Origin of the sequence: Agrococcus pavilionensis RW1 (genome assembly GCF_000400485.1) — a bacterium.
GTDB lineage: Bacteria > Actinomycetota > Actinomycetes > Actinomycetales > Microbacteriaceae > Agrococcus > Agrococcus pavilionensis.
The window spans coordinates 1-55,754 of record NZ_ASHR01000021.1; the positions used below are offsets into that span (position 1 = coordinate 1).

Genomic DNA, 55,754 nt, shown 5'->3' on the forward strand with positions numbered 1-55,754 from the left:
ACCGCCTCAACCGCGGCGGCGATCGGCAGGCGAACAACGCGCTCTACCGGATCGCGCTCGTACGCATGAGCTCGGAGCAACGCACCCGGGACTACGTCGCGAATCGCACTGAGCAGGGCAAGACCATGCCGGAGATCATCCGCTGCCTCAAGCGCTACATCGCCGACGAGATCTTCATGCACATCGTCCAGCCTCAGCCCGTGCCCACCATCGACGACCTAAGACCCCTCCGTCACGCCCGAGGCCTCACCCTCGCCACCGCCGCGCAAGCACTCCAGAGCTGGCCATCAGCCATCTCCCGGATCGAACGAGGCGAACGCCGCGACGACGCCTTGGCCGAGCGCTACCGCCAATGGCTCACCGCCGCTTGACAGCAATAGGAGCATCACGCGTCCGGGCGCCGAGACGACGACCGCGCCGCGTGCTCAGAGCACGCGGCGCGGTGGGAGGAAGGCGGTGGATCAGCCCGCGATCGGCACGATCAGCCCGCCCCACGTCTCGAGCATGTACTCCTGCGTCTCCTCCGAGGTCAGCAGCTCGTAGAGCTTCGCGATGCGCGGGTCGCTCTCGAGCTCGGGCGTCGTGGCGAGCACGTTGAAGTACTCCGAGTCGTCGCCCTCGGTGAGGATCGCCTGGTCCTGCGTGAGGCCGGCCGGCAGCGCGAACGAGGCGGTGACGAAGACCGCGTCGTTGTCGGGGATCGCGAGCGGCAGCGTCGCGTTCTCGACCTCGGTGAAGCGAAAGTTCGACGGGTTCGCCGTGATGCCGTCGAGGTTCGTCGCGCCCTCGGCGATCTCGATGAGCCCCTCGGCCGCGAGGATCTCGAGCGCGCGCGCCTCGTTCGTCGGGTCGTTCGGGATGGCGATCGTCGCACCCTCGCCGAGCTCGTCGATCGACGTCAGCGAGTCGGAGTAGAAGGCGGCGGCCGGCAGGTAGACCTCGCCCACCGAGACGAGCGAGCCGCCCGCCTGCGAGTTGTAGGTCTCCATGAACGTCGCGTTCTGGAAGAGGTTCGCCTCGGTCGAGCCGTCGGTGAGGGCGGGGTTGGGGGTGTTGTAGTCGGTGAACTCGACGTACTCGATGTCGAGACCCTCGGCATCCGCGAGGTTCTCGTCGACCCAGTTCAGGATGTCGCCGGCCGGCACGGGGAGCGCGCCGACGCGGACGGTGCCGAGCGAGCCGTCCTCGGGGGCGGCGGTGTCGGCGGCGCCGGAGGAGCAGGCGGTGAGCGCGGCGACGGTCGCGCCGGCGGCGAGGGCGGTGAGCAGGGAGCGGCGCTTGGCCATGGATGGTTCCTAACGAGTGGGGGAGTCGGTGTCGCCGCGAGTCGGTGCGGAGACGATGGATGCGTCGTCGAGGTCGAGCGCGGCGCGCTCGGTCCGTCGGGCGGTGCGGCCGGCGGCGGGGGTGGCGCCGCTGAGGCGTCGTGCGAGCCGAGTGAGCAGCCACTGCACGACCTGCACGATGACGAACAGGATGATGACGACGAAGACGATGTGGAGCGCGCTGTAGCGCTGCATGCCGTAGGTGAGGGCGACGTTGCCGAGGCCGCCGCCGCCGACCACGCCGACCATCGCCGAGAAGTTGATGATCGAGGTGACGGTCGTGGCGGTGCCGAGCGCGATCGCCGGCCACGCCTGCGGCAGCAGCACGCGCCGCACGACGAGCCAGCGGGAGGCGCCGAGCGATTCGGCCGCCTCGAACAGGCCCGGGTCGACCTCGCGCACGGCGATCTCGACGACGCGCACGAAGAACGGGATCGCGACGAGCGTGAGCGGCACGATCGCGGGGCCGGTGCCGATGAACGAGCCGAGCAGCCAGCGCGTCACCGGGATGAGCGCGATCATCAGCACGATGAACGGCACCGAGCGGCCGAGGTTGACGACGAAGCCCAGCACCGCGTTGATCGCGCGGCCGAGCCAGCGCTGGCCGAGCGGCGCCTCGAGGAAGCGGCCGGGCTCGGTGCCGACGAGCACGATGCCGAGCGGCAGCCCGACGACGAACGTGATCGCCATCGCGATCGCCGTCATGTAGAGCGTCTCCCACGTGCCCTCGAGGAGCACGGCGAAGAGCTGCGGCCAGAACTCCGGCGCGGCGGGGTCGATCACGGGTGCACCTCCCACGCGGTCACGCCCTGCGACGTGAGCCGGTCGATCACCTTGAGGGCGACGGATGCGTCCCCGGGCACGGCGAGGCGGGTGCGGCCGGCCTGGTGGCCGCGGATCGTCTCGAGGGCGGCACCGAGGATCGACACGTCGAGGCCGAAGTCGCGCGAGAGCTGCGCGATGACCGGCCGGTCGGCGCTCAGCCCCGTGTAGGTGACGTCGATGATGCGGTGGCCGGGCGTGTAGTGCGCCTCGCCGACCGGGAAGAGCTCGGCGGCGACGCGCGAGCCGGGCGTGCGGATGAGCTGCTCGAGCGCGCCCTGCTCGACGACCCGGCCCTGCTCCATGAGGGCCGCCGAGTCGCAGATGCGCTTGACGACGTCCATCTCGTGGGTGATGAGCAGCACGGTGAGGCCGAGCTCGCCCGAGAGGCGCTTGATGAGGTCGAGGATCTGCCGGGTCGTCTCGGGGTCGAGCGCGCTCGTGGCCTCGTCGCTCAGCAGCACGTCGGGCTGCGAGGCGAGCGCGCGGGCGATGCCGACGCGCTGGCGCTGGCCGCCGGAGAGCTGCGCGGGGCGGTCCTTCGCGCGGTGGGCGAGGCCGACGAGGTCAAGCATCTCGAGCGCGCGGCCGCGGCGCTCGTCGCCCTTGACGCCGACCGCCTCGAGCGCGAACTCGACGTTCTGCGCGACGGTGCGGTTGCCGACGAGGTTGAAGTGCTGGAAGACCATGCCGATCTTGTGGCGGGCCTGTCGCAGCGCGGCGCCCTCGAGCCCGGTGATGACGGTGCCGTCGACGGTCACGGTGCCGGAATCCGGACGCTCGAGCGCGTTGACGGTGCGCAGCAGCGTCGACTTGCCGGCGCCCGACTGCCCGACGACGCCGAAGATCTCGCCGCGCTGCACCTCGATGGAGACGTCGTCGAGCGCGACGACGGCATCGAGGCCGTCGCCGAAGCGCCGGCTGACGTGGTCGATCGTAATCATGGGGGAGGCTCCCGGTGCGGATGCGAAGGGTCGCCTTCCATGGTCTCACGCTGTCTGATAGCGCGGCGGGATGTGACGGAGTGTGACGCTCCGTCGCGCGCGCCAAGCCACCGTGGCCACTGATCGGATCGGTGCGACACGCGGGAGATCGGTGAATGTCATCGCCATCCAATAGCTTGGTGAAGATAAGTCGAGTGCGCGGTCAAGCGCGTATTCGGTGTCGCGTTGCTGAGTCCCCAGCTCATCGAGGAGATACATTGTCGTACCCGCTGGCGCAGTCCTTCCCTGCGCAACGAGCCGTTCCCTCGTGGCTGCATACCGTCCGGCAGGCTTTCGCCGACGTCGAGGATCGGCTCGACTCTCGCCGGGTGAGCTTCTCGACCAGAAGGGCGGAGGAAGCCCTGGAGTTGGTCCGGCCGGCGCTTATCGATGCAGGATTCCAGGTCAGCCCTGGCAAGCGCGCGAGCGTCTCGATGCATCGCGGTCATGACCGTGAGGGGAACGTCATCCCCGGGCACGAGGTCGATGCGTTTCATCCCACCCACAAGGTCGTGCTCGAGATCGATGCCGGGCGTGCCGCACAGAGCAATACGGGCTATCGCGCAATCTTGAACGGCGCTCTGCTTGAGGATGCAGACCACCTGGTGCTTGCAGTGCCGATCAGCTATCGCTACCAGAACAACGGTCGAGAAGCGGCGATCAATGCCTACGACTCGCACGTGGAGCTGGCACGAGAGATCTACAGATCGCACCGCTTGGCGCTTCCTTTCCGCACGCTTACGGTGTTCGGCTGGTGACCGAGGTGGTTCGAGAACGAGTGGGTTGGTAGACATGAGAGACGAAGAACTGGTCCCCGGCGTGGAGCTGCTGACATCCATGCGGTCGGTCGGTTACGACTTCGGCGCCGCGGTCGCTGACCTCATCGACAATTCGATCACCGCGGGCGCAACGGAGGTTGCGGTTGTCGGCGATCCGATCGAGGCCAGCTACGTCACGGTTCTCGACAACGGTGCAGGCATGGATGAGCAATCGATCCGGCAGGCGCTGCGGCTAGCGGGCTCCGTAGGAGATGGCACTCGCGCCGAAGACGACTTGGGACGCTTCGGGCTCGGCCTCAAGACAGCTTCTCTCTCGCAGGGACGCCAGCTGACAGTGGCCTCCCTACACGACGGCGCTCTGAAGGCGTTGCAGTGGGACATCGATCACGTGCGCGAAACGGGCCGCTGGACAGTCCGGGTTCTGGGTGAGGCGGATATCGCGGAGCTCCCATCGATCGACGCACTGGAGTCGATGGATCAAGGCACCTTGGTCGTGTGGCGACAGCTCGATGTCATGCTCGCCGGAGAGGTCGATCTCTCTAAGGCGATGGTGGCGCATCTGACGGCACTGCGTCATCACCTCGCGCTGACGTTCCACCGCTTCCTCGAAGGGGAAGGCGGGCGTCCGCTGGCAATCACCGTGAATGGTGTGGCGGTGCAGCCAGTGGACCCTTTTCTCACACGCAATCGCGCCACGCAGTCCTCTCCCACTGAGCTCATCAGGATCGAGGGCCTGCCGGTCGAGATCAAGGCGTTCACGCTTCCTCATGTATCCAAGCTGACTGCGACGGAGCGTCGTCGACCTGACTTGGGCGCTGGCATGCGAGAAGCGCAGGGCTTCTACATCTATCGCAATAAGCGGTTGATCTCTCATGGCACGTGGGCGGGCCTGGCGCGGCGTGCCGAGCTCTCCAAGCAGTCCCGCGTGCGGGTGGATTTCCCCAACGCGCTCGACCACCTCTGGCGTCTGGACATCAAGAAGTCCAGGGCGGAAGCTCCGGCCGTGCTGAAGCGAAGGCTCGCCGACGTGATGACGTCGATCACCGGCTCCAGTGAGCGCGTGCACACCTTCCGCGCTCGGAAGGATCCCCAGCTCGACCCGATGCAACGGTTGTGGTCTCGCCAGAACGGACGCGACGGCTACTGGTACGAGGTGAATCTCTCGCATCCCTCTGTGCGCGCGCTGGCGGAAGACCTCGATGAGGCCCAGCGTGGGTTGCTGAACGATCTTCTCGAGGACCTGGCGGGAGGCTTCCCGGTGGAAGACCTCTACGCCTCTGTAGCGAAGAGTGAGCATCCCAAGCCGATCCACCTCGATCCGGATGCCGTCGACGAGCGCCTGACGGCGCTGCGGGCTGCGGCCGTCCTTCCGGACGAGCCGAAAGCAGCAGTCATGGCGCTCAAGAACATCGAGCCGTTCGACTCAGTCGAGGATCTCGAAGACCGAATCGCGAAAATCTGGAGTGGAAGCTGACATGGACATCACGACTCAACGCAAGCATCTGCTGCATACGCTCAATCGACTGATCACGGATGACAGCTCGATTGAGCTGGACGACCTGCGCTCGAGAGCACACCAGGTCGCTCCGATCCTCACCCCTGGTCTGGTCGCCGCCGACATCGAATCGGTGATTGACGACATCATCGAGCTTCGGAAGGTCGAGCTTCGCCTCGGCATCGGTGTCGTCGATCAGGCGGAGTTCACTGAATGGATCGATGAGCGAAAGCCGACCGTCGAGCTGACTCGATGGAACGCCTACCGCGAGTTGCTCTTCGAGCGGAACTGGGCGCCTAACGTCATCGCAAACCTCGACTCGCAGACCGACCGGCTTGTCGAGCTCATGGGCGACCCAACAGTTGACGGCGAGTGGGCTCGCCGGGGTCTGGCGATCGGTGAGGTGCAGTCCGGCAAGACCGCGACCTACGTCGGTGTGCTGAACAAGGCCATCGACTATGGCTACAACCTGATCGTCATCATCGGTGGGCACACCGAGGACCTGCGGCGCCAGACTCAACAGCGCGTGGACTCCGACCTCCTGGGTTTTGACTCCGCCTTCACCGAGGACCACATCGATGCAACGCAGGCTAAGCGTCTCGTCGGTGTGGGTCTGATCGACGGCACGACGCACACCAACGTGCTGACGACCACGAACAGCGACTTCAACTCCGCGGCGAAGCGTACGAGTCGCGTCGCGATCGGCGGCGCCGTGCCTACCGTCTTCGTTGTGAAGAAGAACGCGGCGGTGCTCCGCAACCTCGCCAACTATCTGAAGCAGCAGCACGCTTCCGGGCGGCTCTCGGTCCCCCTCGTCGTCATTGACGACGAGGCGGACTGGGCGTCGATCAACACACGGGGAGAGGACGATGTTGCGGCCGTCAATGCGGCGATTCGGGAGCTGTTGAACTCATCCGCACGAAGCTCCTACATGGCGATCACCGCGACGCCGTTCGCGAATGTCCTGATCGACGATGCCAACCAGGAGGATCTGTTCCCTAGGCACTACATCCAGGCGCTGGAGAGCCCGTCGAATTACTCCGGCATCAGCAGATACTTCGGCGACGGAGAGAGCCCCGGAGAACATGCACATGCCCTGATCGACGATGTCGCCGATTGCGTTGCGATGCTCCCATACAGCCACAAGCGCACACACCTGGTGACCGAGCTGCCAGAGTCGCTCCATGATGCGATAGCGACGTTCCTCGTCGGGGTGGGGGTCCGGCGCCTCCGCGGCGATGGCGCCAGTGCCGCCGCCATGATGGTCAACGTCTCGCGGTTCAACGACATCCAGACGCGGATCCACGGACTGACGCAGGCGGCGGTGCTCGACCTTCTCGACGCGGCGGCCGCAGAGTTCGCCATGCCTTCCGGCGGGGGCATGTCGCCAACCACCCACAGGCTGCTGAGGATGTACGAGCGCGAGTACTCGCATGTGGAGTTCACATGGCAGCAGGTCCGCGCTGAGCTGATCGACGTTCTGCGGGATGTCCGTATCGAGCTCGTCAACGGCCGCACCACGAACGAGCGCGCCCGGCGTCGGTCGGAGATGTCGCCGTCGGCCCGAGAAGCCGAGGACCGGCTGCCAACGATCTTTGTGGGCGGGAACGTACTGGCGCGCGGACTGACGTTGAACGGCCTGCAAGTGAGCTACTTTGTCCGGCGCGCGGGGGCCGCCGACACCCTGCTGCAGATGGGCCGCTGGTTCGGCTATCGCCCTGGCTACGAAGACCTTGTCCGCATCTGGATCGACTCAGACGTCGTCGATCTATTCCGCTACGTCGCAGAGATCTCCGACGACCTTCGGCGTTCCATGCGTGAGATGAATGCGATGAAACTCACGCCCGAGCACTTCGGAATCAAGATCCGCCGGCACCCTGAGACGTTCATGGTGACAGCCGCGTCGAAGCAGCGCGCTGGCGAGTTCTACGACGGCAAGGTCCTCGTCCACGGCCACAAGTTCGAATCTGTCGCGCTCCCGCCCGAGGCGGATGCTCGCGCCAGGAACCGCGCGGCCCTGCGGGCACTTGTCACCGAAGCCGAGGCAACGACGCAGTACGAGACGTCCGCCTCAGAGCAAGGCGGGCACATGATCTGGAGGGGGGTGCCGCGCGGTGCAGTCGAGCGTTTCTTCCTTGCCTTCCGTGGGCATGAGAGCGACCCCTATTTCGGCCTAGGGAACCCGACGGCCACCGTGCCTCAGATCGCCCAGTACCTCGGCGAAGCCGTCAACGGGGAGGCTTGGGACGTCGTCTTGGTCAATGGCTCCGGCAGTCCGCATGCGATCACGACGCACATCAAGCAGGCGGTGTCTGCCCGCAACCAGCTCGACCTGTTGGATGGGCGGCTCTACTTCGCCAACCGACGTGTTGCGACCGGGAGCGACATCCGAAATGTGGTCCCCAGGTCGGCGCTGCGTGAGCTTCAGGAGAGCCTCAGGGACGACGAGAAGCTCACCGAGACAACGATCGTCAGGCGCGGACTTGAGCGCCCCGCAATTCTCCTCTATTCCGTGTCGTCGAAGGAGTTCCCCGAGTCGCAGGAGACCCCGATCGCGGCCGTCGTTCTTGCCTTCCCTGGTCTTTCGCCGCAAGAAGAGGCGAGAGCGCTCCGGGAGAAGGCCGGTGCGAGGTTCGTCGTCAACAAGGTGTTCGCGCGCGCGCATCTCGGCGTCACCGATGAGGAAGAGCTGGAGGAGGGAGAGTGAGCCTCCGGCCGAAGCTTGAGGCCGTGCTGGCACGGGGGCCGCATCAGCTTCTCCCTCTGCCGCATCCAAGCCTCCGCGCCTACGTCCAGAATGTCGAAAGGCGACCGGCAGTCGTCATCGAGCTGGATCAGCCACTGACGTCCGTGGTCGACGGCTTCCGCGGCCTCGACGTCCTGCATCAGCAGTCTTCCGACGGAAAGACTGCATACTTGCGACTGACGTCGACACATCGAGGCATCACCCCTGGGTTCGCAACCGTCCTTGATTACGTCCTCGCGGAAGCCGCGAAGGCCGACGCGGGCGCCCCGGCGGTTCGCGCGTTGCTCGACGGTCTCGAGGAGCTGAGGCAGATGTTCGCCCGCAAGCGGGGCCGCCTCGGTGAATCGGAGATTCGCGGCCTGTTCGCAGAGTTGAGACTGTTGCAGCTTCGGTTGCGGGGTGGCGCAGATAGCCGTACGGAGATGCTTGCGTGGGTGGGCCCGTTCGGCGGCGCCAAGGACTTCGTGTACGCAAGCGGATTCGCATTCGAGGTGAAGTCGGCTCACCGCCCGCCCAAGGCCGTCCGGATCTCGAATCTCGATCAGCTCGAGCCGTCCGACCTCGAACTTTACCTCGCGGTCTTGCCCCTGGAGCGGGACATTTCGGGTTCGCCGGAGGCCGTCTGCATCACGTCTGCAGTGGCAGACACTGCGGAGCTTGTCAGTAGCGACCCGTTGGCGCTCGAGATGTTCGAGGATGCGCTCGCCGCGATCGGATTCGACTCCACCGACGAGTACTACCGAAACTGGAGCTTCGTCGAGACCGGTTGGCTCGCGTATCGAGTCTCTGACGAGTTCCCACGTATCCGGGCCGGGTCGCTGGACGCCGGCGTGTTGGACGTCACGTATAGCGTCGCGCTTGACGCACTTTCTGGTTTTGTTGCGGACGACAGCGTCCTGAGGTATTGAGGTCATGATGAACGACTACTTTTTCGAATTGCAGAACGCCATCCACGCGCAGGCTGCCGGTTCTAAGCAGTTCACCTTAGAAGCCTTCGCCACAGAGGTCGTCGAGCGGCTGCAGGAGGCGGAGGTGCTCGTGGATGTCTCGGTGCACCCGATCGTCGATGTCGCCGGTCGCAACCGGCGACGGCTGGGATTGCTTGGCTACGCGCACGAGCAAGCCGACGATTCACTGTTGATCCTCGTCGGCCTGCACACCGAAGACCCTGATGCTATTCTCACTCGCACGGAGGCAACCAAGGTCTTCGATGCCGGTGTCCATTTCGTGGAGCAATCGGCGGACGGGTGGCTCCAGGAGAATCTCGAGATCAGTTCGCCCGCCGTCGAGTTGGCCGTCTACCTGCAGAAACTGCTGGCTTCGAACGGCGACATGCGGGTGGAGCGAATTAAGTTCCTGCTCATCACCGATGCCACAATGAGCGAGCGCATCACGACTGTCGCCAGCCGCGAGGTGGTGGGGCGTCGGGCATCGTTCGAGATTTGGGATCTCGGAAGGCTGGAGGCACTCGCTCATTCGAAGACGGGCCTCGAGGATCTGGTGATCGACCTCACGCGCTGGTTGCCTGACGGCTTGCCCTGCTTGCCCGCTTCGGACACGGACGAGGAGGCGCACTCCTATCTCGCGGTGTTGCCAGGCGATGTGCTCGCCTCCGTCTTCCGCGAGCACGGCAGTCGCCTCCTTGAGTCGAATGTCAGGACCTACCTGAGCGCGCGGGGCAAGGTGAACAAGGGCATCCAGGCAACCCTGCTCAATGAGCCTTCGATGTTCCTCGCTTATAACAACGGCCTGACCACAACTGCGACGGACGTCACGCTTGTAGCGACTCCGAGTGGGCCGGCGATCACGGCGATTGAGAACTGGCAGATCGTCAATGGCGGTCAGACGACCTCCTCACTAGTGCATTTCCTCCGTACTGGGACCGGCCGCTCACTCGACGACGTGTACGTGCAGATGAAGCTCGTCAAGGTGGTACCCGAGCGTGCGGCCGAGATTGTCGCCAGCGTCTCGCGGTTTGCGAACAGCCAGAACAAGGTGAATGAAGCGGACTTCTTCTCGAACAGCCAGTTCCATGTCGAGCTGGAGAAGATCAGCAACCGCGTGAAGGCTCCGGCTCGAGAGGGGGAGCAGTACCAGACGGGTTGGTTCTACGAGCGAACTCGTGGCCAGTACGAGTCCCGACGCAATGCGCTTGTCGCATCTCAGCAGAAGAAGTTTGACCTCGAGTTCCCGAAGCACCAGAAGGTGACGAAGACTGACTGGGCGAAGTACGCCTTCTCCTGGTCGAAGCGCCCGCACATCGTCAGCAAGGGCGCGCAAGCCAACTTCATGGCCTATGCGGAAGAGGCGAACAAGCTCTGGGAAGCGAGCCCAGATCTAGTCAATGACGCATACTTCCGGACAGGCATCGCGAAGGCCATTATGTTCCGTGACCTCCGTCTCGGGGTCCTTGCGGCGGATTGGTACGGCAAGGGATACCTGGCGAACATCGTCACCTATGCGATGGCCAAGCTGTCATTCGAGATCGAGAGGAGCGGGCGAGGCAAGTTCGACTTCGAGAGGACTTGGAGGTCGCAGGCTCTAACCCCTGTCGCCCTCGGACAGCTGCTGGTAGCGGCCAAGCTCGCGCAAGAGGTCCTCAACGATCCCCGCCGCTCGCAGGCGAATGTCACCCAGTGGGCGAAGCAAGAGGCCTGCTGGAAGATGCTGCAGGGACGTCCGATGCAGCTGTCCGCGGCTACTGTCGACGAGTTGATGGACGAGTCGACTCATCGGTCCCTCCAGTCCGCCGCGCGAGCCGATGCTCGCGTTGATGCGGAATTCCAGGTCGTCTCGCGAGTGATGCAGGTGAAGTCCGATGTCTGGCGCCGTGTGATCGAGCACGGCGTTCGTCAGGGCTTCGTGGGCCCTGTCGAGCGCGACATCGTTCAACGATTCGCGGGCGGCCGCGCGGTGCCCTCGGACCGCCAGGCTCGCAAGATGCTGGAGGTCCTCGAGCGGGCTGCGGACCACACGGTCATCTATCGAAACGAGTTCTGAAGCGACGCCCGGCTGGCCGGCACCGGTGAGCTCATCACGAGTCCCGGTTCCGGCCCCGAGTGCGTGCTCCTCCCCGCGACAGCGCCGCGGGGACGCTGTCGTAGGGAATCCCCTCGAGCGTCTTGAAGAGCGCTTCGAAGATCACCTGGGCGCCCTTCGGTGGGACTGCCATGCCGACCTGCTTCTTCACGCTCAGGGTGCCGCCCTCGAACCGGTGATGGTCGTCGAACGTCTGCAATCTGGCACGTTCTCGGTTCGTCAGCGCTCGCGGCTCTTCCCAGTGGTAGCCGCTCGTGCCGCCACCGCCGCTGCCCGTGATGGTGTAACTCGGCTCGTTCGGCTTGAGGCGCTTGTAGATCTGGCTCAGGGTGGCACCCTTCACGTTGATCCGAGAATCCTCGCTCAGGTCGGCGTTCCAGGCGTTCTGACCAGGCTGGATCTGGGAGAGGCGCCGAACTACTGAAGGCGAGTGGCGTGTCTTCTCGTGATTCGGTGCCGACGGGTGGATGCCGTCGAGCGCCTCTGCCGCCGTCACCTGGTCGTCGCGTTCCGGTGTCGTCGGTGCGGGCACTCGGAAGCGCTTGCCGAGATCTTTGCGAATGCCGACGATGATGACGCGGTGCCGCTTCTGCGGGACCCCGTACTCCTCGAAGCGATAGAGGTGAGTCGTCAGCTCATACCCCGGGCCGGCAGCCTCGAGCTCGAGCAGTATCTGGCGGAAGGTCTCTTCGTGGCTGCGGATGCCCCCAACGTTCTCGGCCACGAACCACTCGGGTTGCTTCGCTTCGAGCACCTTGACGCCATAGGAGTAGAGCGGGCCGAAGTCTCCGGCAATCCCCTTTCGCTCGCCGACCAGTGAGTAGTCGTTGCAGGGGAAGCCAAACGCGAAGCCATCGATATCGCTGAGCGCATCGATGTCCAGCTTTCTCACATCCGCGTGGATCACGTCATTGCGGCGCAAGGAGGGGTCGTACTCCCGCACCGCACCGAAGTAAGTCCGAACGGTATCGGCGTCGTAGTCGTTGGCCCACGCGTGCTTGATGGCGACCCGCCGGAACAGAGCAGGGTCTTTGAGCGCCTTGTGCGCACCCACCGCAATGCCACCCGGGCCCGCGAAGAGCTCCCCCATGCGGTAGGTCCGAGTCGACCTCATCGCGCTCTCTTCTTCCATGTCCTCCGCCTGCCTTGAGCTTGCCTATCCAGCAGCCTACCGGCGGCTGCCCACCCTCCAGGAACGCAGCGCGGTGTCGCCTGCCACGATGTCTTCGTGGGCACAACGGACGGCGGGATCGAGCTGGGGAGCTGGGCAACCTCCCCGGCGGCTCGAGCGACGATGCGGGGCAACGTCCGTCGGGATACGACGCCCGAGCTGGCGGTACGCCGCCTGCTCCACGCCGCTGGCATGCGGTACCGCGTCGACTATGCCGCCCTCGAGTCCGACCGGCGCCGCCGCGCCGACATCGTTTTCACTCGGCGCCGAGTTGCAGTATTCATCGATGGGTGCTTCTGGCACGGGTGCCCCGAGCATTTCATCGCGCCGAGGGCGAACGCTGACTACTGGGGTCCAAAGATCCAGCGAAATCGAGAGCGAGACATCGACACCAGCCGGCGCCTTCAAGCCGACGGCTGGCAGGTGCTTAGGTTCTGGGAGCACGAATCGCCGCTCTCCGTCGCTGATCGCATCATCGCCGCCGTGCGTCACAGGACTTGACGCCCGACCCGACGAGCCGAAGCGCCTGCCGCTTACGGCGAACCGGTCGAAATCCCGCGGGAGCAACTCCATGCGCTCGCCATCTCACAGTCCGCGCATGAAGCGCACCGCCTCGCGCAACCCGGCGAGCGCTCAGACGATCTCGGGTCGGTGCTCACCGATCGCCTGCTCAGTGAGCGCCTCGCCGCGCGCGACGCCCCGCGCAAGTCTCGACACCGACGAGATGACGCGCGGTCGGGACGTGGCGAGAGCCAACGCATCCCGCTCAGGCGATAGGACCGTTGAGGCGATGCGACAGGGCGACGGTGCGCCTACCGCGCCGCCCACATCCCGATCATGCACCGGCTCCAGTAGCCCGCCCCCGTCCCCTCGGCGCGGCCTGCTTTGCGCTGTTTACGTGTGGCGTCGCCGGCCCACCGGTTGGTCCATTTAATCCGGAGGCCGACGAAATGCTCCTGTCACTCCGGCGGGGCGCGGGATAGCGCAAGGCGCCTCGAGCATTCTTGCGCTTCCTGACACCGTACTCTGCGGAGGCGGAGGCGGAGGCGGAGGTCCCGCCGCTCACGGGCAGGGCTCGGCTAGCAGTTGAGCTCGTTTCGGACACGAAGTTGCGCCGTCGACGTGCGCGTCCTCGCCTCGACGGATTCGTCTGAGCCCGCACGCCAGCGCTTGAGTGCTTCGCGACCCAATGAAGCGGCAGGTCGCCGGCCAGCCGCTTCATGTCGGCCGGATCGCGGATGCTCTGCTCCTACTCCGGCGTCTCGCATCCGCTCGCCCGCGAGCTCGGGGTCGGGGCTGGCCGGACACCGTGAGCTCGATTACGCGATCCTGAGCAGCATGGTTGCCGTAAGGCATCCGTCGCTGCAGCCGGAAGTGCGCTACTCCTGTCGGCGTAGATCGTCGGCCGCCCCAGCAAGTAGAAGTCGGCTCGCTGGCCGCCCCGGCCTTGTATGAACGCTGCCCACTCGGCAAAGACGCTCCGCTCGCCACTGGCTCCTCGCGGCCTGCTACCGCCGCTCTGCGGACTCGGCTCGACGGCGACGGCGCGCTGCGGTTGCATTTTCGACGACGTCGAGCCCGGCCTGCGAGTGCTGAAGCGGCCTAGACTCGAGCTCGCCGCAAGCCCGCCCCCAGGTGGTCGGTCGGCAGGTTCGGGCCTCCGCCGGTCAGCGCCTCGCGCAGCGTGAGTCCCTTCGGTTCCTCGCCCGCCTCGGGCAGCAGCCCGCGCCGCCGCAGTTCCGGCGTCACCAGGTCGACGAAGCGCTCGATGTCTGCTGGCCGCACCGCCGCCGTGATGTTGAAGCCATCGACGCCCGACTCCTCGCGCCAACGCTCGAGCTCGTCGACCACCGTCGCGGGGGAGCCGACGATCACTGGGCCGCGACCGCCGATCGCCACGAACTCGGCGAGGTCGCGCACCGTCCACGCGCGCCCGGTCGAGAGGGTCGTGAACGACGCGAGGGCGGAGTGGTTCGCCTCCGTCTGCACGTGCTCGAGCGTCGCATCCGGGTCGAGGCCCGAGAGGTCGACGCCCGTCCAGCCGCCGAAGAGCGCGAGCGCGCCCTCGATGTCGACGTGCTGCCGGTACTCCTCGAGGCGCGCCCGCGCCTCCTCGTCCGTCTCGGCGGCGATCACCGTTGCGATCGTCAGGATCTTCACTGCGTCCGCCGACCGACCGCGCTCGACGAGCCCCTCGCGCACGCCGTCGACCCAGCGGCGCACGAGCTGCGGCGTCGAGCCCGAGAAGAAGATCGCCTCCGCGTGGTCGAGCGAGAACGCCTGCCCGCGGCTCGACGCGCCCGCCTGGAAGAGGTAGGGCGTGCCCTGCGGCCCCGGGTGCGCGAGCGCGTAGCCCGGCACCGTGAACCACTCGCCCTCGTGCCCGATCGGGTGCACCTTGTCTGGGTCGACCCAGACGCCCGATTCCTTGTCGGCGACCACCGCATCCGCCTCGAACGAGCCCTCGAAGAGCTTGTACATGACCTGCATGTACTCGTCGGCGCGGTCGTAGCGTACGTCGTGCGGCAGCTGCTTGTCGTAGCCGAGGTTGCGCGCGGCGGAGTCCTGGTAGGAGGTGACGATGTTCCACGCGATGCGGCCACCGGTGAAGTGATCGAGCGTCGTGAGCGTGCGCGCCAGCAGGTAGGGCGACTCGTAGGTGACCGACGCCGTGACGCCGAACCCGAGCCGCTCCGTCACCGCGGCCATCGCCGGCACCGCGACGAGCGGGTCGAGCACCGGGTACTGCACGCCGCCGCGCGCCGTCGCCTCGATGCCGTCGCCGTAGACGTCGTAGACGCCCGGGATGTCGGCGAGGAAGAGCGCCGAGAAGCCGCCGCGCTCGAGCGTCTTCGCGAGCTCCGTCCAGTAGCCGAGCGTGTCGAAGTCGCGCGCCTGCGACTCCGGGTGCCGCCAGAGGCCCGGCGACTGGTGGTTGGGCACGAGCATCTCGAAGGCGCTCAGCAGCAGCGGTCGGGTCATCGGTCGGTCCTCTCGGTCGCGGCGAGCACGGGCTCCGCGTCGGTCAGGGTGGTCTCGGGGTCGGAATCGGGGCGGATGCGCTCGGTCGCGCCGTGCAGGTCGCCCAGGTCGGTGCCGGGCCGGTCGCGCGCGGGATCGGCGGCGAACAGGGCCGCCACGATCGAGAGCGCCGCGAGCACCGACAGGTAGCCGGCGATGAGCCACGGCTCGTTGCCGCCCGCGGAGAACAGCAGCGCCGCGATCATCGGCATGAGGCCGCCGCCGAGCACGGAGCCGATCTGGTAGCCGAGGCTCACGCCGGAGTAGCGCACGTGCACCGGGAACTGCTCCGCGAACCACGCCGCCTGCGGCCCGTAGACCGAGTCGTGGGTGATGTTGACGCCGATCACGACGACGAGCGGCAGCAGTGCGAGCGGGCCGGCGTCGAGGAAGGCGAAGAGCGCCCAGCCGAAGACGCCGATCGAGGCATAGCCGAAGATCGAGACGCGGCGGCGGCCGACGCGGTCGGAGAGCCAGCTCCACAGCGGCGTCGCGACGAGCCCGAGCGCCGAGGCGATCATCACGGCGGTGACGCCGGAGGTCGTGTCGCCGCGCTCGCTCGCGAGGTAGCTCAGCATGTAGACGGTGATGAGGAAGTAGATGGCGTTCTGGCCGAGCCGCAGGCCGATCGTGATGAGCAGCGGGCGGCGGTGGTGGCGCAGCAGCTCGGCGACCGGGGCGCGCGTGACGCCGCTCGAGCGGTGCTCCTCGAACTCCGGCGCGTCCTCGACACCGAGCCGGATCCACAGCCCGAACGCGACGAGCGCCGCCGAGATGAGGAACGGGATGCGCCAGCCGAAGTCGGTGAACTGCTCGGCGCTCAGCACCTGCTGCACGATGAAGAAGGCGCCGGTCGCGAGCAGCATGCCCGCCGAGGAGCCGAGCTGCGTGAAGGAGCCGAAGAGCCCGCGATGCCGGGCCGGTGCGTGCTCGACGCTCAGCAGCGCGGATCCGCCCCACTCGGCGCCCGCCGAGAGGCCCTGCAGCACGCGCAGCACGATGAGCCCGCCGACCGCCCACCAGCCGATCGCCGAGAAGTTCGGCAGCAGCCCGATGATCGTCGTCGCGATGCCCATGAGCAGCAGCGAGGCGACGAGCAGCGACTTGCGTCCGATGCGGTCGCCGAGGTGGCCGGCGATGATGCCGCCGAGCGGCCGCACGACGATGCCGACCGCGAGCGTCGCGAACGAGGCGATCGTGCCGGCGAGCGGGCTGCCCTCGGGGAAGAACTGCGTGCTGAAGATGAGGGCGGATGCGGTGCCGTAGAGGTAGAAGTCGTACCACTCGATCGTGGTCCCGACGAAGGAGGAGGCGAGCACGCGCCGTCGTTGCGCGCCCCGGTCGATGCTGGTCATGCGGTGGTCCTCTCGTAGCCCAAGGGAGCCGCATCCGGGCACGCGCAGCGGGCTCGGTCGATGCCGGCCTCGGCCGGTCTCGATGCGGGAGATCCATCGGTCCTGGCCGAAGCACCCGCGCGATCACGGGTTGCTGCGGCGTCGTCGAGCCAGGTCTCTCAGCCGCTCTGGATGGTGTGCTCTCAACGTAGGAGCGCGGAGCGGGGAGCGCACGGATGGCCCGTCACGGTCGGTAACAGAGCGGATGCGCGACCCGGTTGAGGTCGCTCTCGGCGGGGCCGGAGTGTCAGTCGCTCAGTAGCATTCGGGCATGTCTGTCGACGCTCGCATCCCAGGTGAGGTCGCGGACGTCCTGCGCTACTACGTCTACGCGCTGCGCGATCCGCGCGACGGCAAGGTCTTCTACGTCGGCAAGGGCATCGGCGACCGCATCAACGCCCACGTACGCGAAGCTGGCGCCGACCTCGCCTCGGAGCGAGCCAAGATCCGGACGATCAACGAGATCGAGGCCAGCGGGCAGCCGGTCGACCTGCTGTTCCTGCGCACCGGCATCGAGGACGAGCACACGGCGTTCATCGTCGAGCAAGCCGTCATCGATGCGTTCCACGCCGACCATCACCCGCTCACGAACCTCGTTCGCGGTCATCACTCGGGCCAGCACGGCCTCGCCACACTGCCCGCTGTCGTCGCGCGGCACCAGGCCAAGCCGTGCCCGCCGATCCCTGAGCCGGTGATCATGCTCAAGATCCAGAACGGCTGGCGCGCCGACATGAACGAGAGGGAGATCTACGACGCGACGCGCGGTCACTGGAAGATCGCCGGATGGGTCCGCGACCGGGCGGCGTACGCACTGGGCATCGCCTACGGCATCGTGCGCGGCGCGTACCGAGTCGATTCGTGGTTCCCGTCGGAGATGCCATGGGACGAGGGCAAGGACAGGTGGGGTTTCATCGGCGACCCAGCACCCGAGCTCGCGCATCTGCCCGGCACCCAGGTCCGAGACGCCTTCCCCAATCAGGTGATGTACCGGCGCTTCCTCGACGGCTATCCAGGGTCTCGGGACACGGGAGCGAGTGACGCCTGAACTGGCGGACAGGATCGCGAGCGCTCGCGGTCGTGCTGGTCAGCGGCCGACGTGCGCAGTCAGCGCGATCGACACGAGCACGCCGGGCAGCTCCGGACCGAGCCGGGCGACTGCGCGAGCGGGCGGGTCGGTAGCGAACACGGCCGCGTAGGCCTCGTTCATGCCGGCGAAGTCGTCCGGATGCGCGAGCAGCACGGTCACCATCGCGACGTCGTCCAGTGTGCAGCCCGCGGCCTGGAGGACCGATGCGCAGTTGTGCAGGGCCTGCGTGGTCTGGCTCTGGATCGACGCTCCCGCGAGCTGGCCCGTCTGCGGGTCGATGCTGACCATCCCGGACACGTAGATCGTGGAGCCGACGCGGACGCCCTGAGCGAAGAGTGCGGAGCCGGGGGGCGTCGCTCGTCGTGATGATCCGCCTCGTCATGCTCCGGACGGTAGACCCGGCCTTCCCGGCGCGCGAGGGGTCAGTGCGGGAGCGGCGCGCGGTCTGCGATCTCGTCGAGCGACGTGAGCACGACGAGCCGCTCGGTCGCCCGCGTGGCACCGACGTAGAGCAGGTCGCGCCAGCCTGGCGTGGCACCGTCCACGTCGGTGAGCACGACGACCGGCGCCTCGAGCCCCTTGAAGAGGTGCACCGTGCCCCACCGGATGCCGGGACCGTCGGCGTCGTCGGGGGCCAGCGCATCCGCCACCGAGCCCGTCGCGTGACGGGCCGCCGACGCGCGGCGAGGGGAGAGCACGAGGATGTCGCGCGGCTCCCAGCCCTCCTCCCACAGGGCTCGCAGCACCTGCTGCAGCTGCGCCTGCTGCTGCTCGGCGGAGTCGAACCGCAGGATCTGGCCGCACTCGACGCCGAGCTCGGCGCGATCGTACTGCTCGTAGACGTCGTCGCCGAGCAGCTCCTCGACGAAGGCGGCGAGCTCGGGGCGCTGGCGCACGTTGCGGGTCACGGCCATGCGGCCGGCGTCGGAGAGGCGGGCGAGGAGCGTCTCTCGTCTCGATACGCCCGGCTCCGCCGGGCTACTCGACGAGCGAGCGTGGCGTGGGCGGTAGATGTCCTGCCCGTCGAAGTCGCCGGCGACGATGACCCGGCTGCCGGCGAGGCCGCCCTCGAGCAGGCTGTCGAGCACGTCGAGCGTCGAGTCGCGCGCGAGGTCCTGCGCCTCGTCGGCGACGAGGCACGAGTAGGGCGGCTCGAAGCCGGGTGCGCGAGTGATCGCCAGGGTGGCGTCTGGCAGGGTGCCGTTCCACCAGGCGTCATCGGCGTCGGGTGGGGGAGTGATGCCGGTGATCGCGAGCATGAGGTGGTGGACGCGCGCGACCGTGACCTCCTCGCGATCCCGCAGTCGGTGACGCAGCTCGGCCTCGAGCTTCCGGTTGAAGCACGTCAGCAGCACGCGCTCCTCCCGGTTGGCGGCTTGCAGGGCCGCGCGCACGGCGATGTTCGTCTTCCCGGTGCCGGCGGGGCCCTCGACGACGAGCCGCGGGTAGTGCGCGAAGTACTGCAGCGCCTCCTCCTGCCGCTCCGTCGCCTCGCGCAGGTCGCGCTCGCGAACGGCTCGCGCGTCGGCGCTCGCCTGCTGCCACGTCACGGGCGGCGTCAGCAGGTCTCGAGCCTCGGCGAGGTCAGCCTGGGTCGGTCGTCCCTCCTCGTAGCGCACGCCTCGCGCGCGCAGCTCGCGTTCGCCCGCCCGCAGTGCCTTGACGAGGCTCGTCACCAGCCGGTCGGGCTGCAGGTCGGGGCGCGTGAGCGTCGCGTCGGGCGTGACGTCGATGCGCGCCTCGAGCTGCTTGACGAGCTCGCCGCCGCGGTTCGGGAACCACACCGCGTGCCAGATCGGGTACCGCGGGTCGTAGGCGCGCCGCAGGATCCACGAGCGGAGGCTCCTCGCGTTCTCGATCGCCTGGTCGTAGGGCGAGCGAGACGTGGGCTCCTGGCTCCCGAGCCGCCACAGCCCGTCGGCACCGACCTCGACGCGCTCGTGCGACTTCACCTCGACCACGAGCATCCCCTCGTCGGGGATCACGATGACGAAGTCGGCCTCGCCCTCGACCTGCGTCTCGTGGTGGCGGATGGGCAGGCCGTGCCAGACGATCCAGTCGCTCGTGCCCGGGTGGTCGCGGAGCGCCTCGAAGACCTTCGCCTCGCCGGGCGGCGTGCCGGGACGGATCGCGCCGGGGATCATCGTGGCCATGGGGTCAACGTAGCCGCCTCGATGCGGGCGGATGCGCGCGACGGACCGGCGCGTGGATCGATCGCGCCCGCTCAGGCTCCGCTCGCGCTCGTCCGCGAAGATCGGTGCACCGGGCGTGCGATGCGGAAGGCGGGGGAACGAGATGGATGCGGTGCTCACGATCGTGGGAGTGGCGATCATCGCGATCGGCCTCTGGGACATGTTCCACACGCTGCTGCACCCGAGCGGGCGCGGGGCGCTGAGCCGCCGCCTGCTCGCCGCGACGTGGGCCCTGACGAAGCCCTTCCGCCGACGGCTCGGCTCCGTCGCCGGCGCCGCCGGGATGCTGCTGGTCGTCCTCCTGTGGGTCGTGCTCCAAGGGTTGGGCTGGGCGCTCATCTACCTGCCGCACATGCCGGCGGAGTTCACCTACTCGCCCGGGCTCGACGCCGACGACTACGCGCCGTTCGCGGAGTCGCTCTACGTCTCCTTCGTCACCCTCACCACGCTCGGCTTCGGCGACGTGCTCGCCGTGACCTCGTGGATCCGGCTGGTGGCGCCGCTCGAGGCGCTCACGGGGTTCGCGCTGCTGACCGCGGCGATGACCTGGTTCTCGCAGATCTACCCGCCGCTCTCGCGCCGGCGGGCGCTGTCGCTGCAGCTCGACGGCCTCGCCGAGGCGGGCTACGCGGAGGCGGTGCCGGAGCTCGACGTCGGCAGCCTCTCGCGCGTGCTCGACTCGGTCGCAGGCAAGGCCGCCGAGGTGCGGGTCGACTTCGCCCAGCACTCCGAGGGGTTCTACTTCCGCGAGGAGACGCCCGCGCTCGCACTCGCCCGGCAGCTGCCGTATGCGCTCGAGCTCAAGGACGCCGCGCTGGTGCGCCAGGAGCCGGTCGTGCGGCTGAGCGCCCAGCAACTCGCGCGCGTGCTCGACCAGCTCGCCGAGACGCTGCGCTCGCAGTACCGGCTGCGCGGCGACGACGCGCGCGCGGTGTTCGCTGCGTTCGCGACCGACCACCGCCACGAGGCGCGCGCCTGAGCGCGTCGGCGCGCCGGTTCAGCGCGCCGTGTAGCCGCCGTCGACCGCGATGCTCGCGCCGGTGACGTACGCGGCCTCGGGCGAGGCGAGGTAGGCGACGGCCGCCGCGACGTCCTCGGGCGTCGCGAGCCGGCCGAGCGGGATGTCGCGCAGCGTGTCGGCGAGCGCTCGGTCGGGATTCGGCTGGTCGGCGAGCCAGTCCTCGATGAGCGGCGTGCGCGCCATGCCGGGCGCGACGGCGTTCACGCGGATGTTGTGGGGCGCGAGCTCGACGGCCGCGCCCTGCGTGTAGGCGGCGAGCGCGCCCTTCGAGGCCGTGTAGGTCGTGAGCGTCGGCACCCCCGACGACGCGAGCCGCGACAGCATGTTGATGATCGCGCCGCCGCCGGTCGGGATCATCGCCCGCGCGGCCGCCGCCGTCATCGCCATGGCCGCGATCGTGTTGAGGGCGAAGACGTCGACGAGCTCCTCGACCGGGTTGTCGACGATGAGGCCCGCGTGCCGCCTGCCCGCGTTGTTGACGAGCACGTCGAGCCGACCGAAGGCATCCACCACCTCGCCCACGATGCGCTCGGGCGCGCCCCGCTCGGTGAGGTCGCCCGCGACGAAGAGCGCGTCGCCGAGCCGCTCGACGGCCTCGCCGACGGGCGGTCGGCGGCCGGTGACGGCGACGCGCATGCCGTCGGCGCGCAGCCGCGCGGCGATCTCGACGCCGAAGCCCGAGGTGCCGCCGGTCACGAGCGCGACGCGCGCGCTGGTGTGGTCTGGAGTGGTCATCGGATGCCTTCCCACGGTCGAGAGCGTCAGTCCACGTCGGCGTCGCGGTGCGTGAAGCGGCCGCCCGCGATCGTCGCCCGCACGGGGATCGCGCCGATCTCGGCCGCGTCGACCTCGCGCGGGTGCGCCTCGAGCAGGACCATATCGGCGAGCTGCCCCGGCGCGAGCCGGCCCTTGTGCGCCTGCTGGCCGGTCACCTCGCTCGAGCCGACGGTCGCGGCACGCACGGCCTCGTCGACCGAGATGCGCTCGTGCTCGCCGTAGACGAGCCCCTCCTCGCTGATGCGGCGCACGAACGACTGGATGCCCAGCAGCGGCGCCCCGGGCGCGACCGGCCGGTCGGAGGAGAACGCGAGCGGGATGCCGGCGTCGAGCTGGCTGCGCGCGCGGATCGACATCTCGCCGCGCCGCTTGCCGACCGGGCCGCGGATGCCCTCGCCGAAGGCGGTGATGAAGCTCGGCTGCACGACGCACGCGACGCCGAGCCGCGCGAGCCGCTCGAGCTGGTCGGGGCGCACGACCATGCCGTGCTCGACCCGGTTGGGCACGGGCGGCCAGCCGTTCGCGCGAGTCGCCTCCTCGATCGCGTCGAGCGCGAAGTCGAGCGCGGCATCGCCGACCGCGTGCAGCGCGAGCGCCCAGCCGGCCGCCGCCGCCTCGCGGATGCGGGTGCGCATCGCCTCGGGATCGTCCTGCAGGTAGCCGTGGTAGCCGGGGCAGTGCTCGTACTCCTCGCGCATGTGCGCGGTGCGGCCGAGGATCGAGCCGTCGGTGAAGACCTTGACGGGGCCGAGCTGCAGCCACTCGTCGCCCCAGCCCGTGCGCATCCCGGCGCCGAAGCCGCGCCGCGCCGGCTCGTCGGCGTGCCCAGGCAGCTCGTGCAGCGCATCCATGACCGGCATCACCTGCATGCGGGTGCGGAGACGCCCCGCGTCGCGCGCCGCCTGGTAGGCCGCGAGCTCGGCGGGAGCGTGACCGATCCAGCCCCCGGCGACCCCCGCATCCGTCACGCTCGTGATCCCCTCGCGCGCGTACTGCGCCGTCGCGAGCTCGAGCGCCTGCTCGAGGGAGGCGAGCGGGTAGGGGAGCAGGATCTCCTGCACGAGCGCCATCGCCCGCTCCTCGAGCACGCCGGTCGGCCGGTCATCGCGGTCGACGACGATCTTGCCGCCGTCGACCTCCGGCACGTCGCGGTCGGCGACGCCCGCCGCGGCCAGGCCCGCGCTGCTCGCCTGGCCCGAGTGGCCGGATGCGTGCTTGATCCAGACGGGACGGCCGCCGCTCGCGCGGTCGAGCGCATCGCGGTCCGGCACCGCGCCCTGCAGCAGCACGGGGTTGTAGCCCGCGCCGACGACCCACTCGCCAGGCTTCGTCTCGGCGGCCTGCGCCTTGATGCGGTCGTAGATGTCGTCGAGCGACGCGACGCCCGAGAGGTCGGCCTCCATGAGCGTCGTGCCGAACCAGACCGAGTGCGCGTGCACGTCGTTGAACCCCGGCAGGAGCGCGAGGCCCTTGGCGTCGAGCGTCTCGCGCGCCGTCAGGCCCTCGACGTCCTCGTCGAGCGCCACGACGCGGCCGTGCAGCACGGCGAGCGCGCTCGCGCTCGGCCGGCGCTCGTCGCGGGTGTCGATGCGCGCGTTGCGCACGATCAGGTCGACCTTCATGGCAGCTCCTCCGACATCGTCGTCGTCGGACCGTGAGCGCCCCCGATCGGAGTGCTTGCGATCCGCGTCGATCTCAAACATAGTATGTATGACCTACCGATGGCGAGTGGCATCGAAGCCGCCGCCGGTTCCCCTTGGACGGAGCACAGCCATGGCAACGACGCCAGCATCCACCGAGCGGCACACCAGCCGCGAGGTGCAGGACCTCAAGCGCCTGCGGAGGGTCGCGATGACCTCCTTCATGGGCACGGCGATGGAGTGGTACGACTACTTCATCTACGGCCTCTTCGCCGCGCTCGTGTTCGACGAGCTCTTCTTCCCGAGCTTCGACCCTGCGGTCGGCACCGTGCTGTCGCTGCTGACCTTCGGCATCGGCTTCGTCGCCCGCCCGGTCGGCGCGATCATCTTCGGTCACCTGGGCGACCGCATCGGGCGGAAGAAGACGCTCATCGTCACGCTGCTCGTCATCGGCCTCTCGACCGGCATCATCGGCCTGCTGCCGACCTTCGACGCCATCGGCTTCGCCGCGCCGATCCTGCTCACGACGCTGCGCTTCATCCAGGGCCTCTCGCTCGGCGGCGAGTGGAGCGGCGCCGTGCTGCTCGCGGTCGAGCACGCGCCCGCGAAGCAGCGCGCCTTCTACGGCGCGATGCCGCAGTACGGCTCGCCCGCCGGCACGCTCCTCTCCTCGGGCATCGTCACGCTCGTCACCCTCCTGCCGGACGACCAGCTCCTCGCGTGGGGCTGGCGCATCCCCTTCCTCCTCTCCTTCGTGTTCCTCGCGATCGCGCTCTACATGCGCCTCAGGGTCGAGGAGTCGCCGGTGTTCACCGACGTCGTGCAGGTGCAGCGGGCCGAGCAGCAGAAGGTCACGAAGCTGCCCCTCATCGAGGTCTTCCGCCACGCGGGCGGCCGCGTGCTCATCGTCGTCGTGACGGTGCTGTTCGCCTCCGGCGGCTTCTTCCTCATGACGACCTACGCCGTGAACTTCGGCACCGGCGAGCTCGGGATGGAGCCCTGGAAGCTGCTCGTCGCGACGATGGTCGGCGCGGTGCTCGAGGCGATCGGCATCTACGTCGGCGCGCGCCTGGGCGACCGCATCGGCGCGTGGAAGACGGTCGCGCTCGGCGGTGCGGCCGCGGCGGTGCTCGTCATCCCGATCGCCTTCATGCTCGGCTCAGGCATCGAGGTGCTCGTGATCGCCGGCGTCGCGATCGGCATCGGCGCGCTCGGCATCCCGTACGGCCCGCTCGGCACGATGCTCTCGGAGCTCTTCAGCGCCCGCTACCGGTACTCGGGCGTCGCGGTCTCGTACAACATCGGCGGCCTCATCGGCGGCTTCGTGCCCTCGATCGCGGCGGCGTTCGCCCTCGCCGTCGGCAGTGCCGTCGTGGTGATCCCGGTGCTGCTCGGCATCATCATGGGGCTGTGCGTGATCGGCGCACTCATCGCCGGCCGCGTGCTGTCGCGCCAGGAGGAGACGATCGCGGCGTGAGTCGCCGTCGCCGCCGCTGCGCCGCCGATCCACGGCGCAGCGGCGGCGCTCGTCACTACGATCGATCCGATGGTCGGGAGGCAAGCCATGACGGTGAGCGAAGCGGTGCGAGCGACGTGGTCGGAGGCCTCGGACGCCGTCGGCGACCTCAAGAGCGACCGCGTCCGCGCCGTGCTCGAGGCGCAGATCCTCAGCGGCGAGCTGCCGCCCGGCACCCTCCTGCCGACGGAGCCCGAGCTGAGCGCCGCGCTCGGCGTCAGCCGCACGGTGCTGCGCGACGCCGTCCGCGCGCTCGTCGCCCGCGGGCTGCTGACCGTGCGGCAGGGCCGCGGCACGATGGTCACCGAGCCGAGCGACGGCGCGCTCGCCGACGCGATGGTCGCGCTGCTCTCGCGCTCGCCCGTGACGGTCGCCGACGTCATGGACGCCCGCATCGCGATCGAGACCATGCTCGTGCGGCTCGCGGCGGTCTCGGGGACGACCGAGGACTGGGATGCGCTCGCCCTGCGCGAGCGCGCGCTCATCGACGCGATCGAGGCCGGCGACGAGCGCGCCGCGCACCGCGAGCACGCCGCCTTCCACGCGGGCATCCTGCACGCGACGCACCAGCCGGCGCTCGCGCTCATGCTCAACCCGATGAACAAGATCGCGCTGCTCACCGGCACTGCGTCGGTGCGGCGCGGCACGACCGCCGACTGGAACCTCGAGGCGCACCGCGCGATCCTCGAGGCGCTCCGCCTCGGCGACCCCGACGCCGCCGAGGCCGCGATGCGCGCGCACTTCGAGGGGCTCGAGGGCCCGTCGAGCAGCGTCGGCCTGCTCGAGCGCCCCTTCGCCGAGGCCTACTTCGCCTCGCCCTGAGCCGCGGGAGCGCGCCAACGACCGCCCCGCGTTGGCTTCGAGGGTGCTCGACCTCGCGGGAGAAGCCGCCGGCGAGCACGACGCGAGCGCCAGCGAGGCCGCCGACGAGCAGCCTGTCGAGCACCTCGAGGGTCGAGTCGCCTGCGAGGTCCTGCGCTTCGTCAGCGATGAGGCACGTGCATGAAGGCTCGAAGCCCGTCGCGCGGGGCGGCGAGCACAGGCTCGGGCAGCGTCCCGCTCCACCGATCGTCGCCGGCGTCGTCGGCGAGCCGTCAGCGTGATCGACACGAGGATGCGAGGCGCCAGCCGGACGGCGGACGCGGCGCTATCCACACGTGCCGGATCCGCCCGCGCTGAGCGCTGGGCCGCGGCCTACACTCGAGGCATGACCTTGGCGGAGCTGATCCGAGCGGCGCGTGGCTTATCACCCGCTGACCGTGTCAAGCTCGCCGACGAGGTCATGGCTGACCTCGAAGAGAGCGCTGAGGACAGCACGCGCATCGATGACGCTTGGCACGGGGAGCTCCGTCTTCGCATCGCGGAAATCGAAGACTCTCGAGTCGAGCTCGTCGACGGTCGCGAGACGATGCGGCTCGCCCGCGCGCGGATCGCTTCGCGTCGTGCGCAAGCGGACATGTGACGCTGTCCGACTGGAGCGAGCATCCTGCCGCGCGCGCCGAGCTGCTCGCGGCTGCGGATCGCCTGCCGATCGACGTCGCCTCCATGCTGATCGACGCCGCCGAGCGTGCGGTGGAAGACGTGCTCGCTCACCCCGACGCTTGGCCCGCCCTCTCGACCGCGGAGACGAACGCGACGATTCGGCGACGCACCATCAGGCCGTTCCGCATGGGCGTGGTCTACGTCGTCGCCGACCAGCGAGTTCGAGTGCTTGCATACGCGCACGAGCGGCGCGAGCCGGGGTACTGGGCGAGCAGGATCGAAGACTCCACCTGAACCACCCGGGGCATCATCGCGTCAGCCTTGCACCGGGACGATCCGGCCCTCGTCCCGCATAGGCTTCGAGCGTGCTCGACCTCACGCGACTGCTCATGCTGCGGGCCGTGGCCCTGCACGGCAGCATCACGGCCGCCGCGCGCGAGCTCTCCTACAGCCACTCCGCGATCTCGCAGCAGCTCTCCCTGCTCGAGCGCGAGACCGGCGCCGTGCTGCTCGAGCGAGTCGGCCGCACCGCGCGGCTGACGCCCGTCGGCCACGAGCTCGTGCAGAACACCGAGGCGGTGCTCGCCGCGCTCGAGCACGCCGAGGCCGAGCTCGCCGCCGCGCGCGAGCAGCCGCGCGGCGTCATCACCGTCGCGGTCTACACCTCGATCGGCCGGATCGTGATGCCCACCGCGCTCCAACGGCTCGCGGAGGAGCACCCCGGGCTCGACGTGCGGCTGCGGCGCGCCGACCCCGAGGAGGCGGTGCTGCGCCTCGTCTCGCGGCAGGTCGACGCCGTCGTCACCGACACCTTCCCCGGCACGCAGCTGAGCCCGACGGGCGCGATCGAGGCCTCGGTCATCGGCCGCGACCCCGTGCGCGGCTACCTGCCCGAGCGGTTCGCCGACGCGTCGTTCCAGGAGATGCGGGGGATGCCGTGGGTCATGGAGCGCCGGGAGGCCCCGTCGACCGAGTGGGCGATGCGCGTCTGCCGCGAGCTCGGGCTCGAGCCGCTCGTGGCGCACGAGTCCTCGGACCTGCTCTTCCACCTGCGGCTCGTCGAGGCGGGGCTCGCGGCGGCGTTCCTGCCCGACCTCGTCGTGCGGGAGGCCGGCTCCGCGCTCGAGCCGAGCCCGCTGCTGCCCGCCAACGAGGAGCGCGACATCCTGTTCCTCGTCCGCCCGGGCGCCGGCGCGCATCCGTGGTTCGGCGTCGTTCGCGACGCGATCGCCGCGGCGCTCGCGGATCGTCAGCAGAGCTGACGATCGATCGTCGGAAAGGGTCGCTGTCCCTGACGGGTGCTGCCGCCTAGCGTGGAGCTGCGCGCCCGCTCGAGGCGCGCGACCCACGTCTGCGAAGAAGGAGATGCGATGACGCTCACCGATGCCCACGCCGCCACCGACGCCGCCCGGGTGCTCGACGCGCCCGCGCTGTGGTCGGCGCAGGCGCACATGCCGTCGGTCGTGGGCCGCCAGCTCGTGATCGACCGCGCTGAGGGCTCCTACGTCTTCACCACCGACGGGCAGCGGCTCTTCGACGGCACCGCGGGCCTCTGGCACGCGAACGTCGGCCACGCCCACCCCGAGCTCGCGCGCGCCGCGTTCGAGCAGATGCAGCGGCTCGAGACGTACCACGTCTTCGCCCGCTACTCGAACGACAAGGCGCTCGAGCTCGGCGAGCGGCTCGCCGCCCTCTCACCGATCGAGCGCGCGAAGGTCATCCTCAACTCCGGCGGCTCCGACGCGATCGACGTCGCGTGCAAGCTCGCCCGCCGCCACTGGCAGCAGCAGGGCCGCCCGACGAAGCAGGTCATCCTGAGCCGCGAGCACGCCTACCACGGGCTCCACGCCTACGGCACGAGCATCGCTGGCCTGCCCTTCAACCGCGAGGGCTACGGCACCGAGTCGCTCGTGCCCGAGACCGCGCGCGTCTCGTTCGACGACCTCGCGCAGGTCGAGGAGACGATCGAGCGCATCGGCGCCGACCGCATCGCGGCGATCGTCGCCGAGCCGGTGCAGGGCACGGGCGGCGTCAACCCGCCGGCGCCCGGCTACCTCGAGGGCCTGCAGCGCCTCGCGCGCGACCACGACATCCTGCTCGTGCTCGACGAGGTCATCACCGGCTTCGGCCGCACGGGCGAGATGTTCGCCGCCCAGCGCTACGGCATCGAGCCCGACCTCGTGACCTTCGCGAAGGGCGTCACCTCGGGCTACGCGCCCCTCGGCGGCGTGCTCGTCGCGCCGCGGCTGTGGGAGCCGTTCTACGTCGACGCGCCCGAGACGCCCGTCTTCCGGCACGGCGCCACCTACGCGGGCCACGCGACTGCGGCCGCCGTCGCGCTCGCGAACCTCGACATCCTCGAGCGCGACGGGCTCGTGCCGCGCGTGCGCGAGCTCGAGGAGGTGCTGCGCCGCGAGCTCGACGCGCTCCGCGAGCGCCAGGAGGCGGTCGTCGACGTGCGCGTCGCGGGCTTCCTCGGCGGCATCTCGCTCGACGAGCGGCTCGTGAACGAGCGCGTCGCCGACCGCGCCGTCGACCTCGGCGTCATCACGCGGCCGCTGCGCGGCAACACGCTGCAGCTGAGCCCGCCGTTCATCGTGAGCGACCGCGAGGTCGTCGACTACGTCGCCGCCATCGAGCAGGCCATCGTCGAGGAGGCCGGCCGATGACCGCCATCGCGACCGACGCGCTCATCGCGCACGACGCATCCGCCGTCGCCGCCGCCGACGCCGTGATCGCCGGCCTCGACCTGCCCGCCGCGGGCATCGGGGTCGACGACCCCGCGACCGGCGAGCGCATCGCGCACATCGCCGACATCGACGTCGACGGCGCCCTGCGCGCGGTCGAGACGGCGGATGCGGCGGGTCGCGCCTGGGCGCGCACGACCCCGCGAGAGCGCGCGAACGTGCTGCACGCGTGGCACGCGCTGCTCGTCGAACGCACCGAGGAGCTCGCGCACCTCATCTCGCGCGAGATGGGCAAGCCGCTCGCCGAGGCGCGCGGCGAGGTGAAGTACGGGAGCGACTTCGTGCGCTGGTACGCCGAGGAGGCGGTGCGGCCCGCGGGCGGGTTCCGCGACGCGCCCGACGGCGGCGCGAGCATCCTCACGCGCCGCGCGCCCGTCGGGCTCTCGGTGCTCATCACGCCGTGGAACTTCCCGCTCGCGATGGCGACCCGCAAGATCGCGCCCGCGCTCGCCGCCGGCTGCGCCGCGGTCGTGAAGCCCGCGACCTCGACGCCGCTCTCGACGATCTTCGCCGTGCAGCTCGCGGTGCAGGCGGGCGTGCCCGCCGACCTCGTGCAGGTCGTCACGACCTCGAGCTCGTCGCGCTTCAGCGAGGCGGTGCTGCGCCATCCGCGCGTGCGGAAGGTCTCGTTCACCGGCTCGACCGAGGTGGGCCGCACGCTCATGCGGCTCGCCTCCGACACCGTGCTGCGCTCGTCGATGGAGCTCGGCGGCAACGCGCCGTTCCTCGTCTTCGACGACGCCGACCTCGAGCGCGCGATCGACGGCGCGTTCGCGGCGAAGCTGCGCAACGGCGGCCAGTCGTGCATCGGCGCGAACCGCTTCTTCGTGCAGGAGGGCATCGCCGACGCGTTCGTCGAGGGGCTCGCCGAGCGGTTCCGCCAGGTGAAGGTCGGCGGCGGGCTCGGCGCGGGCACCGTGCTCGGCCCGCTCATCGACACCCGCGCCGTCGAGCAGATGGGCGCCTTCACGAGCGACGCGGTCGAGCGCGGGGCGACGCTGCTCGCGGGCGGCGAGGCGCTCGGCGACGGCCGCTTCTTCGCGCCGACGGTGCTCGACCGGGTGCCGGCCGACGCCGACCTCGCCCGCGAGGAGATCTTCGGCCCGATCGCGGCGATCCAGCGCTTCTCGAGCGAGGCAGAGGCGCTCGAGCGGGCGAACGACACCGAGCTCGGGCTCGCGGCGTACGTCTTCACCGAGAGCCTCGACCGCGCGCTCGACGTCGCCGACCGGCTCGAGAGCGGCATCGTCGGCATCAACCAGGGCGTGCCGTCGAACGCGGCCGCGCCCTTCGGTGGCGTCAAGCAGTCGGGCCTCGGCCGCGAGGGCAGCGCCGAGGGCCTCGAGGAGTACCAGTCGGTGCGCTTCTACAACATCGCGCGACGCGCGAGCAGCTGAGATGAGGAAGGACAGGCGGATGCGGATCGCAGTCGTCAAGGAGATCAAGCCCGGCGAGGCCCGGGTCGGGCTCACGCCCGCGGGCGCGGAGGACCTCGTGCGCTCGGGCCACGAGGTGCTCGTCGAGCGCGGCGCGGGCGAGCTCGCGGGGTTCCCCGACGAGCAGTACCTCGCCGGGGGAGCGGAGCTCGTGTCGCGCGAGGAGGCGTGGACGCGAGCGGAGCTGCTCGTCAAGGTGAAGGAGCCGATCGCGGAGGAGTACGGCTTCCTGCGCGACGACCTCGCGCTCTTCACCTACCTGCACCTCGCGGCCGACCGGCCGCTCACCGAGGCGCTGCTCGAGTCGGGCACGCTCGGCATCGCGTACGAGACGGTCACCGACGGCGGCAGCCTGCCGCTGCTCGCGCCGATGAGCGAGATCGCCGGCAGCCTCGCCGCGCACGCCGCCGCCGCGCACCTCATGCGGCCGGCGGGCGGTCCGGGCGTGCTGCTCGGCGGCGCCCCGGGCGTCGCGCCGGCGCGCGTGCTCATCATCGGCGGCGGCGCCGTCGGCACGCAGGCCGCGCAGCTCGCCCTCGGCATGCAGGCCGAGGTGACCGTGCTCGAGATGTCGCCCACGCGCATCCGCCAGCTCGACGCGCTGCTGCACGGGCGCGCCCGCGTGCTGATGTCGGACGTCGCGACGCTCGAGGCCGAGCTCGCGCAGGCCGATGTCGTGATCGGCGCGGTGCTCGTGCCGGGCCGCGCGGCGCCCAAGGTCGTCTCGCGCGCGCAGCTCGCGCTGCTGAAGCCCACGGCGCTGCTCATCGACGTCGCGATCGACCAGGGCGGCGCGTTCGAGACGTCGCGCGCGACGACGTACGCCGACCCGACCTTCGAGGTCGACGGCATCCGCCACTACTGCGTCGCCAACATGCCGGGCGCGGTGCCGCAGACCGCGACGCGCGCGCTCACGAACGCGACGCTGCCGTACATCCGTCGCATCGCGCAGCAGGGTGCCGAGGCGGCGATCGGCGGCGACCGGATGCTCGCCGCGGGCGTGAACACGCGCGCGGGCCGGATCGTGCACGCCGGCGTCGCGGAGGCGTTCCCCGACCTGCCGGCCGCCGGCGCCGACGACCGGTCGCTCGCGCACGCGTAGCCGACGCATCCGAGTGCTCGACGAGCCGCCCGCGCCGCACGGCGCCGGGCGGCTCGTCCGGCTCGGCGCCCCTGCCGATAGCCTCGCTCGCATGGACGAGTCGACGATCACCCCGGTCGAGCTGTCGCGCGAGCTCGGGATGGACCGCAAGGGCAGGCAGATCCGCGGCTTCCTGCGTAATCCGACCGACGGCGGCGGCCCGTTCGAGGGTCACGAGATCGGCACCGAGTGGCACCTCACGCCCGAGCAGGCCGACCGCATCCGGAAGCACTTCACGCGCGACCGCGCAGGGGAGTGAGCGCTCCTACGAGGGCCGGATGCGCTCGAGCAGCTCGTCGGCGTCCTCCAGCTGGCGCGCGAGCTTGTCGCGGCGGCGCTGCATCTCGTCGCGGAACCACGTCGCGCGCTCGTCGGGCAGTGCGCTGAGCGGATCGGCTGGCGCCGCCTCGATCGCGTCGGCGAGCTCGGCGAGCTCCTCGAGCGTGAAGCCGAAGGGCTTCATGCTCATGATGAGCCGCACCCGCTGCTCGTCGGCCTCGGAGTAGAGCCGGAAGCCGCCCTCGGTGCGGCCCGACGCGTGCACGAGCCCGAGCTCGTCCCAGTGGCGCAGCGAGCGCAGCGAGAGCCCGGTGCGCTCCGCGAGCTCACCGATGTGCATCGTGCCGTCGACCGTCATCTGATATCCCTCTTCAACTCTACCCTCACGTTAGGGTAGGGTCATCGGGTCGAGTCCTCGACCTCGCGCTCCCATCCTCGCCCATCGGGCCCCGGGGCGCCGCGCGCCGAAGCGCCCCACTTCCGCCGCGGCACGCCCGCGCTGTCCCATGGAGCACCCGTGACCACCACCGCCCCCGCCGCCCGCGAGCGCTACCGCGACGACCCATCCGTCGCCACCGTGCTGAAGAGCCCCAGGCTCTTCACGCGCGAGGCCCTCGCCGGCCTCGTCGTGGCGCTCGCGCTCATCCCCGAGGCGATCTCGTTCTCGATCATCGCGGGCGTCGATCCGCGCGTCGGCCTCTTCTCGAGCTTCATCATGGCCGTCACGATCGCCTTCGTCGGCGGTCGGCCCGCGATGATCTCGGCCGCGACCGGCGCCGTCGCGCTCGTCATCGCGCCGATCATGCGCGAGCACGGCTTCGACTACTTCATCGCCACGGTGCTGCTCGCCGGCGCGCTGCAGATCGTGCTCGGCGTGCTCGGCGTCGCGAAGCTCATGCGCTTCATCCCGCGCAGCGTCATGGTCGGCTTCGTCAACTCGCTCGCGATCCTCATCTTCATCGCGCAGATCCCGCACCTCATCGACGTGCCGTGGCTCGTCTACCCACTCGTCGCGGTCGGCATCCTCATCCTCGTGCTGCTGCCGAAGCTGCAGCGCGTCGTGCCGGCGCCGCTCGTCGCGATCGTGCTGCTCACCGCGGCCGTGCTCGTCTTCGGCTGGTCGGTCCCGAACGTCGCCGACCAGGGCGAGCTGCCGCGCAGCCTGCCGGAGCTCTTCATCCCGCGGGTGCCGCTCTCGCTCGAGACGCTCGGCATCATCGGCCCGACCGCGCTCGCGATGGCGCTCGTCGGCCTCATGGAGTCGCTCATGACGGCGAAGCTCGTCGACGACGTCACCGACACCCGCTCCGACAAGACGCGCGAGTCGTGGGGCCAGGGCGTCGCCAACATCGCCTCCGGCATGTTCGGCGGCATGGGCGGCTGCGCGATGATCGGCCAGACGATGATCAACGTGAAGGTCTCGGGCGCCCGCTCGCGCGTCTCGACCTTCCTCGCCGGCGTCTTCCTGCTCATCCTCGTCGTCGCGCTCGGCGACATCGTCGGCCTCATCCCGATGGCGGCGCTCGTCGCGGTCATGGTGATGGTTTCGGTCGGCACCTTCGACTGGCACAGCATCCGGCCCGCGACGCTCAGGCGCCTGCCGAAGTCGGAGACGCTCGTCATGCTCGTGACCGTCGCGGTCGTCGTCGCGACGAGCAACCTCGCGATCGGCGTCATCGTCGGCGTCGTGACGGCGATGGTGCTCTTCGCCCGCCGGGTGGCGCACTTCGCGACCGTGACCCGCACGGCGACGGATGCGTCGGCGCACTACACCGTCGAGGGCGAGCTGTTCTGGGCCTCCTCGAACGACCTCACGACGCAGTTCTCCTACGTCGACGACCCGGAGCGGGTCATCGTCGACCTCTCGCGCTCCCACATCTGGGACGCGTCGACGGTCGCCGCGCTCGACGCGATCGAGACGAAGTACGCGCGGCTCGGCAAGACCGTGGAGCTGCAGGGTCTCAACGCGGCATCGATCTCGATGCGCGACCGGATGTCGGGGCAGCTCGGCGGGGAGTAGCGCTCGAGCCCGCCGCGACGAGGCTCCGGCGCGGCGCTGTCGGCCGATCCCGGCGCGGAGCGGCATGATCGTCTCGTCGGCCGACCCCAGCGGCGCGGCGAGGAGCTGACTGAAGCGGCGACGGCGCGCTCGGAGAGGAGCGGCCATGCCGACGAGCGGTGCGATGGACGCGGTCATGACGAATCTCTGGGCTGCGGTGGTGCCGCAGCTCTGGTGGATCGCACTGCTGGCGATCGGGATGCTGGTGCTGCAGCTCCCGGCGGTCGGCCGCGGCCCGCGGTCCTCGAAGCGCGACCCGTGGCGCGGCTTCAAGTTCGCCGCGCGGGCCGCGGTCATGGATCGCGCCGGCGGGCGCTGCGAAGCACCGCTCTTCTTCGCCTGGGGACGATGCGCGTCGCCCGCGACGGACGCGGACCACATCATGCCGTGGTCGCGGGGCGGCCCGACGGTCGTCAGCAACGGGCAGGCGCTGTGCCGCGGGCACAACCGCTCGAAGGCGGCCTTCGTGCCGCCGTGGTGGTACATCCACGGGCTCGAGCGACGCCGGCGCGGCTACTTCCCGGACGGCGCGAGCGTGCGGGTGCTCGCGGTCATGGACGACGCCGACCGCGCCGCTCGCGAGCGAAGCTCGAGCGCCGCCCGCCCGCGGGGCTAGACGTCGTCCGCGGGCGACAGCCGGTGCTTCTGCTCCTGGATGAACCGGTAGTACTCGGCACCCGCGAGCTGCTCCGCCGCTGCTTCGTCGACCACGATCGTCGCGTGCCGATGGTGCTGCAGGATCGAGGCCGGCACGCGCGCCGACACCGGTCCTTCGACCATCGCCGCGACCGCGGCCGCCTTGCGATCGCCGGTCGCGACGAGGACGACGCGGCGCGCGTCCATGATGGTGCCGAGGCCCTGCGTGATGCAGTGGACGGGCACCTCTTCCGGAGAGGAGAAGAACCGTGCGTTGTCGCGCCGCGTCCGCGGCGTCAGCGTCTTGATGCGCGTGCGCGAGCCGAACGACGAAGCGGGCTCGTTGAACCCGATGTGGCCGTTGCTGCCGATGCCGAGGATCTGCACATCGACGCCGCCGGCGTCTCGGATGGCCCGCTCGAATCGCTCGCACTCGCCGGACAGGTCGCCGGCGTTGCCGTTTGGCACGTGCACGCGGCCGGGGTCGAGACCGAGGCGCTGCGTCACCTCCACGTCGATGACGCGGTGGTAGGACTGCGGGTGCTCCTCGGGCAGGCCGACGTACTCATCGAGCGCGAATGCCGCGACGGTGCGCCACTCGATGGGCCGCAGCGCGAGCGCGCGATAGGTCGTCAGCGGGCTCGACCCGGTCGCGACGCCGAGCACAGGCTCGCTCCGGCGCCCGAGCGCAGCGACGATCGCGTCGGCAGCGAGCTCACCCACGGCCGCCGCATCGCGTGCGATCACGATCTCCATGAGGCGAGGGTAGGCGAGTCGGATGGCAGACTCGGAGCATGGCGAGCGCTGCCCCGAAGTACCTCGAGCTGGCGGCGCAGATGCGGCTGCGGATCGAGCAGCAGCCGGTCGGCACGCCGGTCCCGAGCGAGCGCGATCTCGCGCTCGAGAGCGGTGTCTCGCGGATGACAGCACGGCGCGCCATCGAGGTGCTCGTGGCCGAGGGCCGGATCACGCGGGAGGTGGGCCGCGGCTCCTTCGTCGCTCGGCCCACGCTGAGCCTGCCGCTCACGCTCAGCAGCTTCAGCGAGGACGTGCGGCAACGGGGGATGACGCCGAGCGCGCGCGTCATCGAGGCGCGCATCGTGCCAGCGGCTGAGCTCGCGGGCGTCTTCGGCGTCGACGCCGTCGAGCCGCTCGTGCGGCTCGTGCGCGTCCGGCTCGCCGACGACCGTCCGATGGCGCTCGAGCGTGCGTCGCTGCTCGCCTCCGCCGCCCCGGACCTGCTCGACGTCGCGGACTTCACGCTCGCGTCGCTCTACGAGGTGCTCGAGCACCGCTACGGAGTGCGGTTCGACGCAGGTACGCAGGTGATCCAGGCTGGGCTGGTCAGTGCCGCCGACGGCCGCCTCCTCGACGCCGCGGCCGGATCGGCAGCGTTCGAGTTCTTGCGCACCTCGACCGCTTCCGGCACCGTGCTCGAGCACACCGTCTCCCTCTACCCCGCCGGCCGCTTCGAGCTCTCCGCTGCCATCAGGCCGACCCGAGCTCCGGGATCCGAGGCCCCAGCCGCTCGATGAGGGCCGCGTTCGCGCTGTCGTTCCCTGAGACGTTCGCGCTCCGCCACAGCGCCACGTCCTGCTCGAGCGCGACGATCCGCTCGAGCAGCGCGGACCACAGGGCGTTGGTGGCGAGGCTCGAGAGCGGCACCGTCACGGGCTGAGCGACCGGAGCGGAGACGTCGCCCGGCGGCACCAGGGTGTCGAGGACGACGTCGGCGAGATCGAGCAGCCGGTGTCCAGCGCGCGGCTCGCTCGCGCTGCTCGCGCGCACCGAGGTGACCGCGATCACCGTCGCGCCGAGCTCACGGGCTGCCTGGGCGACCTCGACCGGGTAGTGGTTGATGCCCGAGTTCGAGAAGATCACCAGCGCATCCCGCGACTCGATGCCCGCGCTCGCGGCGACCGACGCGCCGAGCCCCGGCTGGCGCTCGGCGCGCGTCGACTCGGCGGCGTTCGCGAGCGGCAGGAGCGACGGATGCCAGAGCGGGCGCACCTGGGCGAGCCCGCCGGCGCGGTAGAACGACTCCATCACCGCCGCGAGCGAGTGCCCCGCCCCGGCCGTGCGCACGAGCCCGTCCGCCTGCAGCGTCGCCACCACCGCATCCGCGGCCCCATCGAGCGCGGGCGCGTTCTCCTCGAGCACCCGATCGACGAAGGCCCCGAGTGCGAGCCCGCTCACAGCCACCCCTGCCGCTCGAGCGCCGTGCGCAATCGCTGCTCGGCCTGCTTCACGTCGACGAAGCTCTCGATCGGGACGGCGAGCGCGTCGCCGCCCGCCAGCTCGTCGAGGTAAGCCGGCTGGCCGATCACGACATCGGCCTGCGTGCCGCGTGCCGATCCCACGTCGGTGTGGTCGAGCTGCGCCTCGACACCGAGTCGGTCGAGCGCCTGCTCCGCTGTGCGTCGCAGGATGAGGCTCGAACCCATTCCGGCGCCGCACACCGCGAGCACGCGCAGCGGCGACGGGCGGTCTGCTCCCGCCGCTGCCGACGTCGCGGTCGCACTCGGCGTCGTCTGCGGACTGCTGGCGCCCTCGGCCTCTGCGGTGCCGGCGCGACCCGCGAGCACCGGCTCGCCCGACGCATCCGCCGTCTCTCGCTCGGCATCGATCGGCGGCGCGGGCCGGCGGCCGAGTATCACGAGGACGAGGATCGTGACGACGAGCACGGCGCCCGCGACGAGCCACGCCGACCAGGCTCCCAGCGGCGCGAGCAGCGTCGAGACGCCCATGAGCAGCCAGCCGACGGCGAACCAGTCCGGGTCGGCGAGCGTCGCGAGCTCGGGCGCGGTGTCGCCGTAGAGGCCCCACGAGAACCACTGGCCGAAGGCGAGCAGGATCCCGTTCAGCACACCGCCGAAGACGGCGCCTCGCCAGCCTGCGACCGCGTTGCCGAAGACACCGCCGGCGCCGCCGCCGAAGAAGAGCATGATCATCGGCGGTACGAGCACGAACCAGCCCGCTGCCGCGAAGACGCCCATGAGGATGAGGAAGACGATCGTCGAGGCGAGGAAGCCGAGCATCACCGCCGTCGGAGCCTTCGTGAAGGTGACGGGGATGTCGAGCGCGGGGTGCGTGCCGGGCAGTGCTCGCTCGCTCAGCCCGCGGAAGGCCGGGACGATCTCGGCGAGGAACATGCGCACGCCGAACAGCAGGATCGCGATGCCGGCGGCGAACCGCAGCGCTTGCAGCAGTCCCCACACCCACGGCATGACGGTGGCTCCCGCCATCTGCTCCTCGACGACCCCACCGTCGGCGAAAGCGATCGAGATGAGCATGATGACGCCGATGATGAACGCGGTCGAGACGTTGACGTCCTTGAAGAACGAGAGCGCCTTCGGCAGCTTGAGGGCCTCGCTGTCGTGCCGCTCTGGGTCACCCAGTCGGAGCCACTTCGCGCCGTAGCCGGTCGCGACCGCGAGCGTCGAGGTCGTGTGAGCGAGGCCGACCTCGCCGCCGTCGCGCATCACTCGGCGCATGAGCGGTGCCGTCCACAGCGGCTGCAGCACCCAGTAGCAGCCGATCAGCACGGACCCGACGCCCGCGAGCAGCCACCGGTCGACCTCGCCGAACGCCTCGACCAGGGTCGCGGCGATGACGACGCTCATCCAGTACATGAGGTGACCGGTGAGGTAGACGTAGCGCGCAGCCTTGAAGATCCGCACGAGCGCGAGGTGCACGAGGAACCCGCCCGCGATGATGAGTGGAACGACCGAGCCCGCGCCCGCGTTGAAGTCCGTGAGCGTCGAGGCGGCTGCGGGCGGCTCGAGGCCCATCGCGCTTGAGACGATCGCCTGGAAGGCCACCAGGCCGCCGACGAAGATCTCGACCCCGATGTTGAGGATGACGACGCCGATCGTCGCGCGGAGGGTGCCGGCGACGACCTGCTCGACCGGCTTGCGCTGCAGGGCGAGCCCCACGAACGCGATGAGCCCGATGAGCAGCGCGACCTGGCTCAAGAAGTTGTCGGTGATCAGGGTGACGATGTCTTCGAAGACGCCCATGGCTGCTCCCGTCGTTGGGATGACGTTGTGCCGGAATGGTATAGCCCACTCGCAGGGAGGTCGAGTGGTGCGTCGGCGCCGGATGCGTGCGCGCACCGCCTGGCTCGATGCTGCCCCTCATCGCGTTCCGCGGTGGGCGGATTCCCAGCCGCCGCGAGCATGCTGGCTCACCTGACGGGGAGGCGGATCCATGCGCGCGATGGTGTACCGGGGGCCCTACAAGGTGCGGGTCGAGGAGAAGCCGAAGCCCAGGATCGAGCATCCGAACGACGCGATCGTGCGCGTGCAGCTCGGCGCGATCTGCGGCTCCGACCTGCACCTCTACCACGGCATGATGCCCGACACCCGGGTCGGCACCACGTTCGGGCACGAGTTCATCGGCGTCGTCGACGAGGTCGGACCCTCCGTGCAGAGCCTCAAGGTCGGCGACCGCGTGATGGTGCCGGCCAACATCTACTGCGGCTCGTGCTTCTACTGCACCCGCGGGCTCTACTCGAACTGCCACAACGTCAACCCGAACGCGACAGCGGTCGGCGCGCTCTACGGCTACTCGCACACGACGGGCGGGTACGACGGCGGCCAGGCGGAGTTCGTGCGCGTGCCCTTCGCCGACGTCGGCCCGACGATCATCCCGGACTGGCTCGACGACGAGGACGCCGTGATGCTGACGGATGCGCTCTCCACCGGCTACTTCGGAGCCCAGCTGGGCGACATCACCGCGGGCGACACCGTCGTGGTGTTCGGCGCGGGCCCCGTCGGCCTCTACGCCGCGAAGTCGTCGTGGTTCATGGGCGCCGGCCGCGTCATCGTCATCGACCACCTCGACTACCGGCTCGAGAAGGCCCGCACCTTCGCGCACGCCGAGACCTACAACTTCACCGAGTACGACGACATCGTCGTGCACCTCAAGCAGATCACAGACTGGTTCGGCGCCGACGTCGCGATCGATGCGGTCGGGGCGGAGGCCGACGGCAGCTTCCTCCAGCACGTCAGCTCGGCGAAGCTCAAGCTGCAGGGCGGCTCGCCCGTCGCGCTCAACTGGGCGATCGACTCCGTGCGGAAGGGCGCGACGGTCTCGGTCATGGGCGCCTACGGCCCGATCTTCAGCGCCGTGAAGTTCGGCGACGCGATGAACAAGGGGCTCACGCTGCGCATGAACCAGGCGCCGATGAAGCGGCAGTGGCCGCGGCTGTTCGAGCACATCCAGGCCGGCCACCTGAAGCCGAGCGACATCGTGACCCACCGCATCCCCCTCGAGCACATCGCCGAGGGCTACCACATCTTCTCGTCGAAGCTCGACGACTGCATCAAGCCGCTCGTCGTCGTCGGCGAGCGCTGAGCGAGAGCAGGAGCGACCATGCCCTACACCGCGAACAAGCCCGAGCCGGCGACGCGCGAGGAGCTGCGCGCCCGCATCCCCGGCTGGGGCGTCGACCTCGATCCCGCCGACCGGCCCTCGGTGCCGCGCGAGCGCTTCGATCCGAACGGCACCGGCGCGCACTGGGACTTCCCCGACCGGCAGCCCGAGGGCGACCAGCCGCGCGAGCGCTCGATCGAGCACGGCATGCTCCCCCCGGTGTTCGGCACCTCCGCGCCGCTGCACGGGGTCTCGGGCGCGATACGGCGCTTCGCCTACGACCGCTTCAGCGAGGGCCGCGCAGCCCACTGGCTGCTCCTCATCGCGGGCGACCGAGTGGATGCGTGGGGCGCGCACCTGCGCTCGCTCGCGACCCTGCGCCCCGACAACCCCATCACCGAGACCGGCGTCGTGAGCGAGCTGCGGCACGGGCTCACGGCGCGCGTCGGGCGGAAGCGCGCCGACGTCAACCACCAGTGGATCGACCCGATCCTCGTCGCCGGGCCGTGGGTGCTCGTCGGGCTCGGCGCGGCGGCCGGAGTGCGGGCGCTGCGGCGTCGGCAGCGGTAGGCGCGCCTCGGCCCCAGCACGCTTTACGGCTGCGGGGCTACTGTCCGGATCATGGTGAGGATCCGGGTGGCGCTCGCGAGCGCGGCGGTCGCGGCGGTCGCGCTGACGGGGTGCGGCATGCAGTTCCCGAACGATCCGGAGGGCACGCTCGAGCGGGTGCGCGGCGATGTGCTGCGCGTCGGCGCCACCGAGCATCGGCCCTACGTCGAGCTCGACGGCGTCGACGAGCCCACCGGCTCGGAGCCCGCGCTCGTCGAGGAGTTCGCCGAGCGGCTCGACGCTGACATCGCCTGGACGATGGGGAGCGAGGCCGAGCTGCTCGACGCGCTCGAGCAGGGCGAGCTCGACCTCGTGATCGGCGGATTCCTGCACGACACCCCGTGGGCCGAGCACGGCGCGACCACGCGGCCCTACGTCGAGGCGCAGACCGCCGACGGCAGCACCGAGCAGCACGTCATGATCGTGCCGATGGGCGAGAACGCGTTCCTCGTCGAGCTCGAGACGTTCCTGCACGAGGAGACGGGCGCATGAAGGCTCGCACCGATCGCTTCGGGCGCACCGAGCTGCCCGAGCGGCAGCAGCGGGCGCTCCAGCGCGCCATCCGCATCGAGTGGGCGACGATCGGCTTCCTCGCCGTCGCCATCACCGCCGTCGGCCTCGTGATGGGCGGCTCGCAGGCGATGAAGGCCGCCTGGATCGAGGACCTCCTCTCGCTCGCGCCGCCGTTCGCCTTCCTGCTCGCCGTGCGGCTCGTCAACAAGACGCCGACGAGGAAGTACCCCTACGGCTTCCACCGCTCGGTCGGGGTCGCGCACCTCGTCGCCGGCGTCGCGCTCTTCGCGATGGGCGGCTTCCTCATCTACGACTCGGTCTCGGGACTGCTCATGGCGGAGCACCCGCCGATCGGCACGGTCGTGATCTTCGGGCAGCAGCTCTGGCTCGGCTGGCTCATGATGGGCGTGATGGCGCTCACCATCCCGCTGCCGATCTGGTTCGGCAAGGTGAAGATGCAGCTCGCCGAGGAGCTGCACGACAAGGTGCTCTATGCCGACGCCGACATGAACAAGGCCGACTGGATGACCGCGGCCGGCTCGATCGTCGGCGTCGCGGGCATCGGGCTCGGGCTCTGGTGGGCCGACTCGGCGGCCGCCCTCTTCATCTCGGTGAGCATCCTCTGGGACGGCGTGAAGAACATGAAGGCGGCGATCACCGACCTGATGGACACCCGCGCGACGACCTTCGACGACGGGAAGCCGCATCCCGATGCCGCCGAGATCGACGACTACCTGCGCGGGCTCCCGTGGGTCGCGGAGGCCGGCTCGCGCGTGCGCGACCAGGGGCACGTGTTCCACGTCGAGTCGTTCGTCGTGCCCCGGCACGGCATGCACCCGACGATGCAGCAGCTGCTCGACGCGCGCGACGGCTGCATCGACCTCGACTGGAAGATCCAGGACATCGTGCTCGTGCCGATCGACGAGCTGCCCGAAGAGGTCGGTGGCGCCGGCGCCGACCACCAGTCGGAGCGCAACCGCTGAGGCCGCCGTTGGTCGTCCTTCGAGTCGGAACCGCCCGCGAGGCATCCGCGCATCCGTCCTAGGCTGTCCGCGGAGGAGCCCCGATGACCGACACCGTCCCCGAGCTGCTCGCCGAGCTCGCCGCCCTCGACGACCCGCGCATGCGCGAGGTCAACGAGCGCCACGGCGACGACCACGGCGTCAACCTGTCGAAGCTGCGGGCGATCGCCAAGCGGCTGAAGACGCAGCACGAGCTCGCGCTCGAGCTGTGGGCCACGGACGACACCGCCGCACGGCTGCTCGCGCTGCTCATCTGCCGCCCGAAGTCGTTCTCGCGCGACGAGCTCGACCGCATGCTGCGCGAGGCGCGCGCCCGCAAGGTGCACGACTGGCTCGTGAACTACGTCGTGAAGGAGCATCCGGAGGCCGAGCCGCTGCGACTCGCGTGGCTCGAAGACCCGGATGCGGTGGTCGCGAGCGCGGGCTGGGCACTGACGAGCGACCGGGTCGTCAAGCGCCGCGACGGTCTCGACCTCGACGGGCTGCTCGACGCGATCGAGGCGGAGATGCGGGATGCGCCCGACCGGCTGCAGTGGGAGATGAACACGACGCTCGCGCAGATCGGCATCGCGCATCCCGAGCACCGCGCGCGGGCGCTCGCGATCGGCGAGCGGCTCGGGGTGCTGAAGGACTACCCGACGCCGCCGAACTGCACGTCGCCGTTCGCGCCGACCTGGATCGCCGAGATCGTGCGACGGCAGGAGGCGGCGGGCGCCGCTCGCTGACCGACCGGCTCAATCGCCGATGCGCGCCTGCCGCGCGTCGGGCACGCCGTCGCGGTTCTCGTCGGCGCTGCGCGCGCGGCGCGCATCCCAGCGCAGCAGCGGCGCGGCGAGCAGCGCCGCGATGCCGGAGCCGACGAGCACGGCGAGCTTCGCCGCGTCGGTGCGGCCGGCGTCGTCGAAGGAGAGCTCCGTGATGAGCAGCGAGACGGTGAAGCCGATGCCGGTGAGCAGCGCGACGGGCAGCAGGTCGCGGATGCCGATGCCGTCGGGCAGTCGCAGCGGCGTCAGCCGCGTGACGAGCGCCGTGACGCCCAGCACGCCGAGCAGCTTGCCGACGACGAGCCCGGCAGCGACCGCGAGCAGCACCGGCTGCGCCGCGAGCTCCGCGAGGCCGCCGCCTCCGGCGATCGAGACGCCGGCGGAGCAGAAGGCGAAGACCGGCAGTGCGATCGCCGTCGACCACGGCCGCACCGCCGCCTCGTGCTGGTGCGTGCGGGGCTCGCGCTCGCCGTAGAGGCGCTCCGCCGGCACGGTCGCGCCTAGCAGCACCCCCGCGATCGTGGCGTGCACGCCCGACTCGTGCATGAGCCACCACGCCACGAGCCCGATGGGGATCAGCACCCACGGCGAGTCGAAGCGGCTGCGGACGAGCAGCGCGAAGGCCGTGACCGCGAGCGCGGCGCCGAGCAGCGCGAACAGCTGCACCGTCGCGGTGTAGAAGACCGCGATCACGACGATCGCGAGCAGGTCGTCGACCACCGCGAGCGTGAGCAGGAAGGTGCGGAGGCCGATCGGCAGCCCGCGGCCGAAGATCGCGAGCACCGCGAGCGCGAACGCGATGTCGGTCGCGGCGGGAATCGCCCAGCCGCTGAGCGCCGCGGGGTCGCCGGCAGCCAGGACGATGCCGACGTAGACCACCGCCGGCAGCGCCATGCCCCCGATCGCGGCCAGCACGGGCACGGCCGCGCGCCTGGGATCGCGGAGGCTCCCCGCGACGATCTCGTGCTTGAGCTCGACGCCGACGACGTAGAAGAAGACGGCGAGCAACCCATCCGCCGCCCACGCGGCGACGCTCAGGTCGAGGTGCAGCGCAGCGGGGCCGACGCGCAGCTCCATGAGGGATGCGTACGACTCGCGCCACGGCGAGTTCGCCCAGACGAGTGCGGCGGCAGCGGCGACCAACAGCAGCACACCGCTCGTCGTCTCGAGTCGCAGCGCTTGCGCGAGGCGCGCGCGTCGCGCGCCGGTCGGGGTGCGGGTGGGCTCCACGGGGCTCCTCTCGACGCCACCGAGCCTCGTGCCCGGCGGCACGCCGACCAGGCTTCCCGGCACACCGCATCCAGTCTACGGCGCGCGGCGCGCTCGTCCCTGGACGCTCTCCAGGCGCGGACCGCTCAGCGATCGGCGGGCTGCTCCTCCTGCCACGGCGCCGCTGCGACGCGCTGGACCAGCAGCCCGCCCGGGCACCAGCCGCGGATCGCGCCGACGACGAGCAGCGCTGCGCCGAGCGCCGTCGCGCTCGCGAGCAGCGGCTGGTCGAGGCTGTCGAGCGCGAAGGCCGCGAGCAGCAGGCCGATGCCGGCCTGCGTCACCCGCTCCGCCGTGCCCGATGCGCAGCGGATAGGACGACCGCGCGCGCTCATGCCGAGGGGCTGCCGGAGTCCTGCTCGGCGAGCTGCCGCCGCACGTCGTCCATGTCGAGCCCGCGCACGCCGGCGATGAGCTGCTCGAGCTGCTCCGGGGGCAGTGCGCCCGGCTGCGAGAACACCCGGATGCCGTCGCGGAACGCCATGAGGGTCGGGATCGAGGTGATGCCGAACGCCGCGGCGAGCTGCTGCTGATCCTCGGTGTCGACCTTGCCGAAGACGATGTCGGGGTGCTGCTCGGACGTGCGCTCGAAGGTGGGGGCGAACATCCGGCACGGGCCGCACCACGCGGCCCAGAAGTCGAGCAGCACGATGCCGTCTGCCGCGACGGTCGGCTCGAGGGTATCGATGGTGATGTCTCGGGTGGTCATGGTCGGATCCTTCCGGTCGTGGGTCGGTGTGGGCTGTGGGTCAGGGGAGCGGCAGCAGCACGAGCAGCTGCAGCTGCTGCCAGGTGATGCCTGCCGCGACGAGCAGGACGAGCGCGGCGAACGCGCGCCGCAGCACGCGGTCGGGGATGCGTCCGGTGAGCGCGGTCCCGATGGCGGAGCCGACGACGGCGAGCGCCGTGAACGGCAGGACGAGCTGCCATGGGACGTCGGCGAGCGCGGGCTGGGCGACGAGGCCGACGAGGGTCTGCATGGCGATCACCATGAGCGAGGTGCCGACCGCGGCGGCCATCGGCAGTCCCGCGAGCACGGCGAGCGCCGGCACGATGAGGAAGCCGCCACCGGCACCGACGAGACCCGCGAGGACGCCGACCGCGGCGCCCTGCAGCAGGACGAGCGCGGTGCGCGGCCGGGGCCTCGCGGTCCCGCCGGCGCTCGCTCGGCGCCGGAGCATCGCGATGGCGGCCGCGACCATCGTCGCGGCGAGCAGCAGCATGAGCAGCGTCGACGGCAGCCGAGCCCCGACGAGGCCGCCCAGCACGGCGCCGACGGCTCCAGCGGCGCCGAAGAGGCCGCCGATCCGCCATCGCACGCGCCCGGCGCGCGCGTGCTGGACGAAGCTCACCGCGCTCGTCACGCCGACGACGAGGAGCGAGGAGGCGATCGCCGCTCGCGGTTCGACGCCGGCGACGGTCGTGAGGATCGGCACGGTGAGGATGGCGCCGCCGCCGCCGAGCAGGCCCAGGCTGACGCCCACGAGGAGCGCCAGCCCGAGCGTCGCGCCGTCGGCGGCGACTGTCATGCCGCGGTCGCCGGCTCGCCCGCGGTCGAGCGCAGCCAGCCCGCGTACGAGCCGTCGAGCTCGACGACGTCGACGCCCGCGCGCCGCAGCGCGCTCGCGACGACGCTGTTGCGCACACCGCTCTGGCAGTAGGTGACCACGGTGCCGCCCAGCGGCAGCTCGTCGAGGTGCCAGAGGGCGCGGCCGCCGCTGAGGTGGCGGGAGCCCGGGATGTGGCCGGCGTCGTGCTCGGACCGGCCGCGCACGTCGACGAGCTGCGCGTCGGCGAGGCCGTCGAGCTCCTCGGGCGACAGCAGCTTCGGCTGCAGGAGGGGCAGCCCGTCGAGCGAGCGGACGTAGCCCTCGACGGCGTCGATCCCGACGCGCACGAGGTGGTCGCGCATCCGCCCCGCCTCCTTCTCGTCGTCGGCGAGCAGCACGAGCGGTCGCGACTCGGACTCGGGGTCGTAGACCCAGGCGCCGTAGCTGGCCGCCTTGTCGGCGCCGGGGATGTTCAGGGCGCCCTCAACGGTGCCGGCGTGCACGGCGTGCTGGTCGCGGGTGTCGACGAGGATCGTCGCGTCGGCCGTGAGCAGCTCGCGCACCGACTCGATCGAGCGCTCAGGCAGCGGGGCGAGCTCGCCGAGGAGCGCGGGGCCCGAGCGGTTCTGCGACTTCATGCGCGCGAAGTAGGCGTGCGCGTCGGGCTGGCCGGAGAGCAGCTCGTCGACGAAGCCCTGCTCGTCGTCGGCCGCGAGATGCGGCGCCCACCACGCGAAGGCGCGCTCGTAGCCGACGGTCGTGGTCGGGATCGCGCCGAGCGCCTTGCCGCACGCGCTGCCGGCGCCGTGCGCGGGCAGCACCTGCACGTAGTCGGGCAGGGTCAGGAAGCGATCGCGCAGGCTCGCGAAGAGCTGCTTCGCGCCCTCGAATCGGGTGTCGACGCCGCCGGCGGCCTCGTCGAGCAGATCGGGCCGCCCGACGTCGCCGACGAAGACGAAGTCGCCCGTGAGCATGAAGCCGGGCTCGTCCGCCTGCGCGCCATCGGTGACGAGGAAGGAGAGGTGCTCGGGCGTGTGGCCGGGGGTGTGGACGGCCCGCAGGGTGATGTTGCCGACCGCGATGGTGTCGCCGTCGAGCATCCGGTCGGCGTCGTCGAAGCCCTCGCCGTAGGTCCAGTCGGGGCCGCCCTCGTCGGAGACGTGCATGCGGGCGCCCGTGCGCGCCGCGAGCTCGCGCGTGCCCGAGAGGTAGTCCGCGTGGATGTGGGTCTCGGTCACGTGCGCGATGCGCAGGCCCCGGCTCGCGGCGAAGTCGAGGTAGGCCTCGACATCGCGGCGGGGGTCGACGACGATCGCCTCCCCGGTCGCCTGGCAGCCGACGACGTAGCTCGCCTGCGCGAGGTCCTCGTCGTAGAAGCGCTCCAGGAGCATGGTGGTCCCTTCCTCTCGCTCGATGTCAGCAGCGGCAGCGGTCGGCGGCCGGGACGCCCGCGAGGGCCTCCTCGACGTGCTGGCCGCAGCCGGCCCACGTCGGCTTGCCGCAGCGGTCGCAAGTGATGCGTGCGCACATGGTCGTGTCCTCTTCTCGGTCGTGGGTCAGCGCCCGAACAGACGGGCGAGGAATCCGGGTCGGGCGCCGCGCGCCTCGGCGATCTCGCTCTCGGAGTGCTTGCCGTTGCACCACTGCCCGGCAGGCACGCCGCGGCGCACCTGCTGCACGTGCTGGCCGCAGCCCGCCCAGGTGGTCTTGCCGCACACGCGGCAGGTCGTCGCTCTGCACATCTCGCCTCCTGGCGTTCGGTTCTCAGATACCCCCGGGGGTATCAAAACTATACCCCAGGGGGTATCGTGGGTGTCAACCCAGGAGGTACCGATGAGCACGACCCCCGACTTCCCCGCCGCGCACGATCCCGAGGCCAAGCGGAAGGTCGTCAACAGGCTGCGTCGCGCCCACGGCCAGCTCGCCGCCGTGATCGCAGCCGTCGAGGACGACGCGCACTGCCGCGACATCGTGCAGCAGCTCTCCGCCGTCTCGAAGGCAGTCGACCGCGCCGGCTTCCTCGTCGTCGCGGGCGCCCTCCGGGAGTGCCTCGCCGACGAGCCCGAGGGCGGCGAGCGCGTCGACGAGCTCGAGAGACTCTTCCTCTCGCTCGCGTGAGCCGGCTCGGCGAGCCTCAGCGGAGCGCGCGCCGCTCGAGCGGCGCGCGCTCGACGGAGGCAGCCCGACGCAGTCGACGCGCGGAGGACGCTGCGTGGCGGAGCCGCCCGCCCGCGTAGGGCACGCCGCCGAGCGCTCGCCACCCGACCGCGAGCCACGCGGTGACCGCGCGCTCCGCGACCCACGCGGGCGCCCACAGCGCGGCGGTGGTCGGGTAGATCCGCCGGCCGCCATCGACGCGGCTGCCGCGCTCGGCGACGGCGATCGCGGCCGCAGCCCACATCAGGTAGCCGAGCGGGCGGCGCGCCTGCAGGAGCAGTGCCGGCAGCAGCGTGAGCTCGGCCGCGAGCCGCGCCGGCTGCGCGAACGAGTCGTAGGCCTGACGGATGCGCTGCGAGCGGAAGTGCGCAGGCGTCGGTGGACGGCGCTCGACGAAGAGGTCCTTCGCCCACTCGACGCGGCCGCCGCGCGCCTCGACCGTGCGCAGCAGCTCGAGGTTCTCGAACAGCACGTCGCCGCGGTAGCCGTCGGCGGCGAACTCGCGACGCACGACGAGCGTGCCGGGGTAGTCGGCGCCGAGCGCCCGGTTGATGAGCGAGCGGGCAGTGTCCCAGCGCGCGTGCCAGGGGAGCGGCCGGAAGTGGTTCTGCGGCGCGACGATGCCCGCGCGCGTGAGGCGACCGACCGCATCCGCCAGTGCCGCCTCGGTGTAGCGCACGTCGTCGTCGGCGATCACGGTGCGCGGCTGATCGGTCGCGTCGACGCCGGTGAGCACGCCCGCGACCTTGCCGTTCGGCGTCGTTCGGTCGGGGCGGATGTGGCGCACGAGCGGCGCCCACACCTCGTGGTGCTTCGCTGAAGACCGGCTCGGGGGAGACGTCGACCACCACGACGTCGGCCCAGTCTTGCAGCCGCTCGAGGTAGGCGGTCAGCTCGGCGCGCTCGCGGCGGGAGGTCGCGGCATCCCAGCGCAGCGGCAGGATGTAGTCGACGCCCGTCCGCTGGCTCACCGGCGCTCGGCTCAGATCTCGGTGCCGGTGAAGAACGCCTCGGCGACGCGAGCGAGGTCGAAGAGGTCGCTCACGCCCGCGAGCTCGCGCGCCGAGTGCATCGACAGGATCGGGATGCCGACGTCGACCGTGCGGATGCCGAGCCGCGTCGCGGTGATCGGCCCGATCGTCGAGCCGCACGGCACGGTGTTGTTCGAGACGAACGCCTGGCTCGAGACGCCCGCCGCCTCGCACCAGCCGTGCCACGCGGCGGCACCGGTGCCGTCAGTCGCATAGCGCTGGTTGGCGTTGATCTTGAGGATCGGTCCCGAGCCGAGCAGCGGCTGCACGACCGGGTCGTGCTTCTCGGCGAAGTTCGGATGCACCGAGTGGCCGACGTCGCTCGAGACGCACCACGACGACGCGAGCGCACGCATCCGCTCGCCGCGGTCGGCGCCGAGGGCGAGGCCGATGCGCTCGAGCACGTCCTCGAGGAAGGGGCCGGCCGCGCCCGAGCGGGTCGCCGAGCCGATCTCCTCGTGGTCGAAGACCGCAAGCATCGGGATGTGGTCGCCGTCGAAGCCGTCGGCCGCCGTCGCCAGCGCGACGACGCCCGCGTGCACGCTCACGAGGTCGTCGAGGCGGCCGGCGGCGAAGAAGACGTCGTCCTTGCCGAAGAGGGCACCGCGGGCGGCATCGGCGGTCGTGAGGTCGTAGCCGCGGATGCGGCTCGCGTCGATGCCGGCGGATGCGGCGAGCTCGGCGAGCAGGTCGGCCGACTCGGGCGCGCCGAGTCCCCACACCGGCTGCGTGTGCGCCTGCTTGTCGAGCGTCAGCCCGTCGTTCGCGCCGCGGTCGAGGTGGATGGCGAGCTGCGGCAGGCGCAGGAGCGGCCCGGAGTCGGCGAGCGCCTCGCTGCCGTCGTCGAGCACGAGCCGACCGGAGAGGCGCAGCTCGCGGTCGAGCCACGAGTTGATGAGCGGTCCGCCGTAGATCTCGACCCCCGCCTGCAGCCAGCCGAGCCGGCCGGTCGTCGGCTGCGGCTTGAGCTTGAAGCCGGGGGAGTCGCTGTGCGCGCCGAAGACCCGCACCGGCGTCGTGGCCGACGCCCCCTGGGGCACGACCCAGGCGATGACGGCACCGTCGCGCACCACGAGGTGCTTGCCAGCGGTCTCGGGCCACGCATCCGTCTCGTCGAGGCTCGTGAAGCCGGCCTCCTGCAGGCGGCGGGCGACCTCGGCGGCGGCGTGGAAGCTCGAGGGGGATGCGTCGACGAAGTCGGCGAGATCCTCGGCGTGGGCGACGGGAGCGACGGGCACGGAACCTCCAGGGCAGCGGTGCTCCGAGCCTAGCCGCGGGCAGCCGAGGGGCCGCCGCCTCCGCCAGCTGCAGGTAGTGGGCGAGTCGCTCGAATGCCAAGCGCTCCAGAGCGACTCGCCCTATCTCTGCCGTGGGACTGGCCGGCGGAGGGCTACTGCACCGTGCCGGGGGGCTGAGTCAGCGGCGCCCGGCGCCGTCGAGGGTCAGCGCAGCGCCTGCTTGATCTGCTCGCGCTCCTTCTCGAGCTTCCGCACGCGGCGGCTCACCTTGAACAGCCGCACCGAGCCGAGCAGCGCCGTGATGAGCACGCCCGCGATCGCGGCGAACAGCATCGCGACGCCGAGCGGCAGGCTGAAGTCGAGGCCGAGGAACGCGAAGTCGGTCGGCTCGTTGTTCTGCAGGATGAAGATGAGCAGCAGCACGAGGATGACCGTGCCGAGGATGAGCGCGAACCACGTCGCGCCCGAGATGCCCTGCCGCTGGTGACCGTCGAGGGTCGGGTCGAGCCGCACCTCCTTCGGCTCCGTGGATGCGGTGCTCCGGCTGGTCGAGGAGGCCTGCGTGCCTGCGCCGGTCGTGGTCGCGGGCACGCTGCGCGGGGCGGGCGTCGTGGTCGGGTCCTGGTCGTCGGCCATGGCGGCTCTCCTTGCTCGCGGCTTGCGCTGGTGGGGGACACGCTAGCCACGCGAGCCTGAGATCCGGTGTGCGCGGCCCCGCTCGTCGAGCAGCCCGCGTCCCCCGCTCGTCGAGCAGCCCGCGCATCCCCCGCTCGTCGAGCAGCCCGCGCAGCGGGCGTATCGAGACGCAGGCGGCAGTTGGTCTCGATACGCCGGGCTGCGCCCGGCTACTCGACCAGCGGTGGTGGCGGGCGGCGGCTACTCGGCCGCCGGAGTGCGCGGGCGCCGCTCGGGCGGCGGCGGCACCGTCTTCGCGGCGATGATGTCGGCGATCGCGATGACCACCTCGCCGCGACGGGTCGCGACCGTGCACGTGGTGTCGCCGACGTGCACGAGCTCGCCGAGCGCATCCGTCGCCTTGTGGGTGTCGCCGTGCAGCCGGTAGCGCACGACGACGCGCGTGCCGAGCGGCAGCGCGCGCAGCTCGGCGGGTGTCATCGGCGCATCACCACGAACCGGGCGCGTAGTCCTTCAGGAAGACGCCGAAGAGGTCCTCGCCCGCCTCGCCACGCACGATCGGGTCGTAGACGCGCGCGGCGCCGTCGACGAGGTCGAGCGGCGCGTGGAAGCCCTCCTCGGCGAGCCGCACCTTCGTGAAGTGCGGGCGCTCGTCGGTGATCCAGCCCGTGTCGACCGCCGTCATGAGGATGCCGTCGCTCTCGAACATCTCGCGCGCGCTCGTGCGGGTGAGCATGTTGAGCGCGGCCTTCGCCATGTTCGTGTGCGGGTGGCCGGGGCCCTTGTAACCGCGGCCGAAGACGCCCTCCATCGCCGAGACGTTGACGATGTAGGTGCGGCGCGCGGTCGACGCGGCGAGCGATGCACGCAGCCGCGAGACGAGCAGGAACGGCGCCGTCATGTTGGCGAGCTGCACCTCGAGCATCTCGAGCGGCTCGACCTGGTCGACGTGCTGCGTCCACGAGTTGACGTGCGCCTCGTCGGGCAGCAGGCCGCGCGCGTCGATCGCGGTGCCGGCCGCGAGCCGCTCGAGCGACGACGAGCCCGCGGCCATCGCCTGCTGCGTGAGCTCGTCAGCGGTCACGGCGGCGCTCGCGAGGATCGGGTGGCTCGCGACCGAGGCGGCGAGGGCGAGCGGATGCGCGTCGTTCGTGTGCCCGAACGTCACGAGCTCGGGGAGCGGGCCGTCGGGCAGCGGCGCGAGCTCCGCCTCGACGAGCGGCGCGTAGGCGCCCGCCGAGCGGCGCACCGTCTGCGCGGCGTTGTTGATGAGGATGTCGATCGGACCGGCGGCCGCGACCTCCTCGGCGAGCCCGATGACCTGCGCCGGATCGCGCAGGTCGATGCCGACGACCTTCAGCCGGTCGATCCACTCGCCCGAGTCGGGCATCGCCGAGAACCGACGCACCGCATCCCGCGGGAAGCGCGTCGTGATCGTCGTGTGCGCGCCGTCGCGCAGCAGCCGCAGCGCGATGTGCATGCCGATCTTCGCGCGGCCGCCCGTGAGCAGCGCTCGCTTGCCGGTGAGGTCGGTGCGGGCGTCGCGCTTCGCGTGGCTCATCGCCGCGCACTCGGGGCAGAGCTGGTGGTAGAACGCGTCGACGACCGTGTACTGCTGCTTGCAGATGTAGCAGCCGCGCGCGCGGAGGAGCGTGCCGGCGGTGGGGGATGCACTGCGGGTCTCGAGCGGGATGCCGCGCGTCTCGTCGTCGATGCGGTCGGGCGCGCCGGTGGCGGTCTTCGCCACGACGGCGCGGTCGGCGGCCTGGATGCGCGCGTGCTTCGCCTTGCGGCTCGCGAGCTTGACCTCCTTGAACATGTTCGCGGTGGCCTGCCGGACGGCGACGTAGTGGGGGTCGTCGCGGTCCATGCGGTGGAGCGTCTCGAGCACGCGGAGCGTGGTGGCGACGTCGTCGGCCGAGAGCGTCTCGGGGGCTTCTGCGGGCGCGCCGGAGGGAGCCGAATGGTGGGGGAGCACAGGCCAGTCTACCGAGCGGCCACATCCGTGTGCACGGTGTTGCGGCTCGCGCCGGCCGCAGGCCGCAAGTGCGTGCACATCTCTCCGGGAGCGGTCGCGCTCGGGGCGACGGTGTGCACGGTGCTGCGGCTCGCGCGCCCGCCGAGTCGCGAGAGCGTGCACATCGTTTCCGCAGATCGTTGATGCCCTCAAGCCGACGCGCTTGGGAGCTCCGCCGTCCCCAAACGGTGGCAATAGTGCTACCATGACCGCCGTGGGGAAGCTCGAGAAACGACTCGATGCCATGCGCAACGCCCCGACGAACGTGCGCTTCTCGGACTTGCGAGCGGTGTGCGAGCACTACTTCGGGGAGCCGCGGCAGAGCGGCGGCTCGCATCTCGTGTTCGCGACGCCTTGGCCGGGTGACCCCCGCGTCAACATCCAGGATCGCGACGGTGCCGCGGTGCCGTACCAGGTGCGGCAAGTGCTCGCCGCCATCGAGAAGCTTGAGGAGGAGCGATGAGCAGCAGCCTGCACTACGGCTACCGCACGGTGTGGTCGGAGGAGGACGGAGCCTTCGTCGCCACCGCGGCGGAGTTCCCGTCGCTGTCATGGGTCGCGGACGAGGCGCCGGAGGCCCTGCGGGGCTTGGAGGCGCTGATCGAGTCGGTCGTCGCTGACCTGCGCGAGCGAGGGGAAGAAGTGCCGGTGCCGCTCGTCGACAGGGTGTACTCGGGGAAGCTCAGCGTGCGCATCTCGCCGTCGCTCCACAAGAAGGTGGCCATGCGGGCCGCAGAGGAGAGGGTGTCGATCAACCGGCTCATCTCGCAGGCGCTCGCCGAAGTCTGAAGCGGCCCTGCGGCGAGTGCGACAGACTCGAGGCGATGCCCCTCCTCGACCTCGCCCCCTCGCCCTGGGATCCCGACGCCGCCTTCGACGCGTTCGCCGCGTGGTCCGCCGAGCGCGGGCTGCCGCTCTACCCGGCGCAGGAGGAGGCGCTCATCGAGGTCGTGAGCGGCTCGAACGTCATCCTCTCGACGCCCACCGGCACCGGGAAGTCGCTCGTCGCGGTCGGCGCGCACTTCGCCGCCCTCGCGCAGGGCAAGCGCACCTTCTACACCGCGCCGATCAAGGCGCTGGTGAGCGAGAAGTTCTTCCAACTCGTCGACGTCTTCGGCGCCGAGAACGTGGGCATGGTCACGGGCGACTCGTCGGTCAACGCCGACGCCGCGATCATCTGCTGCACCGCCGAGATCCTCGCGAACCTGGCGCTCCGCAACGGCGAGAAGACCGACGTCGGCCAGGTCGTGATGGACGAGTTCCACTTCTACGCCGATCCGCAGCGCGGCTGGGCGTGGCAGGTGCCGCTGCTGACGCTCCCGCAGGCGCAGTTCGTCCTCATGTCGGCGACGCTCGGCGACGTGACCCGCATCGCCGACGACCTCAGCCGTCGCACCGGCCGCGAGACCGCGCAGGTCACGGGCGTCCTGCGCCCCGTGCCGCTCACCTACGAGTACGCCATGACGCCCGTGCACGAGACGATCGAGGAGCTGCTCTCGACCCAGCGCTCGCCCGTCTACATCGTCCACTTCTCACAGGCGGCCGCGCTCGAGCGCGCGCAGGCGCTCACCTCGGCGAAGATCACCACGCGCGAGCAGCGCGACGAGATCGCCCGCGCGATCGGCGACTTCCGCTTCACGACCCGCTTCGGCCAGACCCTCTCGCGGCTCGTCCGCCAGGGCATCGGCGTGCACCACGCGGGGCTGCTGCCGAAGTACCGCCGGCTCGTCGAGCAGCTCGCGCAGCAGGGGCTGCTGCGCGTCATCTGCGGCACCGACACGCTCGGCGTCGGCATCAACGTGCCCATCCGCACGGTGCTCCTCACGGGGCTCACCAAGTTCGACGGCTCCCGGATGCGTCACCTCACCGCGCGCGAGTTCCACCAGATCGCGGGCCGCGCCGGCCGCGCAGGCTACGACACCGCCGGCACCGTCGTCGCGCAAGCGCCGGAGCACGAGGCCGAGAACGCGAAGATGCTCGCGAAGGCCGGCGACGACCCGAAGCAGCGCCGCAAGCTCGTGCGGAAGAAGGCGCCCGAGGGCTTCGTGTCGTGGGGCAAGCCCTCGTTCGAGAAGCTGATCGAGGCCGAGCCCGAGCCGCTGCAGTCCCAGATGCGCATCAGCCACTCGATGCTGCTCAACATCATCGGTCGCGGCGGCGACGCGTTCACCGCGGTGCGGGAGCTCATCGAGTCGTCGCACGAGCCGCGCGCGAAGCAGCTCGAGCTCAAGCGGCGCGCGCTCGCGATCTACCGCACGCTCCGCACTGCGGGCATCGTCGAGCAGCACCCCGATCCCCGTGATCCCGACGCGCCCCCGCGCATCCGCCTCACCGTCGACCTGCAGCCGAACTTCGCGCTCAACCAGCCGCTCTCGCCGTTCGCGCTCGCCGCGATCGACCTGCTCGACCCGGCCAGCCCGACGCATCCGCTCGACGTCGTCTCGGTCATCGAGGCGACGCTCGACGACCCGCGGCCGATCCTGTCGCAGCAGCAGTTCCTCGCTCGCGGTGAGGCGGTCGCCGCGATGAAGGCCGAGGGCATCGAGTACGAGGCGCGCATGGAGCTGCTCGAGGACGTCACGCACCCCAAGCCGCTCGAGGAGCTGCTCACCGAGGCGCTCGCGATGTTCGCCGAGTCGCAGCCATGGGTGCGCGACTTCGAGCTCTCGCCGAAGTCGGTCGTGCGCGACATGTGGGAGCGGGCGATGACGTTCGCCGACTACGTGCAGCACTACGGGCTCTCGCGCTCGGAGGGGCTCGTACTGCGGTACCTGTCGGATGCGT

Annotated in this window: 55 protein-coding genes, 1 pseudogene and 1 riboswitch (1 of these 57 running past the window's edge); of the genes and pseudogenes, 31 read left to right on the forward strand and 25 right to left on the reverse strand. The window is 70.6% G+C overall.

What is annotated here, in order from left to right; translation table 11 throughout:
* Nucleotides 1–371, forward strand: a 371-nt coding sequence (locus tag L332_RS30310; RefSeq protein WP_031223539.1) for a helix-turn-helix domain-containing protein, incomplete at its 5' end; no start/stop codon positions are given.
* A 90-nt stretch (nt 372–461) separates the two neighbouring features.
* Here the strand turns inward: L332_RS30310 and L332_RS21185 are convergent.
* The 3 genes from L332_RS21185 to L332_RS21195 are packed head-to-tail and all read right to left on the reverse strand — an operon-like array spanning nt 462 to nt 3,091.
* Complete coding sequence (locus tag L332_RS21185; protein WP_021010281.1) at nt 462–1,286, reverse strand: MetQ/NlpA family ABC transporter substrate-binding protein; 825 nt, start codon at nt 1,284–1,286, stop codon at nt 462–464.
* 9 nt (nt 1,287–1,295) lie between these two features.
* Nucleotides 1,296–2,108 carry a methionine ABC transporter permease gene (locus L332_RS21190; RefSeq protein WP_021010282.1) on the reverse strand — a complete coding sequence of 271 codons (813 nt, stop codon included), beginning with the start codon at nt 2,106–2,108 and terminating at the stop codon, nt 1,296–1,298.
* Nucleotides 2,105–3,091, reverse strand: coding sequence for a methionine ABC transporter ATP-binding protein (locus tag L332_RS21195; RefSeq protein WP_021010283.1), 987 nt, complete (start codon nt 3,089–3,091; stop codon nt 2,105–2,107). Before L332_RS21195 ends, L332_RS21190 begins: the two co-directional genes overlap by 4 nt.
* 257 nt (nt 3,092–3,348) lie before the next feature.
* Here L332_RS21195 and L332_RS30315 point away from each other — a divergent pair, with 257 nt between their 5' ends.
* From L332_RS30315 to L332_RS21215, 5 genes are read left to right on the forward strand one after another with little or no spacing between them, the layout of a single operon-like run.
* On the forward strand, nt 3,349–3,888 hold the full coding sequence (locus tag L332_RS30315) for a hypothetical protein (RefSeq protein WP_021010284.1): 540 nt from the start codon (nt 3,349–3,351) through the stop codon (nt 3,886–3,888).
* A 34-nt stretch (nt 3,889–3,922) separates the two neighbouring features.
* Nucleotides 3,923–5,383, forward strand: coding sequence for an ATP-binding protein (locus L332_RS21205; RefSeq protein ID WP_021010285.1), 1,461 nt, complete (start codon nt 3,923–3,925; stop codon nt 5,381–5,383).
* 1 nt (nt 5,384) lies between these two features.
* Entirely contained in the window at nt 5,385–8,111 is a 2,727-nt protein-coding gene (locus tag L332_RS0115085; RefSeq protein ID WP_144061036.1) for a Z1 domain-containing protein, read from the forward strand.
* A complete protein-coding gene (locus L332_RS21210) occupies nt 8,108–9,058 on the forward strand; it encodes a PD-(D/E)XK motif protein (RefSeq protein ID WP_021010287.1) in 951 nt (316 codons plus the stop codon). The genes L332_RS0115085 and L332_RS21210 overlap by 4 nt, the downstream gene beginning before the upstream one ends.
* 4 nt (nt 9,059–9,062) lie before the next feature.
* Nucleotides 9,063–11,150, forward strand: coding sequence for an AIPR family protein (locus L332_RS21215; RefSeq protein WP_021010288.1), 2,088 nt, complete (start codon nt 9,063–9,065; stop codon nt 11,148–11,150).
* A 34-nt stretch (nt 11,151–11,184) separates the two neighbouring features.
* Here the strand turns inward: L332_RS21215 and L332_RS21220 are convergent, their stop codons facing one another.
* Complete coding sequence (locus tag L332_RS21220; protein WP_021010289.1) at nt 11,185–12,321, reverse strand: DNA cytosine methyltransferase; 1,137 nt, start codon at nt 12,319–12,321, stop codon at nt 11,185–11,187.
* A gap of 96 nt (nt 12,322–12,417) precedes the next feature.
* Here L332_RS21220 and L332_RS21225 point away from each other — a divergent pair, with 96 nt between their 5' ends.
* Nucleotides 12,418–12,861 (forward strand): very short patch repair endonuclease, encoded by a 444-nt coding sequence (locus L332_RS21225; RefSeq protein WP_021010290.1) that lies wholly within the window; start codon nt 12,418–12,420, stop codon nt 12,859–12,861.
* A gap of 1,101 nt (nt 12,862–13,962) precedes the next feature.
* Here the strand turns inward: L332_RS21225 and L332_RS21230 are convergent.
* Nucleotides 13,963–15,342, reverse strand: coding sequence for an LLM class flavin-dependent oxidoreductase (locus L332_RS21230; RefSeq protein ID WP_021010291.1), 1,380 nt, complete (start codon nt 15,340–15,342; stop codon nt 13,963–13,965).
* Nucleotides 15,339–16,736, reverse strand: coding sequence for an MFS transporter (locus L332_RS21235; RefSeq protein WP_021010292.1), 1,398 nt, complete (start codon nt 16,734–16,736; stop codon nt 15,339–15,341). The genes L332_RS21230 and L332_RS21235 overlap by 4 nt, the downstream gene beginning before the upstream one ends.
* Before the next feature lie 90 nt (nt 16,737–16,826).
* A riboswitch (SAM riboswitch) is annotated at nt 16,827–16,914 on the reverse strand.
* 132 nt (nt 16,915–17,046) lie between these two features.
* Between L332_RS21235 and L332_RS21240 the strand changes: the two genes are divergently transcribed.
* Nucleotides 17,047–17,820, forward strand: coding sequence for an LEM-3-like GIY-YIG domain-containing protein (locus L332_RS21240; RefSeq protein ID WP_021010293.1), 774 nt, complete (start codon nt 17,047–17,049; stop codon nt 17,818–17,820).
* Nucleotides 17,821–17,859: 39 nt separating this feature from the next.
* Here the strand turns inward: L332_RS21240 and L332_RS21245 are convergent.
* Both L332_RS21245 and L332_RS21250 read right to left on the reverse strand, forming a co-directional pair.
* Nucleotides 17,860–18,192, reverse strand: a pseudogene (locus L332_RS21245) (RidA family protein); the annotation flags it as partial.
* Between the two features lie 92 nt (nt 18,193–18,284).
* Complete coding sequence (locus L332_RS21250; RefSeq protein ID WP_021010294.1) at nt 18,285–20,015, reverse strand: nuclease-related domain-containing DEAD/DEAH box helicase; 1,731 nt, start codon at nt 20,013–20,015, stop codon at nt 18,285–18,287.
* Nucleotides 20,016–20,157: 142 nt separating this feature from the next.
* Between L332_RS21250 and L332_RS21255 the strand changes: the two genes are divergently transcribed.
* Entirely contained in the window at nt 20,158–21,033 is an 876-nt protein-coding gene (locus L332_RS21255) for a potassium channel family protein (protein WP_021010295.1), read from the forward strand.
* An 18-nt stretch (nt 21,034–21,051) separates the two neighbouring features.
* On the opposite strand, the gene L332_RS21260 is transcribed toward L332_RS21255, so the two are convergent.
* Nucleotides 21,052–21,810, reverse strand: a complete 759-nt coding sequence (locus L332_RS21260) for an SDR family NAD(P)-dependent oxidoreductase (RefSeq protein ID WP_021010296.1) — start codon at nt 21,808–21,810, stop codon at nt 21,052–21,054.
* A gap of 26 nt (nt 21,811–21,836) precedes the next feature.
* Nucleotides 21,837–23,474, reverse strand: a complete 1,638-nt coding sequence (locus tag L332_RS21265) for an amidohydrolase (protein WP_021010297.1) — start codon at nt 23,472–23,474, stop codon at nt 21,837–21,839.
* 151 nt (nt 23,475–23,625) lie between these two features.
* On the opposite strand from L332_RS21265, the gene L332_RS21270 reads away from it, so the two are divergent.
* The 10 genes from L332_RS21270 (at nt 23,626) to L332_RS21310 (ending at nt 32,073) form a co-directional block, all read left to right on the forward strand.
* The gene (locus L332_RS21270) at nt 23,626–24,969 is read left to right on the forward strand and encodes an MFS transporter (protein ID WP_021010298.1); all 1,344 of its coding nucleotides are present in this window, start codon (nt 23,626–23,628) and stop codon (nt 24,967–24,969) included.
* Between the two features lie 87 nt (nt 24,970–25,056).
* Complete coding sequence (locus L332_RS21275) at nt 25,057–25,830, forward strand: FadR/GntR family transcriptional regulator (RefSeq protein ID WP_021010299.1); 774 nt, start codon at nt 25,057–25,059, stop codon at nt 25,828–25,830.
* A 43-nt stretch (nt 25,831–25,873) separates the two neighbouring features.
* Nucleotides 25,874–26,014: a hypothetical protein gene (locus L332_RS30320; protein WP_021010300.1), complete on the forward strand. Its 141-nt coding sequence runs from the start codon at nt 25,874–25,876 to the stop codon at nt 26,012–26,014.
* Nucleotides 26,015–26,215: 201 nt separating this feature from the next.
* Nucleotides 26,216–26,470 (forward strand): addiction module protein, encoded by a 255-nt coding sequence (locus L332_RS21280; RefSeq protein WP_021010301.1) that lies wholly within the window; start codon nt 26,216–26,218, stop codon nt 26,468–26,470.
* The gene (locus L332_RS21285) at nt 26,467–26,784 is read left to right on the forward strand and encodes a hypothetical protein (RefSeq protein ID WP_021010302.1); all 318 of its coding nucleotides are present in this window, start codon (nt 26,467–26,469) and stop codon (nt 26,782–26,784) included. The genes L332_RS21280 and L332_RS21285 overlap by 4 nt, the downstream gene beginning before the upstream one ends.
* A 71-nt stretch (nt 26,785–26,855) precedes the next feature.
* Complete coding sequence (locus tag L332_RS21290; protein ID WP_021010303.1) at nt 26,856–27,752, forward strand: LysR family transcriptional regulator; 897 nt, start codon at nt 26,856–26,858, stop codon at nt 27,750–27,752.
* A 108-nt stretch (nt 27,753–27,860) separates the two neighbouring features.
* Nucleotides 27,861–29,159, forward strand: a complete 1,299-nt coding sequence (locus L332_RS21295; protein ID WP_021010304.1) for an aminotransferase family protein — start codon at nt 27,861–27,863, stop codon at nt 29,157–29,159.
* On the forward strand, nt 29,156–30,634 hold the full coding sequence (locus L332_RS21300; RefSeq protein ID WP_021010305.1) for an NAD-dependent succinate-semialdehyde dehydrogenase: 1,479 nt from the start codon (nt 29,156–29,158) through the stop codon (nt 30,632–30,634). Before L332_RS21295 ends, L332_RS21300 begins: the two co-directional genes overlap by 4 nt.
* 19 nt (nt 30,635–30,653) lie before the next feature.
* Complete coding sequence (gene ald / locus L332_RS21305; protein WP_021010306.1) at nt 30,654–31,775, forward strand: alanine dehydrogenase; 1,122 nt, start codon at nt 30,654–30,656, stop codon at nt 31,773–31,775.
* Between the two features lie 91 nt (nt 31,776–31,866).
* A complete protein-coding gene (locus L332_RS21310; protein WP_144061037.1) occupies nt 31,867–32,073 on the forward strand; it encodes a hypothetical protein in 207 nt (68 codons plus the stop codon).
* A gap of 6 nt (nt 32,074–32,079) precedes the next feature.
* Here L332_RS21310 and L332_RS21315 read toward each other — a convergent pair whose 3' ends face one another.
* The gene (locus tag L332_RS21315) at nt 32,080–32,451 is read right to left on the reverse strand and encodes a MerR family transcriptional regulator (RefSeq protein ID WP_021010308.1); all 372 of its coding nucleotides are present in this window, start codon (nt 32,449–32,451) and stop codon (nt 32,080–32,082) included.
* Nucleotides 32,452–32,610: 159 nt separating this feature from the next.
* Between L332_RS21315 and L332_RS21320 the strand changes: the two genes are divergently transcribed.
* Nucleotides 32,611–34,113, forward strand: coding sequence for a SulP family inorganic anion transporter (locus L332_RS21320; RefSeq protein WP_021010309.1), 1,503 nt, complete (start codon nt 32,611–32,613; stop codon nt 34,111–34,113).
* Between the two features lie 145 nt (nt 34,114–34,258).
* Entirely contained in the window at nt 34,259–34,768 is a 510-nt protein-coding gene (locus tag L332_RS29375; protein WP_021010310.1) for an HNH endonuclease, read from the forward strand.
* Here the strand turns inward: L332_RS29375 and nagB are convergent.
* Complete coding sequence (gene nagB / locus L332_RS21330; protein WP_021064975.1) at nt 34,765–35,544, reverse strand: glucosamine-6-phosphate deaminase; 780 nt, start codon at nt 35,542–35,544, stop codon at nt 34,765–34,767. The two genes, L332_RS29375 and nagB, sit on opposite strands and share 4 nt — an antisense overlap.
* Before the next feature lie 38 nt (nt 35,545–35,582).
* On the opposite strand from nagB, the gene L332_RS21335 reads away from it, so the two are divergent.
* Nucleotides 35,583–36,323, forward strand: coding sequence for a GntR family transcriptional regulator (locus L332_RS21335; protein WP_021010311.1), 741 nt, complete (start codon nt 35,583–35,585; stop codon nt 36,321–36,323).
* Here the strand turns inward: L332_RS21335 and L332_RS21340 are convergent.
* Nucleotides 36,277–36,984, reverse strand: a complete 708-nt coding sequence (locus L332_RS21340; RefSeq protein WP_021010312.1) for a sugar isomerase domain-containing protein — start codon at nt 36,982–36,984, stop codon at nt 36,277–36,279. The genes L332_RS21335 and L332_RS21340 overlap by 47 nt on opposite strands.
* Nucleotides 36,981–38,807 (reverse strand): PTS transporter subunit IIC, encoded by a 1,827-nt coding sequence (locus tag L332_RS0115105; RefSeq protein WP_021010313.1) that lies wholly within the window; start codon nt 38,805–38,807, stop codon nt 36,981–36,983. The genes L332_RS21340 and L332_RS0115105 overlap by 4 nt, the downstream gene beginning before the upstream one ends.
* Nucleotides 38,808–38,997: 190 nt before the next feature.
* Between L332_RS0115105 and L332_RS21345 the strand changes: the two genes are divergently transcribed.
* From L332_RS21345 to L332_RS21365, 5 genes are all read left to right on the forward strand, one after another.
* Nucleotides 38,998–40,146 (forward strand): zinc-dependent alcohol dehydrogenase, encoded by a 1,149-nt coding sequence (locus L332_RS21345; RefSeq protein WP_021010314.1) that lies wholly within the window; start codon nt 38,998–39,000, stop codon nt 40,144–40,146.
* Nucleotides 40,147–40,164: 18 nt separating this feature from the next.
* Nucleotides 40,165–40,734 carry a hypothetical protein gene (locus tag L332_RS21350; RefSeq protein ID WP_021010315.1) on the forward strand — a complete coding sequence of 190 codons (570 nt, stop codon included), beginning with the start codon at nt 40,165–40,167 and terminating at the stop codon, nt 40,732–40,734.
* 51 nt (nt 40,735–40,785) lie between these two features.
* On the forward strand, nt 40,786–41,265 hold the full coding sequence (locus tag L332_RS21355; RefSeq protein ID WP_031223554.1) for a transporter substrate-binding domain-containing protein: 480 nt from the start codon (nt 40,786–40,788) through the stop codon (nt 41,263–41,265).
* On the forward strand, nt 41,262–42,269 hold the full coding sequence (locus L332_RS21360) for a cation diffusion facilitator family transporter (protein ID WP_021010317.1): 1,008 nt from the start codon (nt 41,262–41,264) through the stop codon (nt 42,267–42,269). Before L332_RS21355 ends, L332_RS21360 begins: the two co-directional genes overlap by 4 nt.
* An 83-nt stretch (nt 42,270–42,352) precedes the next feature.
* On the forward strand, nt 42,353–43,033 hold the full coding sequence (locus L332_RS21365; RefSeq protein WP_021010318.1) for a DNA alkylation repair protein: 681 nt from the start codon (nt 42,353–42,355) through the stop codon (nt 43,031–43,033).
* 9 nt (nt 43,034–43,042) lie between these two features.
* On the opposite strand, the gene nhaA is transcribed toward L332_RS21365, so the two are convergent.
* The 6 genes from nhaA to L332_RS21395 form a co-directional block, all read right to left on the reverse strand.
* Nucleotides 43,043–44,302, reverse strand: coding sequence for a Na+/H+ antiporter NhaA (gene nhaA, locus L332_RS21370; RefSeq protein WP_021010319.1), 1,260 nt, complete (start codon nt 44,300–44,302; stop codon nt 43,043–43,045).
* 125 nt (nt 44,303–44,427) lie between these two features.
* Nucleotides 44,428–44,625: a hypothetical protein gene (locus tag L332_RS21375; protein ID WP_021010320.1), complete on the reverse strand. Its 198-nt coding sequence runs from the start codon at nt 44,623–44,625 to the stop codon at nt 44,428–44,430.
* A 47-nt stretch (nt 44,626–44,672) separates the two neighbouring features.
* The gene (trxA, locus tag L332_RS21380) at nt 44,673–45,050 is read right to left on the reverse strand and encodes a thioredoxin (RefSeq protein ID WP_021010321.1); all 378 of its coding nucleotides are present in this window, start codon (nt 45,048–45,050) and stop codon (nt 44,673–44,675) included.
* Between the two features lie 40 nt (nt 45,051–45,090).
* Nucleotides 45,091–45,870 (reverse strand): sulfite exporter TauE/SafE family protein, encoded by a 780-nt coding sequence (locus L332_RS21385; RefSeq protein WP_021010322.1) that lies wholly within the window; start codon nt 45,868–45,870, stop codon nt 45,091–45,093.
* Nucleotides 45,867–47,282: an MBL fold metallo-hydrolase gene (locus L332_RS21390; RefSeq protein ID WP_021010323.1), complete on the reverse strand. Its 1,416-nt coding sequence runs from the start codon at nt 47,280–47,282 to the stop codon at nt 45,867–45,869. The genes L332_RS21385 and L332_RS21390 overlap by 4 nt, the downstream gene beginning before the upstream one ends.
* A gap of 165 nt (nt 47,283–47,447) precedes the next feature.
* Entirely contained in the window at nt 47,448–47,633 is a 186-nt protein-coding gene (locus tag L332_RS21395) for a hypothetical protein (protein ID WP_021010324.1), read from the reverse strand.
* Nucleotides 47,634–47,724: 91 nt separating this feature from the next.
* Here L332_RS21395 and L332_RS21400 point away from each other — a divergent pair, with 91 nt between their 5' ends.
* Nucleotides 47,725–48,009 carry a metal-sensitive transcriptional regulator gene (locus L332_RS21400; protein WP_021010325.1) on the forward strand — a complete coding sequence of 95 codons (285 nt, stop codon included), beginning with the start codon at nt 47,725–47,727 and terminating at the stop codon, nt 48,007–48,009.
* Between the two features lie 16 nt (nt 48,010–48,025).
* On the opposite strand, the gene L332_RS21405 is transcribed toward L332_RS21400, so the two are convergent.
* The 5 genes from L332_RS21405 to L332_RS21420 form a co-directional block, all read right to left on the reverse strand.
* Nucleotides 48,026–48,835 carry a glycosyltransferase family 2 protein gene (locus tag L332_RS21405; protein ID WP_235045072.1) on the reverse strand — a complete coding sequence of 270 codons (810 nt, stop codon included), beginning with the start codon at nt 48,833–48,835 and terminating at the stop codon, nt 48,026–48,028.
* A 195-nt stretch (nt 48,836–49,030) separates the two neighbouring features.
* Nucleotides 49,031–50,317: a M18 family aminopeptidase gene (locus L332_RS21410; RefSeq protein ID WP_021010326.1), complete on the reverse strand. Its 1,287-nt coding sequence runs from the start codon at nt 50,315–50,317 to the stop codon at nt 49,031–49,033.
* A gap of 204 nt (nt 50,318–50,521) precedes the next feature.
* Nucleotides 50,522–50,953 (reverse strand): LapA family protein, encoded by a 432-nt coding sequence (locus L332_RS0115110; RefSeq protein WP_021010327.1) that lies wholly within the window; start codon nt 50,951–50,953, stop codon nt 50,522–50,524.
* Nucleotides 50,954–51,193: 240 nt separating this feature from the next.
* A complete protein-coding gene (locus L332_RS21415) occupies nt 51,194–51,433 on the reverse strand; it encodes a putative acetyltransferase (protein ID WP_021010328.1) in 240 nt (79 codons plus the stop codon).
* Between the two features lie 7 nt (nt 51,434–51,440).
* A complete protein-coding gene (locus L332_RS21420) occupies nt 51,441–52,931 on the reverse strand; it encodes an SDR family NAD(P)-dependent oxidoreductase (RefSeq protein WP_021010329.1) in 1,491 nt (496 codons plus the stop codon).
* A gap of 253 nt (nt 52,932–53,184) precedes the next feature.
* Here L332_RS21420 and L332_RS21425 point away from each other — a divergent pair, with 253 nt between their 5' ends.
* The 3 genes in view from L332_RS21425 to L332_RS21435 are tightly spaced (at most 35 nt apart) and all read left to right on the forward strand, a layout consistent with a single transcriptional unit that may run on beyond the window.
* Complete coding sequence (locus tag L332_RS21425; RefSeq protein WP_021064978.1) at nt 53,185–53,433, forward strand: hypothetical protein; 249 nt, start codon at nt 53,185–53,187, stop codon at nt 53,431–53,433.
* Complete coding sequence (locus tag L332_RS21430; RefSeq protein WP_021010332.1) at nt 53,430–53,759, forward strand: type II toxin-antitoxin system HicB family antitoxin; 330 nt, start codon at nt 53,430–53,432, stop codon at nt 53,757–53,759. The genes L332_RS21425 and L332_RS21430 overlap by 4 nt, the downstream gene beginning before the upstream one ends.
* A 35-nt stretch (nt 53,760–53,794) precedes the next feature.
* A protein-coding gene (locus L332_RS21435; protein WP_021010333.1) for a DEAD/DEAH box helicase crosses the window boundary here: on the forward strand, nt 53,795–55,754 show its 5' portion. The gene runs 548 nt beyond the window's last position; the window shows 1,960 of its 2,508 coding nt (coding positions 1–1,960); its start codon is at nt 53,795–53,797; its stop codon lies off the right edge, out of view.

Coding starts and splice junctions, on each gene's coding strand:
- L332_RS21185 (WP_021010281.1), bottom strand. CDS start 1,286: ATGGCCAAGCGCCGCTCCCTGCTCACCGCCCTCGCCGCCGGCGCGACC.
- L332_RS21195 (WP_021010283.1), bottom strand. CDS start 3,091: ATGATTACGATCGACCACGTCAGCCGGCGCTTCGGCGACGGCCTCGAT.
- L332_RS21205 (WP_021010285.1), top strand. CDS start 3,923: ATGAGAGACGAAGAACTGGTCCCCGGCGTGGAGCTGCTGACATCCATG.
- L332_RS0115085 (WP_144061036.1), top strand. CDS start 5,385: ATGGACATCACGACTCAACGCAAGCATCTGCTGCATACGCTCAATCGA.
- L332_RS21215 (WP_021010288.1), top strand. CDS start 9,063: ATGATGAACGACTACTTTTTCGAATTGCAGAACGCCATCCACGCGCAG.
- L332_RS21220 (WP_021010289.1), bottom strand. CDS start 12,321: ATGGAAGAAGAGAGCGCGATGAGGTCGACTCGGACCTACCGCATGGGG.
- L332_RS21230 (WP_021010291.1), bottom strand. CDS start 15,342: ATGACCCGACCGCTGCTGCTGAGCGCCTTCGAGATGCTCGTGCCCAAC.
- L332_RS21235 (WP_021010292.1), bottom strand. CDS start 16,736: ATGACCAGCATCGACCGGGGCGCGCAACGACGGCGCGTGCTCGCCTCC.
- L332_RS21240 (WP_021010293.1), top strand. CDS start 17,047: ATGTCTGTCGACGCTCGCATCCCAGGTGAGGTCGCGGACGTCCTGCGC.
- L332_RS21250 (WP_021010294.1), bottom strand. CDS start 20,015: ATGGCCACGATGATCCCCGGCGCGATCCGTCCCGGCACGCCGCCCGGC.
- L332_RS21255 (WP_021010295.1), top strand. CDS start 20,158: ATGGATGCGGTGCTCACGATCGTGGGAGTGGCGATCATCGCGATCGGC.
- L332_RS21260 (WP_021010296.1), bottom strand. CDS start 21,810: ATGACCACTCCAGACCACACCAGCGCGCGCGTCGCGCTCGTGACCGGC.
- L332_RS21265 (WP_021010297.1), bottom strand. CDS start 23,474: ATGAAGGTCGACCTGATCGTGCGCAACGCGCGCATCGACACCCGCGAC.
- L332_RS21270 (WP_021010298.1), top strand. CDS start 23,626: ATGGCAACGACGCCAGCATCCACCGAGCGGCACACCAGCCGCGAGGTG.
- L332_RS21275 (WP_021010299.1), top strand. CDS start 25,057: ATGACGGTGAGCGAAGCGGTGCGAGCGACGTGGTCGGAGGCCTCGGAC.
- L332_RS21280 (WP_021010301.1), top strand. CDS start 26,216: ATGACCTTGGCGGAGCTGATCCGAGCGGCGCGTGGCTTATCACCCGCT.
- L332_RS21295 (WP_021010304.1), top strand. CDS start 27,861: ATGACGCTCACCGATGCCCACGCCGCCACCGACGCCGCCCGGGTGCTC.
- L332_RS21300 (WP_021010305.1), top strand. CDS start 29,156: ATGACCGCCATCGCGACCGACGCGCTCATCGCGCACGACGCATCCGCC.
- ald (WP_021010306.1), top strand. CDS start 30,654: ATGCGGATCGCAGTCGTCAAGGAGATCAAGCCCGGCGAGGCCCGGGTC.
- L332_RS21310 (WP_144061037.1), top strand. CDS start 31,867: ATGGACGAGTCGACGATCACCCCGGTCGAGCTGTCGCGCGAGCTCGGG.
- L332_RS21315 (WP_021010308.1), bottom strand. CDS start 32,451: ATGACGGTCGACGGCACGATGCACATCGGTGAGCTCGCGGAGCGCACC.
- L332_RS29375 (WP_021010310.1), top strand. CDS start 34,259: ATGCCGACGAGCGGTGCGATGGACGCGGTCATGACGAATCTCTGGGCT.
- nagB (WP_021064975.1), bottom strand. CDS start 35,544: ATGGAGATCGTGATCGCACGCGATGCGGCGGCCGTGGGTGAGCTCGCT.
- L332_RS21335 (WP_021010311.1), top strand. CDS start 35,583: ATGGCGAGCGCTGCCCCGAAGTACCTCGAGCTGGCGGCGCAGATGCGG.
- L332_RS0115105 (WP_021010313.1), bottom strand. CDS start 38,807: ATGGGCGTCTTCGAAGACATCGTCACCCTGATCACCGACAACTTCTTG.
- L332_RS21345 (WP_021010314.1), top strand. CDS start 38,998: ATGCGCGCGATGGTGTACCGGGGGCCCTACAAGGTGCGGGTCGAGGAG.
- L332_RS21350 (WP_021010315.1), top strand. CDS start 40,165: ATGCCCTACACCGCGAACAAGCCCGAGCCGGCGACGCGCGAGGAGCTG.
- L332_RS21355 (WP_031223554.1), top strand. CDS start 40,786: ATGGTGAGGATCCGGGTGGCGCTCGCGAGCGCGGCGGTCGCGGCGGTC.
- L332_RS21360 (WP_021010317.1), top strand. CDS start 41,262: ATGAAGGCTCGCACCGATCGCTTCGGGCGCACCGAGCTGCCCGAGCGG.
- L332_RS21365 (WP_021010318.1), top strand. CDS start 42,353: ATGACCGACACCGTCCCCGAGCTGCTCGCCGAGCTCGCCGCCCTCGAC.
- trxA (WP_021010321.1), bottom strand. CDS start 45,050: ATGACCACCCGAGACATCACCATCGATACCCTCGAGCCGACCGTCGCG.
- L332_RS21385 (WP_021010322.1), bottom strand. CDS start 45,870: ATGACAGTCGCCGCCGACGGCGCGACGCTCGGGCTGGCGCTCCTCGTG.
- L332_RS21390 (WP_021010323.1), bottom strand. CDS start 47,282: ATGCTCCTGGAGCGCTTCTACGACGAGGACCTCGCGCAGGCGAGCTAC.
- L332_RS21395 (WP_021010324.1), bottom strand. CDS start 47,633: ATGTGCAGAGCGACGACCTGCCGCGTGTGCGGCAAGACCACCTGGGCG.
- L332_RS21400 (WP_021010325.1), top strand. CDS start 47,725: ATGAGCACGACCCCCGACTTCCCCGCCGCGCACGATCCCGAGGCCAAG.
- L332_RS0115110 (WP_021010327.1), bottom strand. CDS start 50,953: ATGGCCGACGACCAGGACCCGACCACGACGCCCGCCCCGCGCAGCGTG.
- L332_RS21415 (WP_021010328.1), bottom strand. CDS start 51,433: ATGACACCCGCCGAGCTGCGCGCGCTGCCGCTCGGCACGCGCGTCGTC.
- L332_RS21430 (WP_021010332.1), top strand. CDS start 53,430: ATGAGCAGCAGCCTGCACTACGGCTACCGCACGGTGTGGTCGGAGGAG.